We start from the raw sequence: 54,258 nt of genomic DNA on the forward strand, positions 1-54,258 counted from the left end.
TGGTTCGACCGCCACCGTCATGTTGGCGCGCCGTATTGCCGAGGAGCACCGCAAGACGCTGGTCATCGACCTGACCGGTTCTGCCTGCCCGACGCGTCTGATGGCTGAATCCGCCCACATGCCGGGCATCACCGATCTCCTCGTCGGCGATGCCGTCTTCGGTGACATCATCCATGGCGACCGGTTGTCCGGAGCGCACATCATTCCGCGCGGCAATGCCAATATCAAGCGCGCCATGCGCGGCATCGACCGGCTGGCGATGGTCATTTCCTCGTTCGCCGACGCCTATGACACGGTGATCGTCGAATGTGGCCCGGCCGACGTGGAGGGCGTGCGGCGCCTGACGCGCGACCAGGAGACGGATGTTCTCCTCTCGCTTCCGGGGGCCGAGGAGGACGAGATCGTCGAACTGATCGATGCCTTCGGCGAGGCTGGCTACAGCGAAGTCATGCTGATGACGGGAGAGGGAGCCGAGCCGCCGCGCTATCCGGGCCGCCGGGCGGCGTAAAGGCGGTCAGTCCACACTGTCCTCGTGCGGACGCGCCGTCTTGCCGGAGCGCAGGCGTTGCAGGAAGGCATAGACCTGCGGGCTCTGTTTTATGCGGCGTTTCGCGCCGGCCTTGGCCCGGTGCAGCGCGGCGACCGTCGCGCCGGCCAGCGTCGTCGGCCAGAGCAGGTCGTGCTGCCGCGTCTCGATCGTGCACCAGGAGCGCTTGTAGGGCTGGTCGCCGATGCCGAAGTCGAACAGGCGCACGCCTTCACCGCACAGTTTGTCGATCGCAAGGTAGAACAGGAACTCGCCGGGGCTGGCATCCACGGCAATCGTGTCGTCGATCGAGCCGAACTGGCAGATCACATGGTCGCCCTTGCGCGACAGGCCGGCAATCGCAGCAATACGGCCGTCATTCTCGCCCCTGAGGCGCACGGCGTGGAGCTGTAGCGGGTAGCTGCCGTCCGTCTCGGGTACCGATACCAGTCGCCGGAAGAAATTCCGTGTGCTCTCGTCGCGAAAGACGTCCGGCAGGCCCATGGCGTCGAAACGGGCGGCCTTCTGCTGGAAGAAGGTTTCGAGCAATGCCCGGCTTTCCGCGCCGGCCTCGGCGATGACGTGTTCGTAGCCGCCAAGCGCCATCAGGCGGCGTTCGGAGGCGCGGAACTTCTTGCGGCGGCGACGGGCATTGACCTGCGCCAGCGTGCGTTCGAAATCGGCGAAGAGCTCGATCTGGAAGGCGGCGTTCTGGTTCAGCACCGCGGGCAGATCGGAAAAGGGGCTGGCTTCGCCGCGCCAGTCGAGCGGCATGTTTTCCAGAAGGAGGATGTCGCAGTGCCGGGCAAGCTGGCTGCGCGCCGTCTCAAGCGCCTGCCGAAGCCGGGGCGGGGCGGCAAGGGTACGGAAATCCTGCGAGTAGAGGCCCGTATTGATGTTGCTGAACGGGGCGGCGAGAAAGCGGGCGATGCGGATCGGCCCGCGGCGCACGATTTCGAAGGGCAGCAGGAGATGCGTGCACCCGGCGGAAAAGCCCTCGACAATCAGAAGCCTGCAGGCATGGCTTTCCACCCAGGAACGGCACCAGTCGTAGCTCTGGTGGAGCGAAAGCGCGTTTTCCGTTTCGAGTGCCCGCCAGCAGGCCTCCACCGGTTCCATCTGTTCATGCAGGCGTATCGACAGCGGCATCGGTGAACGTGCTTGGCCGCCGCTCTCGCTCGGCGCCAGATTGCCGTGTGCAAGGTCGTGCTCGGACGGCATGATCTGGAAATGGAGTTGCATCGCTCCCATACTTGGCTTTCGTGCATTCGGTTGCCGCAGCGACACCATAGGCGCTAGGCTTGCGCAATTGGTTTACATCCGCTGACCCTGCCCGGTATGCCCCGTGAAATCGGCCGGAGCGGTTAGCAAGTCGATAACGGGAACAATGGGCGGAGCGCCCGCCGGCAGGAGGAGCCCATGCAGACCTGGCGGCCGCCGCAGAAAATCCACGTGAAGGTGTTGGGCCTTGCCTGGCACGCCGGCCGGCTGCTGGCGGCGGAAGTGACGCGCGACGACGGCACGGTCAAGGGTGTGCGCCCGCCCGGCGGCTCCATCGAATTCGGCGAGACACGGGAGCAGGCGCTTGCCCGCGAGTTCCGCGAAGAGCTCGGTTGCGAGATCGCCATAGATGGGCCATGGACGACCTTCGAGAACATCTTCTGGCATGAAGGCGCGCAGGGCCACGAATTCGTTTTCGCCGTGAACATCTACCTGCTCGACGAAAGCCTCTATCGGCGGCCCGAGATCACGCTCGTCGAGCATGACCGCTCCATCTGGACAGCACGCTGGTTCTATCCGCTAGCGCTGCCGGCCGGCGTGGAGCTGTACCCCACCGGCCTTGCTGCCCATCTTGAAAAATGACCTATTCGTCGCGCGGCTTGCCGGGCTTTTCCATCCACTTGATGATAAGCATGGCCGGCAGGATCCACAAAAGGCCGGTCACGGTGAAGTAGAGAAGGTGGATATACCAGGGCGCTTCTCCAAGCGTTGCGGCGGCAATGGTGGTCGCGACCAGCGCATAGACGAGCACGAGGATGATGATCAGGATCGTGCCGATCAGTTTTCGGAGGCGAGGGGGCATAGGCAGTCTTTCGATTGGGTAGCGGCAAAATGGCGCGACGGCATGCCGCAAAGGTTCGGGCCTTGTTTTGCACGGGCCGGTCAGGCAAATCAACGCCACAGTCCTTCCCGCTGAAGCCGCGCGCGCGGTTTTGCACCCGGAAGGACGCGAGAAAGGAACCGGAACGGCGGCCGGCCCGCCATTCCGGAAAAGGAGCCGAGACGATGAGCGCCACGACCGCGACCGCATACCGCAGCCCCAGTGACACGGACAGGATTGACCGCGACCGCCGCCAGGTGCGCCGCTGGCTCGGTTTCGTGCTGTTCACGCTGTTCGTGCTGGTGCTTGTCGGCGGCGCGACGCGGCTCACCGAATCGGGCCTCTCCATCACCGAGTGGAAGCCGATCCACGGTGTCGTGCCGCCGCTCACCGACGTGGAGTGGCAGGAGGAGTTCGACCTCTACAAGCGCATTCCGCAGTACCAGCAGGTCAACAAGGACATGACCGTCGACGAGTTCAAGACGATCTTCTGGTGGGAATGGGCCCACCGGCTGATCGCCCGTTCCATCGGCTTCGTCTTCGCCGTGCCGCTCGCCTTCTTCTGGCTGACCGGCCGGATCGAGAAGAAGCTGCGCTGGCCGCTGGTCGGTCTCCTGGCGCTCGGCGGTTTTCAGGGCTTCATCGGCTGGTGGATGGTCTCGTCGGGCCTTGCCGAACGTGTCTCGGTCAGCCAGTACCGGCTCGCCACGCACCTCACCATCGCCTGTCTGATCTTCGCCTGGACGGCATGGTTGATGCGCGCGCTCTCGCCGCACAGCGACGATGCCGCGCCGACGGACCGTTCTCGCCGCATGGCCGGCATCATCGCCTGCATGGCGATCTTCCAGATCTATCTTGGTGCGCTCGTCGCCGGCCTCGACGCGGGCCTCACCTACAACACCTGGCCGCTGATGGACGGCGCCGTCGTGCCCGGCGGCCTCTTCGTGCAGCAGCCCTGGTGGATCAATCTCTTCGAGAACCCCAAGACGGTACAGTTCGTCCATCGCATCGGCGCCTACGTGCTCTTTGCCCTCGTCGTCATGCACATGATCGCCTCGCTGCGCGCCGCGCCGGAAACGACGCATGCCCGTCGCGCGCTGGTACTGTTCGGCCTCGTCTGTCTTCAGGCGACGATCGGCATCCTGACGCTGATCTGGCAGGTGCCGCTCGGCTGGGCGCTGGCGCACCAGGGCGGAGCGCTGGTCGTTCTCGGCTTCGCCATTGCCCATTGGCGCGGGTTCTACGGTGAGTATCCGCGGGAGATCGCGGACGACTGATCAGGCCTGTCCGAGGACGGTGCGGATGGCGGTGGCAACGGCAAGCTCGTTGTCGCACTCTTCCGTGTCGCCGCCCTCGTCATGCCAGGCCGCCGACAGGCAGCCATAGGCGAAGGCGTAGCGCAGGATGGTGCGGACATCGCGCTGGAGCGTTTCGGCGAAGACACCGGCCATCGCGGCGATGCGTTCCTCGCTGCGGTTGAGGTCGAAACGGTCGAGCGGGTTGGAGAACATGTTGGCGACATCGAGCGCCGCATCGCCGATCAGCCCGGCCGGATCGATGATGAGCCAGCCGCGCGGGCCGTAGACGATGTTCTCGTGATGTAGGTCGCCGTGCAGGGGCTTGATGTCCCGCTGGTCGGCAATCAGCGCCTCGGCCATGTCCGCCGCTTCGGCGAACGGGCCGGCGAGGCCCTCCCGGCGGTCCCGTTCGGCCTTGTCGAAGAGGCTTGCGAAATAGCGCGGCAGCGGTTGCAGGCTCGTCGGCGGTGGCGTCTCGGAGGGGCGGTGATACGCGAGAAGCGCCTCCGCGGCGATGCGGGTCGCGTCCGCATCGCCTTGGGCTTCAAGATGGTCTCGCAAGGTTATCCTGCCGGCATGTTCCATCAGCAGCATCGTGCCGGTGCGGGCAAGAAGCCTCACGCAGCCGACGCCGTCGCGCCAGGCGAGGAAATCCGCGCCGCGCTGGCTGTCTTCCAGAACCTTCGGCTTCAGGTGCTTGACGATCGCAGAAACACCGTCGGGAAGTGTCACGTCATAGACGCTGCCGGCAACGGTATCGGCGATCGGCTCGGCATTTTCGATCCGCCATTCGGCGGGGAAGGGCGGCAGGCTGCTGCTCATCCCCTCAGCATCAGGTCCATATTCTGCACGGCCGCGCCCGAAGCGCCCTTGCCGAGATTGTCGAGCAGGGCGACGAGGTTGACGTGCGGCGCACCTGCGGTGCCGAAGACGTAGAGCTTCATGCGGTCCGTATCGGCGAGTTCCACGGCGTTGACGCGGGCGAGGTTGGCGCTTTCCTTGAGGTCGACGACCTCGACGATATCCTGGCCGGCATAATGCTCCACCAGCGCCTCGTGGATCGAGCCGAGCGAGGCGTGGTCGTTGAGGTCGGCGAGATAGAGCGGCACCTGCACGATCATGCCCTGCGGGAATTTTCCGACCGACGGCGAGAAGAGGGGGGCGCGGGCAAGAAGGCCGTGCACCTGCATTTCCGGCACATGCTTGTGCTTCAGTGGCAGACCATAAAGGAAGTGCGGCGCGTCGATGGGATCAGGGTGGCCTGCCTCTTCCATCTGCGCGATCATCTGCTTGCCGCCGCCCGTGTAACCGGAGACGGCGTTGACCGTGACCGGATAGTCCTCGGGCAGCAGGCCGGCGAGGCGCAGCGGACGCAGGAGACCGATCGCGCCCGTCGGATAGCAGCCGGGATTGGCGACATGGCGGGCGCCGGCGATCTTTTTCGGCTGCTCGCGGTCCATCTCGGCAAAGCCATAGGCCCAGTCGGGGTGGATGCGGTGCGCCGTCGAGGTGTCGATGATGCGGACGGAATTGTTGCCGGCAACCATGGCGACGGCTTCCTTCGCCGCATCGTCCGGCAGGCAGAGGATGGCAACGTCGGCACTGTTCAGGAGGTCTTCGCGCAGCTTGGCATTGCGGCGCTCGGCTTCAGGGATGGAGAGCAGCTCGACATCGTCGCGGCCGGCCATGCGCGTGCGGATCTGCAGGCCCGTCGTGCCGTGTTCGCCATCGATGAAGATCTTCGGTTTCATCTGCAATCCAATCCTTCAAGAAGCCTGAAAGCATTCCAGCAGAACCGTGCGACGGTTTTGCGTCGCCGCCTGCGGAAAGCGGTTCCCGGCCGATATAGCCCCTTGGTCCGTCGCATTCAATGTGCTGTTTTCAGCGTCGTTCGGCGAGCGCTTCTGCATGCAGCCCCAGCATGTACATGGCGATGTTGGAAGCGGCGATGGCCGTGATGTCCGCATGGTCATAGGCCGGCGCGACCTCGACCACATCGGAACCGACGATGTTGAGCGCGCCGAGCTTGCGCAGGACCGAGAGGATTTTCGCGCTCGACGGGCCACCCGAAACGGGCGTACCGGTGCCGGGGGCGAAGGCGGGATCGAGGCAGTCGATATCGAAGGTCAGGTAGGTCGCACGATCGCCGACGTGATGCACGATCGCATCGGCGATCGCACCGGCGCTCATCTCCTCGACGTCGTAGCCATAGAGGATGCGGATGCCGCAATCTTCGGGCGCATGGGTGCGGATGCCGATCTGGATCGAGGTTTCGGGGTCGATCAGCCCCTCGCGCACAGCCGTCCCGACGAAGGAGCCGTGGTCGATGCGGCCTTTCTCGTCCGCCCAGGTATCCTGATGCGCATCGAACTGCACGAGGGAGAGCGGGCCGTATTTTTCCGCATGGGCGCGCAAGAGCGGCAGCGTGATGAAATGGTCGCCGCCGAGCGTCAGCATGTAGGCGCCGGACTTCAGGATCTTCTTCGCCTCGCGCTCGATGGTGCCGGGCGTCTTGTGGTGGTTGCCGTAGTCGAGCAGGCAGTCGCCGTAGTCGATGACGGCCATGTCCTCGAAGAGGTCGCGCTCGAAGGGATATTGCGGGTCGTTGTCCATGATGGCAGAGGCGCGGCGGATCGCCTGCGGCCCGAAGCGCGTGCCCGGCCGGTTGGAAGTTGCGGCATCGAAGGGGATGCCCCAGACCACCGCGTCGACGTCCTTAAGCACTTTCGTGTAGCGGCGGCGCATGAAGGAGAGGATGCCCGCATGGGTCGGGTCCGAGGCGGCGCTTTTCAGCGTCTTGGCGGTGATGGCGTGGTCGATCGTCTTGTTGGCCATGTGTGTCCCTCCGAATTCTGGCGGGACGTTCGCCAATCGCGATCTTGAAGGCAAGGGGTTTCGCGCTGAAAAACGAAAAGGCCGGGGCGAACCCCGGCCTTTCCTGAAGAACAAGTCTTCCGAGCGATTAACGCTTGGAGAACTGGAACGAACGACGGGCCTTGGCCTTGCCGTACTTCTTGCGTTCGACGACGCGCGAGTCGCGGGTCAGGAAGCCGCCCTTCTTGAGGACCGAGCGCAGGCCCGGCTCGAAGTAGGTCAGTGCCTTGGAGATGCCGTGGCGAACGGCACCGGCCTGGCCGGAGAGGCCGCCGCCGGCGACGGTGGCGTCGATGTCGAACTGGCCGTCACGGGCAGCTGCGACGATCGGCTGCTGCAGGATCATCTGCAGAACCGGGCGTGCGAAATAGGCTTCGAACGACTTGCCGTTGACGGTGATCTTGCCGGAGCCCGGCTTGACCCACACGCGGGCGACGGCGTCCTTGCGCTTGCCGGTGGCGTAGGAACGGCCCTGGGCGTCAACCTTCTTGACGTGAACCGGGGCGGAAGCGGCCGGAGCTGCAGCGGCGACGCCGAGGTCCTTGAGCGAGGAGAGGTCGGCCATTATCAGGCGCTCCTTGTGTTCTTGCTGTTCAGCTTGGCGACGTCGAGGGCGACGGGCTGCTGGGCTTCATGCGGGTGGTTGGAGCCGGCGTAGACGCGCAGGTTCTTCATCTGGCGACGGCCGAGCGGGCCGCGCGGAACCATGCGTTCGACAGCCTTTTCGAGAACGCGCTCCGGGAAGCGGCCTTCGATGATCTGGCGAGCCGTACGCTCCTTGATGCCGCCCGGGTAACCGGTGTGCCAGTAGTACTTCTTGTCGGAGTACTTCTTGCCGGTGAAGACGACCTTGTCGGCGTTGATGACGATGACGTTGTCGCCGTCGTCAACGTGGGGCGTGAAGGTTGCCTTGTGCTTGCCGCGCAGGCGATTGGCGATGAGGGTAGCGAGGCGACCGACAACGAGGCCTTCGGCGTCGATGAGGATCCACTTCTTTTCTACCTCGGCGGGCTTCTGTACGAAGGTTGCCATGGGAGATGTCTTTCTTTTGCGATCCCGAGGCTTTTTGGGCGACGGGCGTTTCTTGTTGCTTGGTTTGGCACCCTGTGGATGCCAAAAATCGAACGCGGCCCGAGGGGACCGCGATCTGGTGCGGCTTATAAGCGAGAGCCGATGGGGCGTCAAGGGATGTGATCCGGGCGCCATCAAAGATATCTTAATGAAAACAATGGCTTGTATTTGAGGTATTTTGATACCGCAAATTATCGCGGTGGAATCGAATAGGTCGCGGTGGCGTGGGCTACCAGATCTTCGCCATCCGCGCCGAAAATCGACGCCTCGATCACTGCCAGCCGCTTGCCGAGCTTGAGAAGCCGGCAGGTGCAGGAGAGGGGGCCAGGTTCGGGCTTGCGCAGGAAATTGATGTTGAGACTGGTTGTGACGGCGAGTGCCACGGGGCCGATATGCGCCAGCACGACGCAATAGGCCGCAACGTCCGCCAGCGCGAACAGGGTGGGGCCGGAGACCGTGCCGCCGGGGCGCAGGTGCCGCTCGTTCGGATCTAGCCGCATGACGACCGTACCGGACCTGACCTCGGTCACGTCGAAAACCTTTCCGTCCGTGTGGATCTGCGGGAAATCGGTTTCGAGGAACCGGTTCAGGGCGTCCCGGTCCATGATGGGCGTCAGGTTCACGGCGTTCTCCTTCGTCTGCCCTGCGTTTACAGACCGGTTTGTGCCGGGGAGCAAGCCCTCTCAAAGTCTATGTCGCCGCGCTTGAAACCGTCTCTCGCGAGGCGTAGGACCGCAGATGAAACAGAATGGAGGCGATCATGGCGGATGTGGTGTCGTTCAGGAAAGAGGAACCAGCCGGGCTGGTGCGCATCGAGCGCCAGGGACCGGTCGTCCGTATCACGCTCAACAATCCGCCCGCCAACGCCCTCTCGATTGCCGTCATGGAGGCGCTTGGCGACGCGCTGGATGTCGTGGCCGGTGACGAGGCCACCCGCGTCGTCGTGCTCGCCTCGACCGGAAAAGTCTTCTCCGCCGGCCATGACCTCAAGGAAATGACCGCCCGCCGTACGGATGAAGACGGCGGCCGCGCCTTCTTCGAAAAGACCATGCGCATGGCGGCCGATATCATGCTGAAGATCGCCGCGCTGCCGCAGCCCGTCGTTGCCGAGATTGACGGCCTCGCCACGGCCGCCGGCTGCCAGCTCGTGGCAAGCTGCGATCTCGCCATCTGCACGGACACCTCGACCTTCTGTACGCCCGGCGTCAATATCGGGCTGTTCTGCTCGACGCCGATGGTCGCCGTCACCCGCGCCGCGCACCCCAAGCAGGCGATGGAAATGCTTTTGACCGGCGAGACGATCGACGCCTCGACGGCCAAGGATTTTGGCCTCGTCAACCGCATCGTGCCGCAACAGTACCTGCGCCAGGTGGTCGACAAATACGCCGCCGTCATCGCCTCGAAGTCGCCGCAGGCCCTGCGCATCGGCAAGGCCGCCTTCCGCGCCCAGGCCGGCTTGCCGCTCGCCGAAGCCTACGACGTCGCCGTCGCGGCAATGGCCGACAACATGCTCGTCGACGATGCGAAAGAGGGGATCGGCGCCTTTCTTGGCAAGCGCATGCCGGAGTGGAGGCAGAAGTAGTGGCCCGGATTACACATTTTCAGCGCGACCAAATGGACCGCCTTCAGCTTCACGATGAAGTTGATGCAAAGCTGTTTGTTCAAAACTACGATGGTCGAAAGCTTGTTTAAATATCAACTTATGGGCGTTCCAGCCGGCAGGATGTTGGCAAGATGAGCCAAACGTTTCAATTGGACGAGGAAGCGGCCCGCCAATTGTTTGGGATTATGAAGGCTGAATTTGGCTTTGAGTAGCTGCTAAGCCAGCTTCAGCACCAGGACCCCTACCGCGATCACCGCGCCGGCGATGTAGCGCCAGATGCTGGCCTTTTCCTTGAGAATGAAGACCGAGATGAGGAGGGCGAAGAGGATGGCGGTTTCGCGCAGCGCCGCGACGGTGGCCACCGGCGCCTTGGTCATCGCCCAGAGGGCAAGGCCGTAGGAGGCGATGGAGCCGGCGCCGCCGAAGAGGCCGCGCGCCCAGTTGCGCCGCACATGCGTCCAGACCGGCCGGCTGCCCCGCCGCGCGACGGCCCAGCCGAAGAGCAGCACCGGCGGCAGAAGCGACATCCACAGCGTATAGGACACGGCATTGCCGGAAGCCCGCGCCCCGGCGGCGTCGACGAAGGTATAGGTGGCGATGACGGCGGCATTCGCCAGTGCATAGACGATGGCCCGCCGGCTGCCGTGGCGCGATTCGAAGGCGAGCGTCAGCACGCCGACGGAAATGACGAGAACGCCGGCCATCGCCCCCGGTGTCAGATGCTCGCCGAGGACGATGCCGCTTGTCATCGCGACCAGGAGAGGCGCGGCGCCGCGCATCAGCGGATAGACGAGGCCGATGTCGCCGGCCCGGTAGGCCGCGGCCACGAGCTGGAAATAGGCGAACTGCAAGGCGGCCGAGGTGAGCACGAAGGGCCAGGCCGCCGGGTTGGGCATGGGCACGAAGGGCAGGAAGGCAAGGCCGACCATGCCGCCGCCGAGCGAGACCATGGCCGCGTCGAGCGATTTGTCCGTGCCGGATTTGACGAGGGCATTCCAGACGGCATGAAGTGCCGCGCCGAACAGCACGAGAAAAAGAACGTCTAACGGCAATCTGGGACCTCGAAGGGCAGGCCATTGGGGGGAGGGGCTCGGTTCTTCATCTGCGCAATTTCACCGATTTGCAATCGGGATTCTCGCGGGTTTAGCGGCAAATCGGCCGAAGTTGACCCACAATGGCACAATCGGTGGCTGAACGGCTGCTCCGGCGCGGTCGTCTTCTTTAAGGTTCTGCGCTAGTCTGGCAGGCAGGAAGACATGTGAGAGACGGTCGCGAACGCCGGAGGAGGCAGCGATGAACCACGATCACTATCCCGACAGCTACATCCGCCACATTCTCGGATCCGTGCACACGATCGCGGTGCTCGGCGCTTCGCCGAACGATGGTCGGCCGAGCCACGGCGTCATGGGCTTCCTGCTCGGCAAGGGCTATCACGTCATCCCCGTCAATCCCGGCCATGCCGGCAAGACCATTCTCGGCCAGCGGGTCTATGCGCATCTCGCCGATATCGCGGAGCCGATTGACATGGTCGATGTCTTTCGCGCGGCAAGCCAGTTCCCTGCCGTCGTCGACGAGGTGCTGGCGCTCGCCCCGCGTCCCTCCGTGCTCTGGGGCCAGTTCACGGTGCGCGACGATGCCGCCGCCGCGCGGGCGGAAGCTGCCGGCATCCAGGTGGTCATGGATCGCTGCCCAGTGACGGAATATCCGGTGCTGATGCTCAAGGCCTCCTGAGCGCCGCGCATATTGACTTCACGCAACGTTACCCCAATTCTCCGGCAGCAAAACGGGGTAGCCGCATGAACCATGATTCCTATCCGGACTATTACATCGCCGACATCTTGCGCTCGACCAGGCTGATTGCGCTCGTCGGTGCCTCACCCAATCCGGAGCGCCCCAGCCACCGGGTCATGGCCTTCCTGCTGCGCAAGGGCTATCGCGTCATCCCGGTCAATCCCGGCCAGGCCGGCAAGGAAATCCTCGGCCAGCCCGTCGTCGGCCGTCTTGCCGATATCGTCGAGCCGATCGACATGGTCGACGTTTTCCGCGCAGCGGATGCGTTGCCGTCGGTCGTGGAGGAGGTGCTGGCGCTGAATCCGCTGCCCAAGGTCATCTGGGGGCAGCTCTCGGTGCGCCATGACGCGGCGGCGGCGGCAGCGGAGGCCGCGGGCGTGAAGGTGGTCATGGATCGTTGCCCGGCGATCGAGTATCCCCGTCTCGTCGCGTAATTCGCCATCGGCGCAACGCGTATCGCCGCACCCGTGCTTTTCCGGAAAATCTTTCTTTGACCGGCTCTTAGCTCTCTGAAATAGTGCGCCCGACTTCAGCCAGGGAGGCCATTTCATGACGAAGAACAAGCCCGGATTTGCAACGCTCGCCATCCACGCCGGCGCCCAGCCGGACCCGACGACGGGCGCGCGCGCCACGCCGATCTACCAGACCACGAGCTTCGTGTTCAACGACACGGACCACGCTGCCTCGCTTTTCGGCCTCCAGGCCTTCGGCAATATTTATACCCGCATCATGAACCCGACCCAGGCCGTGCTTGAGGAGCGCGTCGCGGCGCTCGAAGGCGGCACGGCGGCGCTCGCCGTCGCCTCGGGCCATGCCGCCCAGCTTCTCGTCTTCCACACGATCATGCGCCCGGGCGACAATTTCATCGCCGCACGCCGGCTCTATGGCGGCTCGGTCAACCAGTTCGGCCATGCTTTCAAGAGTTTCGACTGGCATGTGCGCTGGGCCGATACGGCCGATCTTTCCTCCTTCGAAAGCCAGATCGACGACAAGACCAAGGCGATCTTCATCGAGAGCCTGGCGAATCCGGGCGGCACCTTCGTGGATATCGCCGGCATTGCCGAAGTGGCGCACCGCCACGGCCTGCCGCTCATCGTCGACAACACCATGGCGACACCCTATCTCGTGCGCCCGCTGGAGCACGGTGCCGACATCGTCGTGCATTCGCTGACCAAGTTCATGGGCGGCCACGGTAATTCCATGGGTGGTGTCATCGTCGATGGCGGCACCTTCGACTGGACTGCCTCCGGCAAGTACCCTGCGCTCTCCGAGCCGCGTCCGGAATATGCCGGCATGGTGCTGCACGCCACCTTCGGCAATTTCGCCTTCGCCATCGCCTGCCGGGTTCTGGGCCTGCGCGATTTCGGCCCTGCCATCTCGCCCTTCAACGCCTTCCAGATCCTGACCGGCATCGAAACCCTGCCGCTCAGGATGCAGCGTCATTGCGACAATGCGCTCACCGTCGCCAAGTGGCTGAAGGGCCATGAAAAAATCTCCTGGGTCACCTATGCGGGCCTCGAGGAAGATCCCAATCATGACACCCAGCAGCGCTACTCGCCCAAGGGCGCCGGCGCCGTCTTCACCTTCGGCCTCAAGGGCGGCTACGAAGCGGGCAAGCGCTTTGTCGAAGGTCTGGAAATGCTTTCGCACCTCGCCAATATCGGCGACACGCGCTCCCTCGTCATCCACCCGGCCTCGACTACCCATCGCCAGCTCACCGAGGAGCAGCAGGTGGCTGCCGGCGCCGGTCCCGATGTCGTGCGCCTGTCGATCGGCATCGAGGATGTCGCCGACATCATCGCGGACATCGAGCAGGCGTTGGCCAAGGCGTGAATCTTAGCGGGCCGCCCGCGCCATTTCAGCAGGCGGCCCATTTCAGCAGGCGGACAGATCCATGAACAACACGCAATCCTTCGATGTCTCCGGCATCACACCCGAAGAGGGCCGCCCGGCCTCCGACCGGCTGATCTCCGGCGACCCGGTCTTCACCACCTGGAACATCGAGGAAGCCGACGGCGGCATCTATGCCGGCATCTGGCAGTCGACGCCGGGAAAATGGCGCGTCCAGTACGACGAGTGGGAGTATTTCCACATCCTCGAGGGATATTCGATCTTGGTATCGGAAGATGGCGAGATCACGCACCTGAAGGCCGGCGACCGCCTGATCCTGAGACCCGGCTTCAGGGGAACCTGGGAAGTCGTTGAAACGACTCGCAAGGACTACGTCATCCGCGTCTAGGGTTTCCGGACCTCACCACGCCAGTTCCAGCGCCTCCAGCCCGTGGAAGTGATAGACGTCTTTCACCGCGGGCTCTTTCGCGATCCTCAGCCCCGGCAGGCGCTGGAAGAGGATCGGCAGGGCGATGTTGAGTTCCAGCCTTGCGAGCGGCGCGCCGATGCAGAAGTGGATTCCGGCGCCGAAGGAGAGGTTGGCGCCTTCGTTGCGATCCGGCTTGAAGGCGAGGGGATCGGTGAATTTCTTCGGGTCGAGATTGGCGGCGGCGAGAATCATGGCCACCTTGTCGCCCCGGCGGAAATGAATGCCGTCGAGTTCGACATCTTCAAGCGCGAAACGGTCGAAGATGTGCACCGGGGCGGAAATGCGCAGGCATTCCTCGACCGTGCGTTCCGTCGCCTTCTCATCCGCGAAAATCACTTTGGGATCGGCGCCGCTCTCCAGAATGCTGCGTACGGCATTGCCGATCTGGTGCACCGTCGCCTCGTGGCCGGCATTGAGCAGAACGATGGTCGTCGAGATCAGCTCGTCTTCGGTGAGAAGCTGGCCGCGGTGCTCGGTGTGCACCATATGCGAAAGCAGGTCGTCGCGCGGCTCCGCCCGGCGCTCGGCGATGACGCTGCGCACATAGTCGGAAAATTCCTCCGCCGCCTTGTCGGCGATAATCTCGTCTTCCGGCGTGCGGCCGAACATGTACATGCGCACATAGGCATGCGACCATTTCAGGAGCTGCGGCCCCATCTCGTCGGGAATGCCGATCATGCGGGCGATCATCGTTACCGGCAGGATATCGGCGAAGGCGGCGAGCAGTTCGACCTTCCCGTCCTTCTCGAACCGGTCGATCGCTTCGTGGCAGAGCGCGGAAATCTCCGGCGTCAGCTTCTCGATCATGCGCGAGACGAAGGCGCGGTTGACGAGGGTGCGCAGCCGCGTGTGCTCCGGCGGTTCCAGTTCGAGCAGAGACCAGGCCTCGGCAGCGTCGAAATGGGCAAGATGCGCCTGCGGCTCCGGCAGGCCCAGCTCCTCGCGCGTCGCCACATGCAAAATCTGCCGGCCGAAGCGGCGGTCGCGCAGGAGGCCGTTCACATGGTCGTAGCCGGTGAAATACCACATCTTCTGCTCTTCCCACCAGAAGGTGGGACAGTGTGCATGCAGCGCCGCGTAGACCGGGTTCGGAGCGCGGTAGAAATCGGGATTGCGGCCGTCGAGCGAGACGCGGCGGCTGGCGGGGTCGATGGACAGGAAGGGGATATGTGTCGTGGTCATCAAAGACCGGTAGCGTATTCCGGCACCGGGTGAAACCGGAATTTGATTTGTTCATGACTGTGAACTAAGTTTGATAAACTAAGTCCATGGAGATGGCGATGCGGACGGTCAACATTCACGATGCGAAGACCAATCTTTCACGCCTTGTCGAGCAGGCGGCGAAAGGGGAAAGCTTCGTTATTGCCAAGGCGGGCAAGCCGATGGTCAAGGTCGTGCCGCTCGATGCGCCGGATGAGGGGAGGGTGAGCCGTTTCGGTTTTCTGCGCGGGCAGTTGACGGTTCCTGACGATTTCGACCGGATGGGCGAGGATGAAATCACCCACCAGTTTTCCGGTGACGAATGAAGCTGCTCCTCGACACACACCTGCTACTCTTGGCGGCGGCAAGCCCGGAGCGGCTGAGCGGCACCGCGATGACACTGATGGCGGATCCGGACAACGCCCTCCACTTCAGCGTGGCGAGCCTGTGGGAGGTGGTCATCAAATCGAGCCTCGGCCGCCCGGATTTTCAAGCGGATGCCGGACGCCTGCGGCGGGGCCTGGTCGACAACGGTTACATCGAACTGCCGATCGCTGCAGGCCATGCCATCGCCGTGGCGAACCTGCCACCCCTGCATCGTGATCCTTTCGACCGCATTCTCATCGCACAGGCGAGATATGAGGGCCTGCTGTTGCTGACGGCGGACGCGCGCGTCGCCGACTACGACGGGCCGGTGCGGCTCGTCTGATCATTTCCCGACGGCAACACCCTCCCGTCGCGGATCGGCAGCGCCGGTGAGGCCGTCGGTTGAGATGGCGATGGCGTGCAGACCGGAGTTCATTTCGCCCACCTTCACCTCGTAGCCGAGCGCCTTCAGAGGCGCGGCGAGTTTTTCCGCTGCGGTGCCGGCTTCGAGGTCGTAGGGGCCGAATCGATTGATGAGATGCGGCATGGCGACGATCTGGCCGACATCCATGCCCCAGTCGATATGGGCGATCAGCGCCTGGGCGACGTAGCCGATGATCTGGCTGCCGCCGGGAGAGCCGATGGCCAGCACGGGCTTGCCGTCCTTCAGCACGATGGTGGGAGACATGGAGGAGCGGGGGCGTTTTCCGGGCTCCACGCGGTTGGCGACCGGCATGCCCTCGTCATGGGTCTTGAAGGAGAAGTCGGTGAGTTCGTTGTTGAGCAGGAAACCGCCGGTCATCAGCCGCGAGCCGAAGCCGTTCTCGATCGTGGTCGTCATGGAGACGACATTGCCTGCCGCATCGACGATGACGAAATGGCTGGTGGAGGGCAGTTCGAGTGCGGCGTCGCGGCCGAAGTCGAAGGCGTGGTCCCATTCGGGCTTGCCCGCCGTCACGGCATCTTCGGCAAGTGCCTTGTCGCCGTCGAGCAGTCTGGCCCGCTCGCCGAGATAGGTTTTGTCGAGAAGCCCCTTGATCGGCGCGGGCACGAAATCTGTGTCCGCAAGGTAGCGTTCGCGGTCGGCGAAGGCGAGGCGCTGTGCGTCGCCGATCAGCCGCCAGCTTTCGGCATTGTCCTTGCCGAGTGCCTTGAGGTCGAAATTTTCCAGCATGCCGAGCATCTGGCCGATGACGACTGCGCCGGAGGAGGGCGGTCCCATGCCGCAGACGTCGAGCGCGCGGTAGGAGGTGCAGACCGGCCGGCGCTCCTTCACCTGGTAGTTCTGAAGGTCGGCGAGCGAGAGCACGCCGGCATTCTTGCCGGAACTGCGCACCGTATCGACGATGCCCTGGGCGATAGTGCCGGTGTAGAAGGCCGGCGCGCCGCCACCGGCGATGGCCGAAAGCGTCTCGGCATAGGCCGGATTCTTGAGGATTCTGCCGGCCTTCAGCGGTGCACCATCCGCGCCGAAGAAATAGGCGGCTGTCGTCTCGAAGGTCTTCAGCCGGTCGCCCTCGGTGGCGATCAGGCCGGCAAGACGCGGCGAGACGGAAAAACCGTCGCGGGCCAGCGTTTCGGCGGGGATGAAGAGGTCCTTCCAGGGCTTGCGGCCCCAGCGGTTGTGCGCCTCCTGCATCAGCATGACGGTGCCGGGTGTGCCGACGGAGCGCCCGCCGACGACGGCGTCGAAGAATTTCAGCGGCTCGCCCTTTTCGTCGAGGAAGAGCCTGGGGGTCGCCTCCATCGGCGCGGTCTCGCGGCCGTCCAGCGTGGTGAGCCGGCCGGTCCCGGCATCGTAGTAGACGAGAAAGGCACCGCCGCCGAGGCCTGAGGATTGCGGCTCGACAAGGCCGAGCATGGTCTGGACGGCGATCATGGCGTCGATCGCGCTGCCGCCGTCCGCAAGAACCTTTTCGCCGGCCTCGGCCGCGAGCGGGTGGGCGGCCGCCACCATATGGGCCTTCGCGGTGACGACCTTCGCCGCCGCAAGGCCGGTTGCGCGCTCCGGCGCGACGCTGTCGGACGCCTGCTGGGCGGATACCCCGACCGATGTCAGGAAAAGAAGCCCGAGGGCGACGAGAGATCGTTTCATCATGGCTACCTCCACTGGAGGGAGATATAGTGCAGACGATCACCGGGAGGAGGCAAGGCCTGGGAGCGATTTACCCTTCCTTCACCTTGCCGGCGGTTCGGTTGTGGAAATCGCCGCCGCCCGTTGCGTCAGTTAACTGCATTCTCGCATAGAGCGCCGCAAAACACGCACCTGTCTTGAAGTCCGCCACCCTCACACTCTATGTAGGGAAGACGAAACTTGCTGATTCCCAACGTTTGCGAAGGGTTTCAGGGCCACACCGATGAAGGATTGACATGAGAAATCCCGTAGATACCGCCATGGCTCTGGTGCCGATGGTCGTCGAGCAGACCAACCGCGGCGAGCGTTCCTACGACATCTATTCACGCCTCCTGAAGGAGCGCATCATCTTCCTGACGGGTCCGGTCGAGGATCATATCGCCACGCTCGTCTGCGCGCAGCTTCTCTTCCTTGAGGCCGAAAACCCGAAGAAGGAAATCGCGCTCTACATCAATTCGCCGGGCGGCGTCGTCACGTCCGGCATGGCGATCTACGACACGATGCAGTTCATCAAGCCGGCTGTCTCGACGCTGTGCATCGGCCAGGCCGCCTCGATGGGCTCGCTGCTGCTGGCCGCCGGCCACAAGGACATGCGCTTTGCCACGCCGAACGCCCGCATCATGGTGCACCAGCCCTCGGGCGGCTTCCAGGGCCAGGCATCGGACATCGAGCGCCACGCCAAGGACATCCTCAAGATGAAGCGCAAGCTGAACGAGGTCTATGTCAAACATTGCGGCCGCACCTATGAGGAAGTCGAGCAGACGCTTGATCGCGACCATTTCATGAGCGCCGACGAGGCGAAGGACTGGGGTCTGGTCGACCGCGTCATCACCAGCCGCGAGGCGATCGAGGGCGCGGACGCCACGTAACACCTCGTTCGACGCCGCAGGATCTCATGACGCTCGACGACTACAACGCCTTCTGCGCTTCGCTCCCCGCCACGAACCACGTGGTGCAATGGGGCGGGGCGCATGTCTGGAAGGTCGGCGAGAAGGTTTTCGCCATTGCCGGATGGAGCGACACGGCGGGGCTTGCGGTCACGTTCAAGGTGTCCGACATCGCCTTCGATATTCTGAGCGAGCAGCCGGGGTGCCGTCCAGCACCCTATCTCGCCTCGCGCGGAATGAAGTGGATCCAGCGGCAAACGGGCGAATCAGTTGATGATGCGGCGTTGTGTGACTATCTAAGGGAAAGTCACGGTCTGGTGGCGGCGAAACTGACGCGCAAGGCTCGTTCCGATCTTGGCCTAATGCGCGGATGAAGGCAATCACGCGATTTGTAATGATCGCGGGGCTTTATCCTCGCCACAAAGCCGGTAATATTGGCCGTTAATGCTATGTTGATTTGTGACGGCTTAGCATTCGGTGTTTAAACGGGGAATGCGTTGCAACCGGTTCAAGGGCGGGGCCCGGGCCGGTCAGTACCCCTGGAGCCTTTGAAAGGGCGCGTAGGCGTATCCGGCAAAGGCGGTTTGAGTGGTCCGGCCATCTTCCGGGAGATGAACGGCGTGCTGGAAGGAAAGTGATATGAGCAAGGTCAGCGGCAGCAACGGCGGCGACTCCAAGAATACCCTCTACTGCTCCTTCTGCGGCAAGAGCCAGCACGAGGTCCGCAAGCTGATTGCCGGACCGACGGTGTTCATCTGCGATGAATGCGTCGAATTGTGCATGGACATCATCCGCGAGGAGAACAAGACCTCCATGGTGAAATCCCGAGACGGCGTTCCCACGCCCCAGGATATCATCAAGGTTCTCGACGAATATGTCATCGGCCAGCAGCAGGCAAAGCGCATCCTGTCGGTCGCGGTGCACAACCACTACAAGCGACTGGCGCATGCCGCCAAGGGCTCGGACGTGGAACTGGCGAAGTCGAACATCATGCTGGTCGGCCCCACGGGCTGCGGCAAGACCTATCTCGCCCAGACGCTCGCCCGCATCATCGATGTACCCTTCACCATGGCCGACGCCACGACGCTGACCGAAGCCGGTTACGTCGGCGAGGACGTGGAGAACATCATCCTGAAGCTGCTTCAGGCCGCCGATTACAACGTCGAGCGCGCACAGCGCGGCATCGTCTATATCGACGAAGTCGACAAGATCTCGCGCAAGTCCGACAACCCGTCGATCACCCGCGACGTGTCGGGCGAGGGCGTGCAGCAGGCGCTTCTGAAGATCATGGAAGGCACGGTTGCATCCGTACCGCCGCAGGGTGGTCGCAAGCATCCGCAGCAGGAATTCCTGCAGGTCGACACGACGAACATCCTGTTCATCTGCGGCGGTGCCTTCGCCGGTCTCGACAAGATCATCTCCGCCCGTGGCGAAAAGACGTCGATCGGCTTCGGGGCACAGGTCCGCTCGCCGGAAGACCGCCGCGTCGGTGAAGTGTTGCGCGAACTGGAGCCGGAAGACCTGGTGAAATTCGGACTCATCCCGGAATTCATCGGCCGTCTGCCGGTCCTGGCGACGCTCGAAGACCTCGACGAGGACGCGCTGATCCAGATCCTGTCGGAGCCGAAGAACGCTCTGGTCAAGCAGTACCAGCGCCTGTTCGAGATGGAAGACGTCGAATTGACCTTCCACGAGGACGCGCTGCGCGAGATCGCCCGCAAGGCGATCGTCCGCAAGACCGGTGCGCGCGGCCTGCGCTCGATCATGGAGAAGATCCTGCTCGACACGATGTTCGAACTTCCGACGCTGGAAGGCGTGCGCGAGGTCGTCATCTCCGACGAGGTGGTCAAGGGGTCGGCCCGTCCGCTCTACATCTACTCGGAGCGCACCGACGAGAAGGCCAACGTTTCGGCCTGATCGCGCCAAACCCGTTCAGGAAGGACCCGCCGCCGGCGGGTCTTTTCGTTTGAGGCGGCTAGTGACATTTCGTGACTGGTCGCCTGCCGCGGGAAGGGGCATGATGTGCAACCTTCCGCTGCTTCGGGAGCCGTTGCGAAACGGTGCGCGCCAAGCCAGAATGGAAGACTTCGATTCTGTTCTGCGTATGCTCCGGCGGTGCTGCCGGGGGGAAGGCCGCAAGTTCCGCGACAGCGCGGAAGACTACACTTCCGGTGTTGGTTCGCTTGTCCGTCACGGGGTGGGGCACTCCGCAACCGGGCTTGAAAATGTGTTGGCTGCACGCCACTTGTGGATGGAAAAGATCGCCGGCCCGGCACTCTGAGCGCCGAATGGACCGGTTCCCGGAAACGGGACGTTTGAAAGGAAATGACATGACGAAAAAGACGTCTGCGTCGCACGACTCCACGGCCTTCCCGGTCCTGCCCCTGCGCGACATCGTGGTGTTCCCGCACATGATCGTCCCGCTGTTCGTCGGCCGCGAGAAGTCGATCCGCGCACTCGAGGAGGTCATGGGTACCGACAAGCAGATCATGCTTGCCACCCAGATCAATGCCTCCGACGACGACCCGGAAACCGATGCCATCTATCGCATCGGCACCGTCGCCAACGTGCTCCAGCTCCTCAAGCTCCCCGATGGTACCGTCAAGGTGCTGGTCGAAGGCCGCGCGCGCGCCGAGATCGACGGCTATACGGACCGCGAGGAATTCTACGAGGCGATGGCCCATGTCCTAGCCGAGCCGGAAGAGGACCCGGTGGAGGTCGAAGCGCTGTCGCGCTCGGTCGTCTCCGAGTTCGAGAACTATGTGAAGCTCAACAAGAAGATTTCGCCCGAAGTCGTCGGTGCCGCGAGCCAGATCGAGGACTATTCGAAGCTCGCCGACACCGTCGCCTCGCACCTCTCCATCAAGATCGTCGAAAAGCAGGAAATGCTGGAGACGACGAGCGTCAAGCTGCGCCTTGAAAAGGCGCTCGGCTTCATGGAAGGCGAGATCTCGGTCCTGCAGGTCGAAAAGCGCATCCGCTCGCGCGTCAAGCGCCAGATGGAGAAGACGCAGCGCGAGTACTACCTCAACGAACAGATGAAGGCGATCCAGAAGGAGCTCGGCGACGGCGAGGACGGCCGCGACGAGATGGCCGAACTGGAAGAAAAGATCGCCAAGGCGAAGCTCTCCAAGGAGGCCCGCGAAAAGGCGGATGCCGAGCTGAAGAAGCTGCGCCAGATGAGCCCGATGTCGGCGGAAGCCACCGTCGTGCGCAACTATCTCGACTGGCTGACGGGCATTCCGTGGGGCAAGAAGTCGAAGATCAAGACCGACCTCAATGCCGCGGAAAAGATTCTCGACGAGGATCATTTCGGCCTCGACAAGGTCAAGGAGCGCATCGTCGAATATCTCGCCGTGCAGGCTCGCTCGGCCAAGATCAAGGGCCCGATCCTGTGCCTTGTCGGCCCTCCGGGCGTCGGCAAGACCTCGCTCGCGAAATCGATCGCCAAGGCGACCGGCCGCGAATACATCCGCATGGCGCTCGGCGGCGTGCGTGACGAGGCCGAAATCCGCGGTCACCGCCGCACCTATATCGGCTCGATGCCCGGCAAGGTCATCCAGTCGATGAAGAAGGCGAAGAAGTCCAACCCGCTCTTCCTGCTCGACGAGATTGACAAGATGGGCATGGATTTCCGCGGCGATCCGTCCTCGGCTCTCCTGGAGGTGCTCGATCCGGAACAGAACTCGACCTTCATGGACCACTACCTGGAAGTCGAATACGACCTGTCCAACGTCATGTTCGTGACGACGGCGAACACGCTGAACATTCCGGCGCCCCTCATGGACCGCATGGAAGTGATCCGCATTGCCGGCTATACGGAAGAAGAGAAACTGGAAATTGCCAAGCGGCACCTGCTGCCGAAGGCGATCCGCGATCACGCCCTTCAGCCGAAGGAGTTTTCGGTGACGGACGGCGCGCTGATGGCGGTCATCCAGCAGTACACCCGCGAAGCCGGTGTGCGTAACTTCGAGCGTGAATTGATGAAGCTCGCCCGCAAGGCGGTCACCGAGATCATCAAGGGCAAGTCGAAGACGGTCGAGGTCACGGCAGACAACATCCACGACTTCCTCGGCGTTCCGCGCTTCCGCCACGGCGAGGCCGAGCGCGAGGATCAGGTTGGCGTTGTTACGGGTCTTGCCTGGACGGAAGTCGGCGGCGAGCTGCTCACCATCGAAGGCGTCAGCCTGCCGGGTGGCAAGGGCCGCATGACGGTTACGGGCAACCTGAAGGATGTGATGAAGGAATCGATCTCGGCAGCGGCGTCCTATGTCCGCTCGCGCGCCGTCGATTTCGGCATCGAGCCGCCGCGCTTCGACAAGACCGATATCCACGTGCACGTGCCGGAAGGCGCGACGCCGAAGGACGGTCCGTCGGCCGGTATCGCCATGGCGACCGCCATCGTTTCCATCATGACCGGAATCCCGGTCTCGAAGGACATCGCGATGACGGGCGAAGTGACGCTGCGCGGCCGGGTCCTGCCGATCGGCGGTCTCAAGGAAAAGCTGCTCGCAGCGCTTCGCGGCGGCATCAAGAAGGTGCTGATCCCGGAAGAGAACGCCAAGGACCTGGCGGAGATCCCGGATAACGTGAAGAACAACATGGAGATCGTTCCGGTCTCGCGCATGGGTGAGGTGATCAAGCATGCGCTCGTTCGCCGGCCGGAGCCGATCGAATGGGATGCGACGGTCGAAGACGCCAAGGTTCCGGCGGTCGAATCGACCGATGAGGGTACCGGCGCGATCGCGCATTGAGCCTTGATGCCGGGTAATGCATCCGGCATTTTGGAGCGAAACGGGAAAAGACCGGCCTTTCGGCCGGTCTTTTTCGTTGAAAAACGTGTGTAAAGCCCGGATTCTCAGGGTTTTGCGACGAAATTTTCTTGCGGGGCGAGGGGCGATGCGTATTCTGCCCCCGACTTGTATGAGTCGTTTCAAACCGTATGAAAGGGGTGGAAACATGAACAAGAATGAACTCGTATCCGCAGTGGCTGAGAAGTCTGGCCTCTCCAAAACGGACGCAGCATCGGCTGTCGACGCCGTTTTCGAGACGATCCAGGGTGAGCTCAAGAACGGCGGCGACGTTCGTCTCGTCGGTTTCGGCAATTTCTCCGTATCGCGCCGTGAAGCCTCGAAGGGCCGCAACCTCTCGACCGGCGCCGAGATCGAGATTCCGGCACGCAACGTGCCGAAGTTCTCGGCCGGCAAGGGCCTGAAGGACGCCGTCAACGGCTGATCCTTGGTTCGGGCAGAGCGGTTATCCACTCCGCCGCCAAACCTGAAATTCAGGGTCGGGGTCCGGTTCTTCCGGGCCCCCTTTTATTTGACGGGAAGGCAACGGACCGTCGCCGAAATGTCATCGGCCTGTAACACGAAAGCCTCAGAACCGCCGGGTTCCTTTTGACCGGATCCCGGAGGATTTCATGAAAACCCGTTCGATCACCGCCGCGCTCGCTGCGGTTCTCGCCGCATCGGTGGCCTCCGCCGCCAGCGCCGAGCCCGTCTTCAATCGCATTGCGTCCTTCGCCGTTGCCGACAACCTGCCCGAGGGTGTCGACAAGGCGACGCCGACCTCGTCCGAGATCATCAGCGCCTCGGAAGACGGCAACACGCTCGTCTATTCCGACAGCCCGAACAAGGCCATCGGCTTCATCGACATCACCGACGCCGAGGCTCCGAAGGCGGGCGGCACCGTCGCCTTCGACGGCGAGCCGACCTCGGTCACCATTGCCGCCGGCAAGGCGCTCGTCGCGATCAACACGCGCGAAAGCTTCGTGAAGCCGTCGGGTGTGCTCGCCCAGGTCGATGTGGCCTCCAGGGCCGTCGAGGCGACCTGCGATCTCGGCGGTCAGCCGGATTCGATCGCCCTCAACAAGGACAGGACGATCGCCGCCATCGCCATCGAGAACGAGCGCGACGAAGAGGTCAATGACGGCGCCATCCCGCAGATGCCGGCCGGCGATCTCGTGCTGCTCTCCCTCAAGGACGGCGTCGTCGATTGCGGTTCGATCAAGCATGTGGCGCTGACTGGCCTTGCCGATGTCGCCGGCGAGGATCCCGAACCCGAATTCGTCTCCTTCAACGGCCTCGACGAAGTTGCTGTCACCCTGCAGGAAAACAACCATATCGTCATCGTCGACGGCAAGGCCGGCACGGTAAAGAGCCACTTCTCCGCCGGTACGGTCAGCCTTGAAGGCATCGACACCAAGAAGGACGGTGCGCTGAAATTCACCGGCGAGATGAAGGACGTGGCGCGCGAGCCCGATGCCGTGAAGTGGCTGGACGACAACCGCCTGGTCGTCGCCAATGAGGGCGACTGGAAGGGTGGCGCCCGCGGCTTCACCATCTTCGACAAGCAGGGCAAGGTCCTCTACGAGAACGGCGCGGCCTTCGAGCGCGAGATTGCCAAGATCGGCCACTATCCGGACAAGCGCAACAAGAAGGGCGTCGAGCCGGAAGGCATGGAAGCCGCCAAGTTCGGCGATGACAACCTGTTCTTCGTGCTCGCCGAGCGCGCCTCGATCGTCGGTGTCTACAAGGATACCGGCGCCGAGCCCGCGCTTCTCCAGCTGCTGCCCTCGGGCGTTGGCCCGGAAGGAGCCGTCGCCATCCCGAACCGCAATCTCTTCGTGACCGCCAACGAGACCGATCTCGTGGAGGACGGCGGCGCCCGCTCGCATGTCATGATCTATGAGCGTGCCGAAGGCGAAGCTGCCTATCCGCAGATCGTCTCCACGGAAAAGGATGGCGAATTGATCGGCTTCGGCGCCCTCTCGGGCCTCGCACCGGTCAAGGACAAGCCGGGCATGCTCTACGCCGTCAACGATTCCTTCTACGCCTCGCAGCCGACGATCTTCACGATCGACGCCACCGCGAAGCCGGCGAAGATCGTCGATGCGCTGCGCATTACCCGCAACGGTGCTGCCGCCCAGAAGCTCGACAGCGAGGGCCTGACGCCGGATGGCGAGGGCGGTTTCTGGCTTGCCAACGAGGGCGATGCCGACAAGCTCGTCGGCCATGCCATCATCCATGTGAACGAAAAGGGCGAGATCCAGAAGGAAATCGCCATTCCCGCCGCGCTGCGCGCCGGCGAGAAGCGCTTCGGCTTCGAAGGCATCACCAGCGTCGGCGAAGGCGATGACAAGGTGCTGTGGATGGCCATGCAGCGTGAATGGGGCGACGACGAGAAGGGTTTCGTGAAGCTCGTCTCCTACAAGCCGTCCTCCGAGGAATGGGGCGCCGTGCGCTATCCGCTCGAAAAAACCGAAAGCGGCTGGGTCGGCCTTTCCGAAATCACCGTCAGCGGCGACCATGCCTATATCATCGAGCGCGACAACCTGATCGGCCAGGCGGCCAAGCTGAAGAAGCTGTACCGCGTGGCGCTTGCCGATCTGAAGCCGGCCGCACTCGGCGGTGAACTGCCTGTCGTCAAGAAGGAAGAGGTCCGTGACCTCATCCCGGACCTGAAGGGCGCCACCAACGGCTTCGTCGTCGACAAGGTCGAAGGCTTTGCCATCGACGCCGCCGGCAATGGCTTCGTCATGACCGACAATGACGGCGTGGATGGTTCCTCGGGTGAGACGCTGTTTTTCGGCATCGGCCCGATGAACGCCATGTAAGCTCCGCGGGCCGTCCATTCTTGCTTTCACCTTCTCCCCGCTTATTGGGGGGAAGGCAGCGGGCAGGGGAGGACGCTGAACGCTTCAGACAAAGAAGGCCGGGATCGTGAAATCCCGGCCTTCTTCCGTTTTCCGTTGCCGTCCGGCTTAGCCGACGGCCCGCAGGGGGCGCATGGGCGCTGCGGCGGTGTCGCCTTCGACCTTGTCCCGTTCGCGCTGCAATTCCTCGGTCTTCTCGCTGAGGCAGCCGATGATGTCCTTGAGGTGCTGCTTCTGGTCTTCGGTCAGCACCGCGAAGATCGCCTCGATCATCTTGTGCTGTGGCTGCTGTGCGGCGGAGATCACCGTGCGGCCCATATCCGTGATCGAGACGATCTTGGCACGCCGATCCTTCGGGTCCGGCTCGCGCTTGACCAGCTTGTCCCGCTCGAGGCCGTCGATCGCTTCCGTTACCGTGCGGGGCGCGAAACCGAGCGCGCAGGCGATGTCCGTCGAACGCTGCGGGCCCTGACATTCCAGAAGAAGCAGGAACTTGCTGCGGGCAAGCGACACGCCTTCATCCATCATGCACTCGTTCACCAGGCGGCTCACCTGATGGTAGAGTTTGAACATGCCCTGGGAAATTTCTATCGTGCTACTCATGAGGGGAAATATAGGTATTATGAGGGACCATGTCAAATGATCACGAAGGTTTTCGGATAATTTGATCATAGATATTGAACGATCTCTGTAAATGCGAACGGTCAGGTCGCGGGCGTTATTCCTGCCCTTTCCCGGAATTTTCGGGGTGAGACGATTTCTCTCCTGCATAACCTTGACTGCGGGGCGCCAAGCATTGACCCGGAGGAGGGGGAAAGCGATTGTCCGGCCATGCCGTTCCGCTTCATTCACACCGCCGATCTCCATCTCGATTCGCCCCTGACATCGCTCGCTCTGCGCAATGCCGAGCTTGGCGAACTGGTGCGCGGAGCGACACGCAAGGCGCTGGAGCGTATCGTCGATCTTGCGATCACCGAGGCGGTCGATGCCCTCATCATCGCCGGAGACCTCTATGACGGTTCGCAGACCTCCATGGCGACGGCGCTCTTCCTGATGGGCCAGATGCGCCGGCTGGATGCGGCCGGCATCCGCGTCTTCCTCATCCGCGGCAATCACGACGCCCAGTCGCAGATCACCCGCGAACTCACCTTTCCGCCGAATGTGCACGTCTTCGATGGCCGCGGAAAGCCGGTGAAGGCCGGCGTGCTGGCGAGTGGCCGCGAGATCCACGTCCACGGCATCAGCTTTGCCAACCCCCATGCCCCGGCATCGCTGCTGCCGAGTTTTCGCGCACCCGTGCCGGATGCGGTGAACGTCGGCCTCATGCACACCAGCCTGGCCGGTGCGAGTCGCCACGATCCCTATGCACCTGTCGGCATAGCCGATCTTGCCGCGCACGGCTTCGACTATTGGGCACTCGGGCACATCCACCAGCGGCGGGTGCATCTCGAAAAACCGTGGATCGTCATGCCCGGCAATCCGCAGGGCCGCGACATCAACGAAGGTGGCCCCAAAGGCATTACGCTCGCCACCATCGAGGACGACGGCACGATCACCTGCGAGATGCATCCGGTCGCGGTCGCGCTGTTCGAGCGCCTTTCCGTCGATCTCTCTGGTATCGAAGACTGGCACGGCATGCTTGACCGCGTCGAAGCCGTGCTGGCCGAGGCGAGGGCGCAAGCACGCGGCGCCCATCTCGTCGCACGCCTTGCACTTGACGGCGCCACACCGCTTTCCTGGCGCCTACGCCGCGACGAGGATCTGCTCACCGCCGAGCTGCAGAACGTTGCCGCCTCGCTCGGCGAATGCTGGATCGAGGCGGTGGAGCTTTCCGTTTCCATGCCGCTTGCCGCGGCGGGTGCCGATGCCGGTCCGCTCACGGAGATGTCCCGTCTGATGCGCGAGGACGTCATCGAAAGCCATGCCTATCGCGAAGAGTTGCGCGAGACGCTGGGCGATCTCCTGCGCCAGTTGCCGAAGGAGGCGCGCGGCCTGCTGGCCGTGGACGAAGCGGCGGAGGAGGCCCTGCTGCACGACCTCGCCCTTCGAGGGGCCGATGCCGTTCTCGCCCGCCTTGGCGGCGAAGGGGCGGGGGGCTAGCCGATGCGTCTCGATCGCCTGGACCTCGTCCGCTACGGAAAATTTACCGACCGCAGCCTCGATTTCGGTACGGCCACGCCGGGCAAGCCGGATTTCCATCTTGTCTACGGCCCGAACGAGGCGGGCAAGTCGACGCTTTTTTCCGCCTATCTCGACCTGCTTTTCGGCATCGAGAAATCCAGCGCCTACGGCTTCCTGCATCCCTATGCCCTGATGCGCGTCGGCGGGCAGTTCTCCGTCGGTGCCGAGCGCCACGAGGCCTACCGCCTGAAGCGCAACCAGGCCTCGCTCGTCACCGCCGATGACCGGCCCTTGCCGGAGACGCTCTTTGCCGCCGTGCTCGGCGGCATGGATCGCAACGCCTATCGCACCATGTTCTCGCTCGACGACGAGAGCATCGAGAGGGGCGGCGAGGACATCCTGAAGAGCGAGGGCGAGCTGGGGTCGATGCTCTTTTCCGCCAGCTCCGGTCTTTCCGACATGGCCACGGGTCTTGCGGCGCTGAAGGCGGAGGCCGACGAGTTCTATCGTCCCTCCGGCCGCAAGCACGGACTCTCGGGGCTCAAGGCGGATATTGACGCGCTGGCGGCCGAGCGCAAGGCGCTCGATGTCGCCGCCCGCGATTACGGCCTGCTGGTGCGCGACCGCGACGCCGCTGTCGAGCGGCACGGCGAGATGACGGCCGCCCGGACCGAGGTGCGCGCCGCGCTGGCGCAGGTGGAGCGCTGCCTTTCAGCATTGCCTTACCTTCGGCGCCTGCGGGCTTTGCGTACCGAGCTCGGCGCCTTCGATCTGGGCGATTCTCCGCCGACCAGCTGGCGTTCGCTCTCCGGGGAACTGGCGCGCGAGGAGGCGGAAATCGCCGCCCGCGCGGCACGCATGGAGGGGGAGCGCCTGCATTTTTCCGAGGAGCTGGCGGAGCTGCCTGAGGACGAGGCCGTTCTGGCGGCCGCAGGCGATATCACCGCGCTTGCCGGTTCCGCGCTCGAGGCCCGCTTCCGCACCGCGGCGATGGATCTTGCTGTCCGCGAGGCGGAACGGGACCGGGTTGCCGTTTCCATCGGGACAAGCCTCGCCGCGTTCGGGCTCGTTGCGGATGCCGACCCGGCGGGCATTCTGCTGCCTCCGGGCCTTGGCGAAAAGCTTGCCGCCCTCCTGTCCCGACGGTCGGCGCTTGCCGAACGCGCCGCGACGGCGCTTCGCGAGCGTGCCGAGGCCCAGCGGGCGCTTGCCGCCATCGGAGACGAGGCGGGCGCCATTTCGGACGAGGACGTGCAGGCGGACGCGGCGCGTCAGTCCTCGCTCGCCGCAGCCCTGCGCGCTGCGCGGTCCGGCGACCTTTCGGCGCGCTTGCGCGAGGCCCGTCGCCTCGTCGCGCTGGCCCGGCAGGATGCCGATGGTGCGATGGCGCGTCTTGCTCCCTGGTCCGGCACCGCGGCGAGCCTGGAGGCCGTGGCTGCGCCATCGCCTGGCGATATGGAGGGTTTGCGCAAACGACATGATGCGGCCGATGAGGCCCTGCACCGTCAACGCGAGCAGGTTGCCGCACTGGAGCTGGATGTCGCCTCTGCCCGCGCAACGCTCCGGGCGCTTCAAAGGGCGACCGGTGCGGCGGGCGAAGAACATGCCGGCCATCTGCGAGCCGTGCGGGATGCGGCCTGGCAGAGGCATGCCGGCACGCTCGACAGCGGTTCTGCCGATGCCTTCGAGCAGGCGATGCGCGCGGATGACAAGGCTTCGGATGCGCGCCTGCGCAATGCCGACCGCCTTTCGGAGCTGCGCCTTCTCGAACGGACGATCGCGGAAGGCACGGCGCGGCTGGAGACCCTTGCCGGTGAAGGGACCCGTCTGTCCGAGGTGCGGGCGGAAGTCGAAGGTCAGGTGTCGTCGCTTGCCGCGCGCCTCGGCCTGCCTGAGGGGACGACGCTGGCAGACATGGCCGGCTGGCTGGAGCGGCGGGCGGCGGCGCTGGATGCCATCGGCGGGCTTGCGCAGCGCACCGTGGAAGCCGATCTCGTGGAAAGGGAGAGGCGCGACGTGCTGGCGCGGTTGGCGGCCCTACTGGGTGAAGCGCTGGCCGAGGACAGCCCCTTCGATGAAGCGTTGTTCCTTGCCGAGGACCGGCTGGAGGCGCTGAAGGCCGCCGAGGCCCGGCGGAATTCTGCGGCCGTGCAGTTCGCCCGTCTGAAGGCCGATATTGATATGCGCGGCAAGGCCACGGAAGACGCCACGGCGGCACTTGGCGCATGGCAGGAGGCCTGGGAGCGGGACATCGCCGGCACCTGGCTCGCCGGGCCGGACGCGCCCGTCGCCCTGGAGCGCGTCGGCGCTCTCCTTCCGGCGCTGCAGACGCTCGCCCAGAATGTCGAGCGGCGCGGGGAGTTCGATCACCGCATCGCCGGCATGCGCCGGGACCAGCAGGATTATGCCGGCCACGCCCGCCGCCTTGCCGAGCGCCTGTCCGAGCCGTTCGACAATGAGGACCCGCTTTCCACCGTCGCAGCCTTCGGCCGGCGGCTCGCCGCGGCGACAGCGGTGCGCCAGCGGCGCGAGGCGATCGACAAGGCGGGGCTGCGCCTTGCCGAGGAGGAGGGTGCACTGGAGGAGCGTCGTGCGGTGCTTACCGCGCGGCTCGCGGAGGTCTATTCCGTCCTTGGCTGCGACACGCTTGCGGAGGCGGATATTCTCATCGAAGCCTATCGCAAGCGCGACGACATTCTGGCGCGCGTCCAGGATGTCGGGCGTGATCTCGCCCAGCAGCTGCGCACGGAAACGGTCGATGAAGCCGAGGCGCTGCTCTCGGCGGTCGATGACGACCAGCTTTCTGCGGAAAGGGAAGACCTTTCCGCACGGCTCGAGGAGCTCGACCGCGCGGTGCAGGAGCAGCACCTTCTGCGCGCCCGGGCGGAGGAAGCGCTGGCTAAGGTCGCCGGCAGCGATGCGGCGGCGGTGCTGGAGGAACGGCGGCGCACGGTGCTGATCGAGCTTGCGGAGAAGTCGCGCCGCTATCTGGCGACGCGCGCCGGCATTCTGGCGGCGGAACAGGCTCTGCGACTCTACCGCGAGCGTCACCGCAGCGCGATGATGGAACGCGCCTCGCGGACGTTCCGCGACATCACGGCGGGCGAATATACCGGCCTGTCGACGATCCTCGAAAAGGACAGCGAATTCCTCGTCGTCAACGCCGCCCCAGGCGGCTCGAAGCTTGCGAAGGACCTCTCCAAGGGCACGCGCTTCCAGCTCTATCTGGCGCTGCGCGTTGCGGGCTATCACGAGATCGCCGCCAGTCGCGAGATCGTGCCCTTCATCGCCGACGACATCATGGAAACCTTCGACGACCGGCGTGCGCTCAATGCCCTGACGGTGATGGGCGCGATGGCGACGGGCGGGCAGGTGATCTACCTGACCCATCACGAGCATCTCTGCGACCTCGCGAAAAAGGCCTGCCCTGACGTCACGATCCATGAATTGTGAGGCCTGAAACGTCGAAGTGTAAAGGAAGCGTTACGGTCAAAACTTGACTTGGCCGATGGTAAGTGGTTCTTGGCGCACCATCGGCATTGCTGCGAAGCCTGCTTCGCGCGGCGCTCCGCCCTGAAGAAACGGACGGGTATGACGTTGAGGACCGGCAGAGAAGCGACGATCTGGGAGCGGGGTTTTGCGCCCGTCGGCTTCCTCGTGCTGCTCGTCACCCTGTTCCTCTCGCAATTCTCCCTTCCTGGCAGCGCAAATGATGCTGGCCACCCGCCGCGGGCAGCTGCCGAAGGCGGCGTCGCGCCATCGCCGCTCTCGGCGACCGGCGATGAACTGTGGTTCCCGGCAAGCGGCCATGCCGAACGGCGGGTCGCCAAGGCCAAGAGCGGCCTGCCGGAAGGCGATGCTGCCGGCAAGGCACTCGTCCCGGGCGCCGGTGTCGTGCTCTACCCCTTCGAGACCTCTGTTTCGGTGGTCTTTGTCGCTGTCGACGATGCGGCGCCCCTCCGCCTGGGCCCGGCATCCTTCCGCAGCCGTGCGCCTCCGGTCCTTGCCGCCTGAGGCCCTGTGGCGTCTCTGCACGCCGCGCCATTCGTTCGAAATTCCGATTCCCGCGGACGGCGCCGACTTCCTGTCGCGCCCGTCCGGCAGTCTAGATGGAACAAACCCATGAAAACCTCCAAATGGGCATTGTTGGTCTATATCGCGATCATCCTCTTCGGGGTGCTCGCGGCCGTGCCCAACGTGCTGACGTCCGAACAGCAAGCCAAATTCGGGAGCTACCTGCCCGCCAATCCCGTCACGCTCGGTCTCGACCTGAAGGGCGGCTCGCATCTCGTGCTGGAGGTCGATGCCGCGGCGCTGCGCAAAGCGCGCATGGACGTGCTGCTGAACGATACGCGCGCCATTCTGCGCACTGCCGGCGAGCGCGCCTCGGCCGCCCGCCTCAGCGGCACCACGCTGACGATCACGCTGCCCGACCAGGCGACGCTCGACAAGATTCTGCCGGAGGTGCGCAAGCTCGCGACGCCGACGACGCTCGGCTTCACCGCCGGCAGCGCCGATATCGATGTCGCCACCAGCGGCAACCTGATCAACGTCACGCTGACGGAAGCCGGCATCAACGAGCGCATGTCGGCCGCCGTCGAGCAGAGCCTTGAAATCATCCGTCGACGCGTCGACCAGGTCGGCGTTGCCGAACCGCTGATCCAGCGCGTCGGCGGCGACCGCATCCTCGTCCAGCTGCCTGGCCTGCAGGATCCGACGCGCCTGCGCCAGCTGCTCGGCTCGACCGCGCAGATGAGCTTCCACATGGTCGACCAGACGGTGGATCCGAACAGCGTCGCCCCGCGCGGCGTGATGATCCTGCCCGGCGCCAACGATCCCGGCAAGTATGCCGTGGAAGAGCGCGTCGCCATTTCGGGCGATCGCCTTGCGGATGCCAAGGCCGGCTTCGACCAGCGTACCAACGAGCCGATCGTCTCGTTCAGCTTCGATTCGACGGGCGCGCGCCAGTTCGCGGAAATCACCCAGGCCAATGTCGGCAAGCCTTTTGCCATCGTTCTCGACGGCAAGGTGCTGACGGCGCCGGTCATCCGCGAGCCGATCATCGGCGGCCAGGGTCAGATCTCCGGCAATTTCAACCCGCAGGAAGCGACCGTCCTTTCGGCGCTGCTGCGCTCCGGCGCGCTGCCGGCTCCGCTCACCATCATCGAGGAGCGCACCGTCGGCCCGAACCTCGGTTCGGACTCGATCCGCATGGGTCTCTACACGGGTCTCGCCGGCCTTGCCGCCGTCGTGGTGCTGATGCAGGTGCTCTACGGCTCCTGGGGTCTCATCGCCAACCTCGGCCTCGTGCTGCATACCGTCCTGACGATCGGTCTTCTCGGTCTTCTCGGCTCGACGCTCACCTTGCCCGGCATCGCCGGCATCATCCTCGGCATCGGCATGGCCGTTGACGCCAACATCCTGATCAACGCCCGTATCCGAGAGGAGACGGCGGCCGGGGCGGGGGCCATGAAGGCGCTCGATGTGGGCTTCAACAAGGCCTATGCCACCATCGTCGACGGCAACATGACGACCATGGTCGGCATGATCCTGCTCTTCATGTTCGGTTCCGGTCCGGTGCGTGGCTTCGCCATCACCATGATCATCGGTCTTGCGATCTCGATGTTCACGTCGATCACCTTCGTGCGCCTCCTGATGCGCGAGGTGGTCATCCGCCGCAAGATGAAGAGGATCGACATCCATTCGATCTTCGGCAAGGTCTGGGCGATCCCGAGCTTCTCCTTCATGCGTGGCCGGTATATCGCGATCGGCATGTCGGCCTTCATCTCGATCAGCTCGGTCATCCTGTTCTTCACGCCGGGCCTCAACTACGGCATCGACTTCGTCGGCGGCATCCAGGTCGAAGCGACGTCGAAGACGCCGATCAACCTTGCCCCGCTGCGCGAGAAGATGGAGGGCCTCAATCTCGGTGAAGTGGCCCTGCAGGAATTCGGTCAGGGCACGTCCGTCCTCGTGCGCGTCCAGCGCCAGCCGGGCGGCGAAGAGGTGCAGACCGCAGCGCTCCAGAAGATCCGCGACGGCGTCGCCGAAGTGATCCCGGACGCCAGCTTCGAGCGTACGGAAGTGGTCGGCCCGACGGTCAGCACCGAACTTGCCCGCTCCGGCTTCCTCGCCGTCGGCCTCGGCATGCTGGCGATCCTGATCTACATCTGGTGGCGCTTCGAGTGGCACTTCGCCGTGGGCGCCATCGCGACGCTGCTCTTGGACATCACCAAGATGATCGGCTTCTTCTCGCTGATGCAGATCGACTTCAACCTGACGGCCATCGCCGCCGTGCTGACGCTGATCGGCTACTCGGTCAACGACAAGGTCGTCGTCTACGACCGCATGAGAGAAAACCTGCGCAAGTACAAGTCGATGCCCTTCTCGGACCTTATCGATCTCTCGATCAACCAGGTGATCATGCGATGCATCTTCACCTCGGTTGCCGTCGCGGCCTCGCTGCTGCCGATGGCGATCTGGGGCGGCGACACGGTCAAGCCCTTCGCCTGGCCGATGCTGTTCGGCGTGATCGTCGCAACGACATCGTCGATCTATATCGGCGGCCCGATCCTGCTCTTCCTCAGCCGCTGGTGGAAGGATCGCGATACCGCGCGGGCGCCCGGTTCGGCAACGACGCCGGCAACCGAAGCCTAAGACCAAAGCGGGCGCCCCTGGGGCGCCCGTACTGCTTTATAAGGTGTTGATTTATATAGGGTAGAAGAATTTAACCCTACTATCTAACATACCATGCGGGGAGGGGTGTACTAAGCCTTCGGCAGCAGCCCCTTTGCTTCCAAATCCGCGATGATGAGCATCTCGACGTAAGCGGCCACGGTGCGGCGGTCTGCCTTCGCTGCCGCCTCTAGCGCGTCTTTCACGTGCTGCTCGATCCGTATCCCCAGGCTCGCACTGCGCACCATTTCATTCCCCTCGAAAAAAAGTTAGCCATTGTTAGTCATTGCTAGTTGACTGCCAGCAATCAATGTTATACAACACCTAACATTCGCTGACAACAACGAGGAGACCCCCATGACGACCAGCACGCATGCAACCGACAGACGCCATCAGCCGCGCAGGTTGGTGCCGTTAAGACCTGCCGCGGCACCGCACGCCAACAACCCGGCCACGATTATCCAAGCCCCGAACCCCAGAACCATCCGGCTCGCCGAAGCGTTTTTCGACATGGAGGATGACCTCAACATCGCGTTCCGGCAGTCGCGGCTTGCGATGATCACGCTGGAACACGTCCTGGTCGAGATTCGCGCGCTCAGTAAAGCAGCTGAAGGGCGCGGCGAGACCTGTACGGAGTATCATCTGCGGCAGATCACACGCGATGTGTCTGCGGTGTTCGATGCGGTCTGGGAAGTGGACTCTGCCGCAGGCCGCATGGAGCAGCAATATTATGCGGCCGACAAATGCGAGGCCGCGCAATGACCCACCTCATCTTTCGCGACGGCACGCGATGCGAACTCGTCGATCGCACCGCAGACCACATCACCTACAAGCGCGACGACGGCGTCCACGTGACGCTGCCCATAGCTGCCGCCCGCATCGTTGCGGTGGGCGTGATGACGACCTTTTAGTTTCCCGCCAGCCGTTAGCCGCATTGTCCGGCTGGCCCTTGCCGGCTGGCGCTGTATAGCCGCCGCCGGCCTTTTATTCCAACACCGGGGGGTGCCCATCACCACCGTCGCCCGCACAAGACGGGGCACCCCCATACGGTATCAAGCCGGCCGATCGCCATGCGTAATCCTTGGAACGCCCGCCGGCTCAACCGCTCGCCCTTCACGGGGCGGGCGGTTTTCGCGCGCACGCGCGAGGTGAGACACCATCATCAAAAGGTACAATTTTTTGTACAATTTCGTCAGTCGGTCGCCGCGAATTTTCGACCGAATGAAATCAACGCCTTGCCGGCGCAACCCCCTGAAATCATTCGATGCAATTTTGTATTGCCCCCAGAACGCATTTTTGCGTTATGGGCCTCCCCGAAATTGGGGACACCTATCTCGACAACCCCGCCGTGCGGTGAGATGATGGCGCGACTTAAGGGGAGGGGAAGATGGGAACGGTGAAGTTCAAGGTCGGCGACATCGTGATGATGCGGGGCAGCCCAAAATTGGAAATCCGGTCGTTTGACGAAACCGGCCAGAAGGCGCTTTGTCGGGGGATTGAGCGCGGAAAGCTATTCGAAGTCTTTTTCCCCGTGAGCGAACTTAAACCCTACAGGCGCTTTGCGATTCGCGGCAGGTACAATAGACAATACTGACACACGCAACGGCCAACTTGGCCGTTGCTCATATCCCCGCCCGCTCAAGCGCCTCAACCTCGCCGGCACACAGCCCGCGCGGCACGTCCGGCTCCGTATCCAACAGCTTGCGGTACTCGGCGAGTGCCACCCGCACGAGCTCGTCCCATATCTCGCGGTCGGTCACGCGGATGGCATAAATGTTCCTCCGCGCCACTTTGACGAACGGCGTGCCGACTGAAAGGTGGCCGTCCGGCTTCTGCATGATGGTGCAGTGATGCAGTTCGATCGGGCCGATGGTCGCGGTGAATGCCGCCAGCATGCGCATACCGTCCTGGCGGAGGGCACCGCGGGTCAGGCCCATGGATTTGATCGCGACGTTCATGCTGCTTCTCCCATGCGGATCGTACGCTTCAAGCCTGCGTCGTCTGGTTCATGCCGGTCCAGCCAGTTGGAGATGACCGCCTTGGGCTTCCCGACCTTGGCCGTCGGCTTGGTCGCTGCCATCCCCAGATAATGCGCCTCAACAGCGGCCAGCACATCGTGGAAAAGTTGCCCCCCAAGGCCGACCGCGGTGACGCCTTCGCCATTAGGCTGCTTATGCCGGGTGAACGGCATGGTGACGTGATATCGGTCGCCCCTCTTGGAAAACAGAGCCGCCCTCACCGTGATGACGTCGTCAATTCGGAAGTTGAACGACGCGATCACGTCGCCTGCGTGCTCTAGGGGCTGCCAACGGGTAATTAGAATGCTCATGCGTTTAGTCCTTTCATCCATTCAGATTCGATAACCCGCGGCCTTTTCGGTGCCTGCGGTTCTTGCTTCAGTTCCGACTCGCGTCGGTCCATGTTGATGGTGAGCGTCTTCTGAGCCGCGATGGCATAGACGGCGCAGTCGAGCGTTTCGTGCCGCTTGCCTGGCACCGGCACGAATTCGTAGACCTTCGCGCCACGGCGATACCGGACAAGCATGCGCTCGCCGGTCAGCTGTTCGAAGTAATCGGCCTCGAGCCGGTCACTAAAGCGGATCTCGCCCTTCGCCATCCGGCCGAATAGCGCGGCCTTCACGCCGTCGACGCCGATGATCCAGAGCGAGCCACGGCGCTTGTCTGACCGGCTGGCAGCAATCCAAGGAATGTTGCCGCCACGGCCCTTAATGGCCATCACGCGCCGCCGGGTACGCGGAGTGCAGAAGGCGATAACCTTGTCCATGGTGACGCCGTCGCCAGCGTCGACACATGCAGCGTCAACGCCGATCGTGCCGCCGGCCGGGTGGCGCCAACGCTCCTTCAACAGGGCGTCGAGGTCGGCCCAGGTCTCATCGTCGTCCCAGCGACCGTCGATAATGACATGCCCCAGGACATGCGGCAGCCCGTTGCGGTCCCATCCCATGAGCGTCGTTTCGAGGCGGTCGTGCTGCACGTCGACGCCGGCAGTGATGGCCAGGACATCATCCGGGATATCCTCAAGGCTGAACGGCTGACGCCGCTCCATGAGCTCGTTTTCGTCCACTTCCGTCCCGCCGCCGGTCGTCCCTTCGGCTAGGATGGTGTTGATGAACGTCTTGAGGTCTTCGGGATCTTTCTGCGCGGCAATCCACTCGACTGCCAGTTTGCTCCAGGCGGCGTTCTCCAGCAGCGACACAAGGGCGTTGAGCCGGAAACCGGCATGCCCTTTGACCTGCGGCGCCGTTATGCGCCACTGGCCGTCCTCGACCATCTGCAGCTTGTGCCTTTCGGTGGCGACGCCTTCGCAGGTCGGGCAGTGCCAGGCCGCCTTCTCGGGTTCGCCTTCCGGCCATTTGATGTGCGCCCACCGCAGCTCGTGGAAGGTTCCGCAGTGCGGGCAAGGGCATTCGAATATCCGCTTGTCGGACTCCTCGTACCGCGCCAGCACGTTCGATGTGTCCGCATCAACCGGCGTCGAGCCAATGACAATCTTTCGATCAGCGAAGGACAGCGTGCGCTTCTCCGCCAGGAGGATCGGGTTGCCTTCCTTGGTGGGCGCCATGGCGTCGGCTTCGTCGATCAACAGCGCGCGGACATTGTGCCGTCTCAAGTTTTTCGGGCTTTTCGCCGCGACGACCTTCAGCGAGCCGCCAGGGAAGCGCCTGGAAAGCATCGTGTCGCGGTCGCCTTCGCGCGTGTCGCCGGACAGCAGGGACCGGATAGACGGCGAGGCGTCGAAGATCGGCTCAATGTCCGAAACGACGTAGTCTCGACAGTCCGCCTCAGTCGGCAGAACGGCCAGGATGGGCGACGGATCGTTCGCCACAAAGCCGGCGATAGCGCCGGTGAGCAAGGTCGTGAAGCCTACGCGGACCGGCTTCACCAGGGTGACGCGCTCGATGAGCGGGTCACCGATGGCGTCGGCTATCTCGCGCTGCGGCTTGTAGAGCCTGATGCGGCCGGAAACGGCCGCAACGGATTCAGGAAGGCGGATCTCGCTCTCAATCCATGTCGAGAGCCTCATCTTCGGTGGCGGCTTCGCCTTGGCGAGGGCGCGCCGCCTGAGTTTTGTCAGGGTCAGCAAGGGCGGTCAAAGCCTCTCGGATTTCGTGATCTATGAGCTCGATCGCAGCGGCGTCGAGCGAGGCGCCAGCACGGCGGCGAAGGCGGCCGGGCACCGCGAGCATTGCGCTTCGGACCTCGGAGACGATGCCTTCCCAGGTCTGCGCAACGGCCTCGGCTTCGACCAGTTCGCCACGGGTTTGCGAGTTCTTGAGAGCCTGCGCGTCCGCACGTTCTTTAGCCAGGCGAGCGTTCTCGGCATTGAGGTCTAGGTTGGCAGTCTGGCTGCCGGCCTTGCCCGAGACGTGCCGCACATAGTTCTGGATCGTGGCCGGCGCGTCGAAGGTTCCCGGCGCAATTCGAACTGCGATTCCTTCCTCGGCCAATTGGTTTAATCTTCTAGAGGATAGCCCTAGAAGGCCTGCAATTGCGGCAGTTTTCAGTTCCATGAGAACCTCATTCTTGGGAAGGAAATGATATAGGAAAATTTGTGCAGACTGATTTTCCGGGATACGCCGCCCCGCATGGCCTCTGGGCCGGGGAGGACCCGTCCGCCGAAGGCTATTTGAGCAACTTCTGAATGACCTTCATCACCCGCTGCTCGAGGAGCGGACCTGCCATCTTGTCGAAGGCGTCCCCCGTCGCACCCGTGATCATCTCAACGGGGATACGCACGCCACTGCGCTGTTGTGTGATCTTCGTGCCGCTCTTATTGAGACGGCGCCATACGTCAGGCGACAGGTAGGCGGACTCGACGCGACGAGGGAATTTGCCGCCCCGCATGAACGTGCCGGGATACGTTGTGGGCCGGCCCCACGGCTTCGCTACCACGCCCTTGCGTGTCTCGCGCGGCTTAAAGAAGCGAAGGCGGATGTCGCCGCCCTCACTCTTCAGTGTATAAAGGTATTTACCGGGAGATGCGCCGTAAGTAACAACGGCCTTCTGGATAGTCTTCTTCGGCAAGCCCGTCTGTTTCGTTAGCGTCCGCACGACTTGCGTGCGAACGCGGTCGCCGACCTTATTTATCTCTTGCGGTATGACCTTCGGAAACCGTGCAGAAAGCTGCACGATTTCCTTCTGGTACTTCTCGAGAGTGGCGTCCGCCCATTTGATGCTGATGGTCATGCTTGCTCCTAGTCCGTATCGGCCGCCTCGACCGCCGACTTAATCGCCCCGCCGAGCTCGGCCACGGTGACCTGTGCGGCGGTGCGGGGGTCGGAGACGCCGGAGACGTTGATGGCGGGCACGTTGACGTTGATGTAGGTGTCGCCGGCCTTGACGGGAGCGCTACGCGCCGCTGCGCCGGCTTGCGCAGCCTGGAAAGCGTCGTTTGTGGAGATGACGCCCGAACGACCGGGCGAAAAAATCTCTGGCCCGTTTTCGCCTACGAGATAGGTCTTGCCGGCTCCAACTGGGCCGCCCTTGGCCCTAGCGCCGTCGACTGCTGGCTCGGATGAGCCGCCGCCCAGCCCCAGCTTCGCTTTGATGCCGCCCAGAAAGTCGATATCGCCAATCGCCGCTTTGATGCGCTGGGGAATGGTCTTTACCCATTCGATGAGCGCGTCCACCTTGGACAGCATGCCGTCCCAGAGCGCCTGCACCATTTCCGCGCCAGCGGCGAAGATCGCAGCGTTCGCCGCCTTGAAGGCCGCGATGATCTTGCGGGTGATGGCATAGGCGCCATCCTCGATAGCCATTTCGTGTTGGCGCGTGAGGTCTTCCTTGCCGAACAATCCGCCCAGCCAGGAGGAGACTTCCTTGATTTGCGTCCATGCCCAGTTAGCCGCGTCACCGATGGCCTCGAAGGACGGCGCGAAGTGATCCAGCACCGGCTGGATTAGCTCGACCACCGGCTTCAGTTCATCGCCGATGGCACGGGCAACGCCTGTGACAATAGAGGAGATGCGATCCCACTTCGCCCACAGGTACGCACCTGCCGCCCCGATGGCAGCCAAGCCAACGCCAATAGCCAGGAGGGCTGGAGCGGACACAGCGGCTATGGCAGCGCCAAGAGCGGTGAGGCCACCGGACACGCCAGTCAGAATGGCGGAGGCGCCACCAAGGGCACCGATACCCGCCGACAACACGGAGCCGAATGCAAACAGGCCCGCAAAGCGCAGCGCGGTTGCAGCGATGCGGAGGGCGATCAGCGCCGACACTGTGCCGGTGATTGCAGCGGTCAGGCCGGGGTACTCTTGCGCTAGGCGGCTTATGTTGGTGATCGTTGGGCCGACCACCTCCAACACCTTGTTGAGTGCCGGCAGGAGCGCATCGCCGACCGAAATGGCCAGGTCGTTGACGCGATTACGAAACAGCTTCAGCGCATTGGCGGTACGCTTGGCGGCGGCGTCGAATTCCTTGGAGGCGGAACCGGCGTACTTGTTTTGGTCGCTGATCAGACCGAGCACGTCGGCGAGCATCTGCCCGTTGGTGATCAGCGGACCGAGCGCTCTCGCCTCGTCGCCGAACAAATCCGACACGGTTGAGGCGCGCATTTCGGCCGGCAGCTTATTGATCCGCTGGAGCACGTCAACGAACGTGCCCATAGCGTCCTTCTGCATGCTCTTCGCCGTGCCCTTGGCCGTCAGGCCAAGTTTCTTGAAGGCGGCGTTGACGCGCGGGGTAGCGCTAGCCCCCTTTGTCAGTGCCCTGCCGGCATTAAGGAAGCTGGTCGCGGCCACGTCCGCTTCGAAGCCGGACGACACCATGGCCGTACCGAAGGCGGCGGTTTGCTCTGCCGTGAAGCCGAACTGCTTTGCGGTTGTGGCGGTGGACTTCACAACCTTGAGAATTTCGGGAGCGGCAGCAGAGGAGTTATTGGAGAGGTGATTGATTGCGTCAGCAAGCAACCCGGTTTCGTCCAGCGTCAGGCCGAGACCGCTCTTGAGCTTGGCAAGGTCCTTGCCGGTTTCGCCGGCCGTGGTATCCCAGGCCGTACTAACCTTGGCGGCTAGTTCGGTGAACTTGGTAAGTTCGTTTTCCTTGATCCCGGCGCCGGCAGCGGCAGCGGCAATATCCGCAATGCCGGAGGCCGCAATCGGGATGCGGAGGGACATTTCTCGTATGTCCTTAGTCATGTCCTTCAGCGCGGCAGGGCTGCTGAAGTCCATGACCTTGGTCAGGTCGGAAATCGAGCTTTCGAATTCAATGGCGGCCTTGATCGGCGCGCCAAGGGACTCCGCCAGCGCATAGCCCATGCCTACCGCGTCAAGCATGGAGCCGCGCGCCGCATCGAGCCGGGCCGCATTGGTTGCTGCCATGGCATTGAGCCGGCCGAGGGCAGACGACACTGCCCTCGACGGTCCCGTAAGCTTGTCGACTAGGGCGACGATTAGTTTGGATTCACGAACCGCCATCCTGGCCTCCGTTTTTACGATTCAGCCAGCGGACCGCAGCCTGAAAATACTCGATGGCCCGCTCAGGCGGCATGGCTTCGACGTCCATCACAGACGTCGAAAGCTCCGCCGATATGATGGCGACTACATCGACCCAGTCGCCGTCGATGCGTGGAAGTTTCCCAGGGTGTCGCCAAGATCGGAGACCATGGCGCCGAAGTCGTCGAGATCGATTTCCTTGATGACCTGGATCGGCGTGTCGGAAATCGAAGCGAGCAGCGCAATCATCTTGCCGGTCTCGCCTTCGAATTTGTCCATCGACATCAGGTCGCCGACCTTGGGCTTACGGAAGGTCAGCGTGGTGAAGGTCTTGTCGTTGTGTGAGACGGGCGTTTTGAGCGTGTAGGACTTCATGCGGATTCTCCTTTGAGAAGGCGTGTAATGGTGGCCGTGTCGTAGACGACGGCCTCGGGGTCGGGTTCGGGCAGGTACTTGCGCCAGCCATTAATCAGATCGCCGAAGCGGTTGAGGGCGGCGATGATGTCCGGTGCCGCGACTGAGATCTCGACCGCGGAGTCGGGGAAGTCGATCGCGGCGTCTAGCTGCGCGCCGTCGGCGTCCTCAATGGCCTGAAGGCGCCAGGTGGGGCGGTTGGTCATGCTTCCGTAAGCTCCACTAAAATGATGCCGCTGTGCCGGTCCGAGATCTTTGAGACTTCGTACCAAGGGCTGCCGGGACGGGTGGTGGCGCGCACCTTATCCTTCGACCGCAGCACGATTGATGGATATGCAGAGCGATTGATGACCAGCGCATGGGCGCTGGCCGACACGGTGGTGATCATCCCGTTTCCGAGTGAGATCGAGCCGTCGACCGAAGGGCTATGAAGGATGGCCATGATGTCGGCGGCCGGACGGGCGGGATCGGCCGTGCCGTTCTTCATGGGCGCGTGGCGGACGGTCTCGGCGAACGCTGCGGAGACGGCCCGATCGCAGGCCGTCTCAAGAGCTTTCCAGTCCATTTAGATCGAAAGCCGCACGACGCCAGTCGCCGAGGGGTTCGCGGCAATAGCCATGGCGTGACCGATCGGGGTGTTCGTGCTGGCGGTCGTCGTGGCCTCACCGCTGGCCACGAATACAGGTGCGCCGACCGTCCATGCCTGGCCGCTGACCTTCTTCACAGTGAAGACGCCGGTCGTCTTGATGTTCACGGGAGCGCCGGATAGCGCGTCGGTGCAGGCAATGCCGGCGAGCTTTCCGACCTCGACGATATCGCCGGACTTGACGTCGGCGGGAGCGATCACCTCAATGATGTCGCCGGTCTGGATGTAGGTTTTCATTCTGAGAATCCTCTGTCGTAGTAGGGCACAAAGCGCTTGACCCTAGTGCCGCTGAGGGCGGCAAGGTCGCGATCGAGTGCGTCGATGGCTGATTGAATTTCGGAAACGGAGCGGTAGATAAGCCGCCTGCGCGTACCCCCTGAGGTGAACTCGATTTCGAGCTGACCCGAGGACCGGGCGACCACAAGGGCCACCCGCATCGCCTGAAGATCTTCGGCGTTCATTATGCGCCGGCGTTCTTGTAGGCACCGCGGTAGTCGATGGCACCAACGGCGAAGTCGAGGCTCGCAGCGACCTTCACGGCCTGGGTGTCAAAGTCCCGTTCCGAGCGGACCTGCGGACCTTCGACGCCACCGACATAGCCATAGACGACGACCGGTGCGGCGGACGGCGAGGCGAAGAGATACCAAGCGTTGCCCGTGATGTTGGCGTCCACTACCAGCGTGGCAAAGCCCGACCAGATGTTCACGTCGCTCGCCTTGGTGGCGTTGATCGATGCGAGGATCAGGCGGGCGGCCGTCTCGTAAGCCGGACCGACAACCAGGAAGGCCGGCTGCAGGTTCAGGACCATGCCGTCCAGGGACTTCTGCGCACGCAGGGCGGCGACAGCGAGACCGATGGACGTGGCGTCGATGGCAGAGCCCGAAGCGGCGAGGTTGCCATGATCAGCGTGGAAGAGCGCCTTGGTATCCGACAGCGCACCGTTGGCAGCCAGAAGGGCGTATGCCATTCGATTCTCATCGTTGGCGGCGCGGATGGCGATGCCGCTGGAGAAGTCAGAGAGGGCGGAGAGGTCGTCGTTGATAAGTGCCTTACGGCCGATGGCGATGCCCGTTCCGTATTCCTTCGCAGTGACCTTTTCGGCATTTTCCGAGATCGTGCCGTATTTCACTTCGCCGGCTTCGTTGATCTCGGTGAAGGCGGGAACGTCGCCAACGCGGAGGAACGAATGGGCCTTAAAATCGCTGAAGGGCTTGCGTGCCGACCAGGAGCGATAGGTCGGCGCTGCAACCTGGTACTGTGCGAGCAGCGCCTTGTTCGCGGCGGCGGCCATCAAGAGCGGGAAGTCACTCGTCGAATGGGCGCCGACCGCACGCTGAAGCAATGCTTCGCGGTCTCGCAGGTTGACGCGCTCGCCACGGGCGACGGCAAGGTCGCCTACGAGATCGAGGACGGCATGACCGCGGAATTCGGTGGCGCGGCCTTCCAGCTTCACGGCGGCAGGCGCAAGGCGATGTGCAAGCGCGTCGCTCATGGCGGAGCGGATGGCTTCCGGGTCGCTGTGGTCTTCGCCAACCTTGGCCGTGGTGCGGATGGTGCCGGCCGCCTGGCTGCGAGCCGCAAGCGCTTCGAGGGCAGCGGCGTTCACGGTGGCGATATCGGATTCCGCATCGACGTGCTGGTCAATGAACGCCTGGTCGAGGCCGGCGGCCTTGGCGGCTGCACGGATGGCCTGGTTGATTTCGGCGCGAGTCTGGGTAGTGGTCGTGGTCAAAGGATTGCTCCGGATTTTGGAGGAGGGGTCGGCGGGAACGGAGACCAGACTGGCCTCTTTGATGGTCCACGCTTTTGCAGTGAGGGTGCGCTTGCCAGCGGGGTTGCTTTCCGCCCAGCGCTCGGTGGTATAGCCAATCGATGCAGAGAAGGACCGGCCGTCGGAGAGCTCGGCCGCGATCCGCTTCGCCTTTTCTGAGTGCTTGGAGAGGCGAACCGTACCGACGATTTCACCACCTTCCCGGCGGATGTTGGTGACGTCTCCGAGGTTGTCGTCGAGCGAGCCCTGGCGGTGCGAGTCCAGCAGCGGCACGGTGTCCGGCCATGTGGCGCCGGCAATGTCGAGGACTTCGATGAAGCCACCACGCTCGACGGCGGCGCCAGCGCTGAGGACAAGGTCGAAGGTCAGTGTTTCGGCGTTCCAAGAGGACGCGCGAAGGGGCGCGGCCCGCGTGAACGGGCCGTTGTGGTCGGTCATGGATGGCTCCGGTGGTTAAGCCGCGATGGCGGCGGGAGGGGTGTTCTCGTTAGCGGGAGGCGGAGCCAGGCCGAGGCTCTTGGCCCGGTCTGCGTCTGCCGCGCGTTCCGCGTCGAGGACTTCGATATCGACGCCGCGTGCCGTAACGGCTTCACGTCTGGACATAAGGCCGGCGTCGATCGCCATCACTTCGGCCTGGACGTCGTCTTTCGGCGAAACCCACATCGTTTTCGGCGGGATGAACTTCGCAGGCATGGCCGCTGCGACGGTCGTCTGGATGCGGCCAGACAGAACTTCGGTCGTGGCCCACCGAACCCAGATCGGGCGCAATGCCTGGAAGGCGATCACGCCGTGCTGGATGGTCTCGACCAGGCGTCGGAATTCGATCAGACCGACACGGGCCGAACTGAAGTTGGTATCAGACAGGTCGCCGGTGAGGGCGGTAGCCGGCAAGCCGAGGGCGACGGCGATTTCTCTTTCCACCATCTTGGCGAAGGCAATGACTTCTGCACCGACCAGGGCCGGCGTGGACTGCTTGTAGTCCTGGCCGGGAGCGAGGTAGTGCAGGCCGCCAGGTGTAAGGCCGCCTATCATTGTAGTTCCGGTCTGCTCACCCTCCAGAGGCGTTGCGCCCCCATCCATGCTGGTGATGAACCCGGCCATGAGGGCGGCCGTCTTCTGTCGCATCAACTGTGCATCGCGCCACTGATCGAGGTCTGCCATCCGAAGCATGGCAGGGGCGAACCAGGAGATTCCGCGAACCTGGCCGGGTGTCTCCGGGCGGAAGAGATGCACGACATCGGCAGCATCAACACGGCGAGCCGGCGCAACCGATGCATAGGGCTGGCCAGCCTGGTCTGGAATGATCCAGTAGGCGACCCGCCGGCCCGTCGCGTCAAACTCGACGCCCTGCACGATACGGCCAGACTCGGTCGGGCGCGACATGCTGGCATCGACCTGCTCGGCATCGATCAGGCGAATCCGCAGGCCATCGTCGGTGTTGATCATGAGGGCGAACGCTTCGCCATCGATCACCATCCGGCGGGCCATGATGCCCTGCAGGCCGTAGAAGTCGGTCATGCCTTCCATATCGGCCACGTCTGTCCAGGCCTCGAAAGACGTGTTAAGCGTGGCGCGGATCGCTGTGTCGGCATGCTGCGATTGCGGCTTGATGCCGTTGCCGATCAGGGCAGACACCCATGCCGTGGCAGCGGAAGCAGCGAGCGCATTGTTGCCGGCAAGATAGCGGGCACGCTTTGCAAGCGGCCCACGAGCCTCCAGGGTGGCGGCGAGTTGGTTCGGCATGTCGGGCGTACCGCGCCAGCGGCGGCCGCCCTGTGCGCCGTCATATGAGCGCTTGCCGGTGAAGAGGTTGCGAAGGCGGTTAAACATGGGCGCTCCCATGGACCTTCGTGGCCCATGCCCTTACAGCAGTCCAGCACAACCAAGCGGGAACGGTCAGGCTTGCGTCATCATCGAAGACGACCCATTCGCCGTTGCAGGGGACGGGCCGCGGTGTAGGCAGTCCAGCGAAGCTGAATGCCGCAACGACGACTTCAGCATTGATCCGCACACGCCGGTTTCGCAGCTTGGCGAGCAGCGCAAGGGCGAATACATCGTGGCAGGAATAGGCGGTGCGGTTCGCGCTATGGTCGCCGACTTCGAGACCGGCAGCGCGCGCCAGGGTCAGCCAAAACGAAACCGTGCTGATCGGCGTGTCGAGGAATTGCGCAACCTCAGAGAGATTGAAAGAAGGCTTCGTCCACCACACGGGCACGACAAAGCAGCCGACCGAAGGCGGCGACGGATTAGGCATTGCAGCCTCCTGTCATTTATTGGTTGAAAGATGGTGTGTTTAGAAAAAGCCCCGGCCCGAGGGGCCGAGACTGGATGATCTCCGACACGGTGTCGGGAAACTTGCCGCGGAGCGCATTGCTGCGCTCGACGCGGTGACCAGTGCGCCAGGAAAGGAACGCACCGATTGGGGAAACTGGGTTTGGGGGTGTCTCACTAATACCGCGTCGGGCGGCAATCAGCGCATGCCTTACGCCTCGGGGAAGTCGTTCATTGTGAGAACGTTCATACCCTCTCATAGGAATACCCCGCGAGATCGCGTTTTGTAGCGTTTTCCGCAGAAAATATTAACGTCAGGGCGAAAAGCTCAATGAATTGGAGGGTGTGCAAATTTGCCACTTGTTCGCCCCTCTCATACATACAGGGAACGAAAAGCCAGAAAGTGAAGGTTTTGCCGAAAAATATTAACGCGGCGGCGAATTGTTCAATGATTTCGTAGCATGCCGAAATTTAGGTAAGGTCATGTCGCCGAATTCGACACGACCCCTTCACTGTACTCTCTCCGAGATCGTAAAAAGCGGCGTTTAAGCTGCGATTTTCGGTCTCACCTGTTGCCATGTTCAGTGCGCGTTAGCGACGGTCAGGCTATTTTGCGCTTTTCTATCAAGACATTACCGAAATTTCGGTAATGTCCGACCGCTCCCCCTGCCTCATCTTGCGATACCCTCTCAGCCCTCGGGGACTTGAAACCCCGTGACCGACAGAAAGGTGGCGTTTCATCAACGCCAGCACGGAAAGCTCAATGATTTCGAGGGTGTGCCAATTGGCATCTTATCAGCAAGGTGGAAATTTTTCCACCTTGCCAATTCGGCAATTTTTTGCCGAATTTCACTCCGCCGACCAATCAACCCTGACCGGCGCCTTCTCTCGGAACGGCACCTGTATCTGACCGTACCGCGCCGCCGCCCTGGTCTCAGCACGGGCCAGCTCGAGTTTCTTCTCTAGATACACGATCTTCGCCGCCGCTCTGGTCAGCGTCTCCTCCAGCCGCTCCGCCTCCACCATCGCCCGACACGCCGCCTCAAGCCTACCAGCCGCCCAGGCGCGCCGCTGAGCGGTTGTTCCGTACGGGCCATCCTCGCCTACCGCCTCAAGCGTGTCGCCCGCTACGAGGCAACGCTGGGCGATTGTGAGCAGGCCCAGTTGGTCGAGGATGGAATCTACCTGTGGCATCTCGCCGGCCGTCCACCGGGCCGCGGCTTGCATGGCCTCCCAGCCGGGCGTTCCGAACGCGGCGGAGGGGATGGCTTGCCGAAGGTTCTTGCGGGCTTGGGTGTTCATGCTGCTGTCCTCCTCTGTTGTTTCAACGTCCCGTCTGCACCGTTGCACCGCTATAGAGATATGAACGGTGCGTGCAGCTGCGAGAGGGGATAAATCCCCCCTCGCGCAGTGATGTTTTTGAATGAAAACTGCACCGACCGTGCAGATTGATTTCATTGCATTTTCCTCGTTTTTTTCACGCTTCGGTGCAGCCGGTGCAAACATCGGTGCAGCGTTCAAAACACGGCTTGTGATACAAGGCGCTGCACCGATCGAACCGTGCAGTTCGATTAGCCCATTTTCCGCCTCATCCGCTCGGCGAATTCGGCTGATTGCTGCTCAGCATGACGGCGTGCTTTCGCATCCACGACTGCCTCTTGGCCGGCATCAGTAAGCTTCCATTTCCGCGCTTCGAACTTCAGAAGCTTCTGGGCTTTGGCCTTGTCGGCGGCCGTTTGCGCTCGTCTGCGATCAGGCTCACCGTCCTTGTTCCGCCAGCCGAGGCGCTCCGCGATGTCCCTTGTGGACTGCGTGGGATCTCGATCAAACTCGAGCAGCACCGCGTCCATGTCACTAAATGCCTGCCGCTTCACCGCGCCGACCTCCTTCTCCGACATGTCCCTCGCCAACACGGTCGGCACCAGTCTGCCGCGGCTGTCGACAAGGGTGGGCGCCGTTACCGATTCCAGCTTGAAGACCACCGGCTCGAAATCCGGTCCGCGGTGCTTGCCTTGCCAATGAAGCTTCACCAGCCCGTCGGACTTGGTCAGCGTGAGGTTGCCGTCCACCTCCGCTATGAATGCGCCGCCCCCACGGGGCAGTAGGCTATCACTGCTGGCGTTCTTGGTCGGATGGGTTGCTACCAGCACGGCAGGCTCGCCGGGCAGCGTCGTCAATTGTCGCAGGTTCCGAGCATGACGGCCGGCGTCTGTGTTGGAGTTCTCGTCATCGCCGAAGAAGAATGCGGCGCTGGTATCGACAATGACAAGGCTGGCACCGCCTAGCGCTTCCACGTCCTTGCGAATGAGTTCGATCGTCTCTGAGACGTCGGTGGCGCCCTTGAGGAAGTGGACATCGATGCTGTGAGGGTCAAAGCCAAGATGATGGCCAGCAGCGATCCAACGCATTTGAACGTCGTCGGGATTTTCGCCCGCCAGATAGCAGACGCGGCCGGGCTTCACGTCTCTGCCGCCGACTGGCATGCCCAACGCGGTAGCGGCGGCCAGCAGCAGGAGGACAGCCGTCTTTCCCGTGCCGGTCGTGCCGGTCAGGCTGTAGAAGAATCGCGACTGAAACACCCCGTCCAGCGCGTAATCCGGCGGAACGAAGTCCTTGACGAATGCAGCGCTGGAGATAATGCCGGGATACTGCTTGTTATCGTTGGCCGGCTCGGTGAAGCGGAGCCGATAAGCGACACGGCGCTCGACATGGTCCTGGATGCCGGCCTCGAGGCGGGTGGCCGCTGTGGCGATGCCAGCGGCATAGTCGACCTTCTCGCCACCGCCGCGCTCTAGGTCAATGAGCGCGCCCTGGAATTCCATAACGAGGTCGGAAAGCTCAACACGGCGCGGCCTCGGTGATTTCAATGAAGCCATTACGCCGCCTCTCGGTTGCCTGCGAAGACCAGCGGAAGCCAGTGTGGTTTCGCGTACCGGCGCGTGATGCTCTCAGCGATTGGCATGTCGAGCACGCCGCCGTCGAACGAGTAGACAAGCCAATTAGTAGGTGTCGGCACGATGTCTTCGGAATCGAGAAGGCGGCCCATAGCGGCAACGGCCGCTTCCGACATGTCGACCCAAAGAATGATGTTCTGATCCGCCTTGCCCCATGTCGCATTGCCGGCGAAGCCGGGAATGTCGCGCGCCATTTCGAATAACGTTACACCGGAGCGGCGGCGCAGATAGGTGGCGATGCGGGCCTCCAGCGTGTCGGTGACGTGTTCCTTAGAAAGCAGGCGGGCGGCGAGGTTAAGTTGCGGTTCGGACATGGCGCAGGGCCTCCAATGCGATGCGGTCGACAACGACCGGCGGGAAGGTGACGATGGATTGGCCGTGGTGTTTCGGCCCGTAGACCCGCCAGCCGGCGTGGCCTTCGACGAGTTTGAGGTCACGAATGCGCATGCCGTCGTCTGTCTCCAGATCGAAGCGCGCAACACAGTTGCCGCCTGGCGGGGCCGGGCGGATGGATATGATTTTCATGATGGTCCTGTTGGTTAGGCGGCGCGAGCTAGGGCGCTATGGTCATTGGCAGCGTGCATGCAGTGGCCTATCTCGGCGAACACACTGGCGAACCGTTCCGGACGCGTGCCGAGGTAAGTGAAGACCTGCCCCATCTGCAGCGTCCCGCCGTTCCGTTTCGTCGGGGACTCGAAGCGAATTCGGCCTCGCGTGAAGCAGAACGCGCTGGCAGCCTCAAAGAACGACGCGAACCACGCCGTGTCGGTGGCGTTATTCGTCAGGACGATGGCTTCGGTGCAGCGACCCGAGCGGTACTCTGCAACGACCTTGGCCGCAAATTTCGGCATGAGGTCACGGCTATACGGCGGGTTCATCCAGACCTTACCGTGCCATTCCTTGTCGAGGCCGTTTGTCTCGGCTGTGTAATAGGTGGATGCGCGCACCGTCCGCTGCGCCGTGGGATTGCTTGCCGGGTCAGTGTCGATGGTGCCCATGACTTCTCGTGCCATATCGACGTACTTGGCTGGGGTATACCACTCGTTGTCGCCGGAGAATTTCGGCTGGTAGACGCGGGAGCCGGGTTCGTTCTGGTTGGCAGCTAAGAGCCGGCCTTCGTCAGTGAGGATAAAGTCCGGGGCGGCGTCGAGGTCTATGAGACGGGTCATGCGGAGGCCCTCCGAGCGGCCAGCCGCGCCGAGATCCACGCCAACACCTCCGCTCGGCTGAAGGCGATGCGCTTCTCCCCAAGCTCCACAGGGCAGGGGAACCGGCCTTCAGATCGAAGGCGGTGGATCGATGTGCGAGATAGTGAGGTGAGGGCGCAGGTGTCGCGCATTGAAATTAGTACGTGATTGTCATTCGCAGGCAGCATGGTGGTCTCCTCTCCCGCGCGCGGAACGGAATCCGGGCGTCGGTTCAATCAGGTTAAAATCGAGAAGGTTCGGTGGCCGACCGGCTGGTCGGGTTAGGGTTAACCGACGTCATCGACGCCGCGCCTCTCCGGGGCGCACGGGCGGCAGAGCCGCGGCTAAAGGGACGCCTTTCGGCATCCAGCGGGCACCACCCCGCGACACAGGCGCACCACCACAGAGCGCCCATACTGCCCTTATAGTACCGTTTTACAATTTTGTCAAGACCCTGATTTCAGGAATGCGGCCCAGTCCGCCATCAGCTTGCGACGCTTTTCAAGGGCATCTCCACGACGGTACGCCCGCTCGACAGCGCTCCCCACCTGATGCGAGAGCGACCATTCGCGAATCTCACGGGGATGGTCCGTCTCTTCACCGGCCCAGTCCGCGAACGCGCTGCGCATGCCGTGCACGCTCGATCCGCCCCCGGTGGCGATGTCGCGCACGATGGTCTCGCCGATCGGCCTGCCTTTCTTCGCCCCCTTGAAAATAAATCCGGTTGTGCCATCAGGCAGGCAGGCCAGCGCCTCCTCCGTCAGTGGAACGACATGCTCGCGGCGGGTCTTCATCCTCGCCGCCGGGATCGTCCACGTCATCGATTCGCGGTCAATCTCTTCCCAGGTCGCACCGCGAGCCTCGCCGACGCGGGCAGCTGTAATGATCGTGAAGGCCAAGCAGCGGCTCGCTACATCGTCGCCCAGGGTCTTCCAGAACTTTGGCAGGTCCCGGTAGGGCATGGCCGCGTGGTTCGCGCCAGTGGTGCGCTGCGCCGGCGCCAGAATGTGCTCAAGGTGCCCCGACCATCGCGCTGGGTTATCGCCAGTTCTCAGGCGTTTGGCTGTCGCGTAATCTAGGACGGCTTCGATCTTCCCCCGCACACGCTGACCCGTTGCCGGTTTCTCCGCCCAGAGCGGGCGCAGAGTCTGTTCGACCAACTCGGTGCTTACCGCGTCGATCGCAACCTTGCTGAGCCTGGCGGCGTGCCCTTCCAGGTGTTTTTTCCATTCAAGGGACGTATGACGAGTCCACGTTCTTGGCTCGCGAAGGAATGTGTCGACGACGCTGCCGAACGTAAGTGCGCTGGCTCTCTTTCGGGTGGCGCGTTCCGCATATGGGTCTTTCCCGTCTGCAAGCATGGCTCGAAGTTCGTCAGCTTTCTTTCGGGCCTGCGCTAGACTAACCGGCGCTATCCCCTCCAGTCCGCCCAAACCCAACTCGCGACGAACCCCCGTTCGGCGATAGATGAAAAACCAAGATTTCGTACCGCCGGGATGGACGCGGAGATATAGCCCGTCGCCATCGCCGAGCAGGCCGGGCACCTTCGCGGCGCGCACTTTCGTGTCTGTCAGCTTGTTCCTTGCCATACCATCTACCATAACCAATGACGTTAACAGTATGTGCAAGGTGTGCGAAATGGTCAACGCAATAGACTGAAAACAAAGGGATTATTTTTCTATCCCTTTGTTTTCGCTGGTCGCTTGGGCGCCCCTGGGGCGCCCGTTTCGTTTCAGGAGAAGCGGGAGGGGCTGAACGTCTCCGCCGTTATACCTTCGCGCGCGAGGGGTTCGGGCATGGAGCTTCCGGTGAGGAGGGCGGCGGAAAGGCTGCCGAGGGCGGGCGAGGTCAGGATGCCGTAGCCGCCCTGTCCGGCGAGCCAGAAGAAGGACGGCTCGTCTTTCGCCGGACCGATGACGGGCAGGCGGTCGGCGGAGAAGCTGCGCATGCCGGCCCAGCTCTTGAAGACGCGGCGCACGCTGAGCGTCGTCACTTCCTCGACATAATGGGCGGCATAGGCGATATCGAGCTCTTCCGGCTGCACGTCCGCCGGCTCGCAGGGCGTGGCGTCGGCCGGCGAGGCGAGCAGGCGGCCTCCTTCCGGCTTGAAATAGAACAGTTCCTCGATCTCGTTGATTTCAGGCAGGCGGCTCGCGTCGATGCCCCCGGGCAGGTCGACGGTGATGGCCGTTCGGCGGTGCGGCACGATGCCGGCGGGGGCGACGCCCGAAAGCGTGGCCACCGCATCGGCCCAACCGCCGGCCGCGTTCACCAGCGTGCTGGCCGATATGGTGTCTCCACCGGTTTCGATCCGCCATGCGCCCGCGACCCGCCGGGCGCCGGAGAACGTCTGCCCTTCGAGGATCTGTGCGCCGTTGCGCCGGGCGTGGCGGGCATAGGCCTGCAGCAGGGCGTCCACCTCGATATCCCAGTAGTCGGGGTCGAAATAGGCGGCCGCTGCATAGGCCGGGTCGAGCATTGGCGCACGGGCGAGCATCGCGGCTTCGTCCAGCCACTCCACCGCCACGCCGAGCGCTTTGGCGGCCTCGAAGCGTGCGCGCACCAGTGCCGTCTTCTCCGCCGTGCCAAGGATGATGCTGCCCCGCTTTATGAGCAGCGGTACGTCGGCAAACCCCTCGGGCGGTTGCATCAGGAAATCATGGCTGGCGCGGGCGAGCGCATTCACCAGCGGTGCATTGTCCCGCAGGGTGAACTCCGCCGCCGAGCGGCCGGTGCTGTGATAGCCGAGCGCGCCTTCCTGCTCCAGAACGACGACGGAGCGGAACGGGCTCAGGAAATAGGCGAGCGAAAGGCCGGCAATGCCGCCGCCGATGATCGCGATGTCGAATGTCCGCATGGCCTGCCTCCGCTGTGAACCCTTTCCTCCTGCCTAAGCAAGCCGTCGGCATTCTTCAAATTTATAGCGATGAAAGTA

58 protein-coding genes (1 of these 58 running past the window's edge) are annotated in these 54,258 nt (G+C 63.3%); 23 read left to right on the plus strand and 35 right to left on the minus strand.

What is annotated here, in order from left to right:
* Positions 1 to 508, plus strand: the final stretch of a protein-coding gene (locus P9A16_RS10640; protein ID WP_278025658.1) for a Wzz/FepE/Etk N-terminal domain-containing protein. It extends 1,760 nt beyond the left edge of the window; the window shows 508 of its 2,268 coding nt (coding positions 1,761–2,268); its start codon lies off the left edge, out of view; it ends in the stop codon at positions 506 to 508.
* 6 nt (positions 509 to 514) lie between these two features.
* Here P9A16_RS10640 and P9A16_RS10645 read toward each other — a convergent pair whose 3' ends face one another.
* Positions 515 to 1,777 carry a GNAT family N-acetyltransferase gene (locus P9A16_RS10645; RefSeq protein ID WP_278025659.1) on the minus strand — a complete coding sequence of 421 codons (1,263 nt, stop codon included), beginning with the start codon at positions 1,775 to 1,777 and terminating at the stop codon, positions 515 to 517.
* A 168-nt stretch (positions 1,778 to 1,945) separates the two neighbouring features.
* Here P9A16_RS10645 and P9A16_RS10650 point away from each other — a divergent pair, with 168 nt between their 5' ends.
* A complete protein-coding gene (locus tag P9A16_RS10650) occupies positions 1,946 to 2,389 on the plus strand; it encodes an NUDIX hydrolase (RefSeq protein ID WP_023513722.1) in 444 nt (147 codons plus the stop codon).
* Position 2,390: 1 nt separating this feature from the next.
* Here the strand turns inward: P9A16_RS10650 and P9A16_RS10655 are convergent, their stop codons facing one another.
* Positions 2,391 to 2,609 carry a DUF2842 domain-containing protein gene (locus P9A16_RS10655; RefSeq protein ID WP_023513723.1) on the minus strand — a complete coding sequence of 73 codons (219 nt, stop codon included), beginning with the start codon at positions 2,607 to 2,609 and terminating at the stop codon, positions 2,391 to 2,393.
* Positions 2,610 to 2,812: 203 nt separating this feature from the next.
* Here P9A16_RS10655 and P9A16_RS10660 point away from each other — a divergent pair, with 203 nt between their 5' ends.
* Positions 2,813 to 3,904: a COX15/CtaA family protein gene (locus P9A16_RS10660; protein ID WP_278025660.1), complete on the plus strand. Its 1,092-nt coding sequence runs from the start codon at positions 2,813 to 2,815 to the stop codon at positions 3,902 to 3,904.
* Here the strand turns inward: P9A16_RS10660 and P9A16_RS10665 are convergent, their stop codons facing one another.
* The 6 genes from P9A16_RS10665 to P9A16_RS10690 form a co-directional block, all read right to left on the minus strand.
* Positions 3,905 to 4,747 (minus strand): aminoglycoside phosphotransferase family protein, encoded by an 843-nt coding sequence (locus tag P9A16_RS10665; RefSeq protein WP_023513725.1) that lies wholly within the window; start codon positions 4,745 to 4,747, stop codon positions 3,905 to 3,907. It lies immediately after the preceding gene.
* Positions 4,744 to 5,676 (minus strand): N-acetyl-gamma-glutamyl-phosphate reductase, encoded by a 933-nt coding sequence (gene argC, locus P9A16_RS10670; RefSeq protein ID WP_023513726.1) that lies wholly within the window; start codon positions 5,674 to 5,676, stop codon positions 4,744 to 4,746. The genes P9A16_RS10665 and argC overlap by 4 nt, the downstream gene beginning before the upstream one ends.
* Before the next feature lie 130 nt (positions 5,677 to 5,806).
* Positions 5,807 to 6,760 (minus strand): agmatinase, encoded by a 954-nt coding sequence (speB, locus tag P9A16_RS10675; protein WP_023513727.1) that lies wholly within the window; start codon positions 6,758 to 6,760, stop codon positions 5,807 to 5,809.
* A 127-nt stretch (positions 6,761 to 6,887) separates the two neighbouring features.
* Complete coding sequence (rpsI, locus tag P9A16_RS10680) at positions 6,888 to 7,364, minus strand: 30S ribosomal protein S9 (RefSeq protein WP_023513728.1); 477 nt, start codon at positions 7,362 to 7,364, stop codon at positions 6,888 to 6,890.
* A 2-nt stretch (positions 7,365 to 7,366) separates the two neighbouring features.
* Positions 7,367 to 7,831, minus strand: a complete 465-nt coding sequence (gene rplM / locus P9A16_RS10685; RefSeq protein ID WP_023513729.1) for a 50S ribosomal protein L13 — start codon at positions 7,829 to 7,831, stop codon at positions 7,367 to 7,369.
* Between the two features lie 230 nt (positions 7,832 to 8,061).
* Positions 8,062 to 8,493 (minus strand): PaaI family thioesterase, encoded by a 432-nt coding sequence (locus tag P9A16_RS10690; RefSeq protein WP_023513730.1) that lies wholly within the window; start codon positions 8,491 to 8,493, stop codon positions 8,062 to 8,064.
* A gap of 137 nt (positions 8,494 to 8,630) precedes the next feature.
* On the opposite strand from P9A16_RS10690, the gene P9A16_RS10695 reads away from it, so the two are divergent.
* On the plus strand, positions 8,631 to 9,452 hold the full coding sequence (locus P9A16_RS10695) for an enoyl-CoA hydratase (protein WP_023513731.1): 822 nt from the start codon (positions 8,631 to 8,633) through the stop codon (positions 9,450 to 9,452).
* A 236-nt stretch (positions 9,453 to 9,688) separates the two neighbouring features.
* Here the strand turns inward: P9A16_RS10695 and P9A16_RS10700 are convergent, their stop codons facing one another.
* The gene (locus P9A16_RS10700) at positions 9,689 to 10,525 is read right to left on the minus strand and encodes an EamA family transporter (RefSeq protein ID WP_023513732.1); all 837 of its coding nucleotides are present in this window, start codon (positions 10,523 to 10,525) and stop codon (positions 9,689 to 9,691) included.
* Positions 10,526 to 10,766: 241 nt separating this feature from the next.
* Here P9A16_RS10700 and P9A16_RS10705 point away from each other — a divergent pair, with 241 nt between their 5' ends.
* From P9A16_RS10705 to P9A16_RS10720, 4 genes are all read left to right on the plus strand, one after another.
* Positions 10,767 to 11,204 carry a CoA-binding protein gene (locus P9A16_RS10705; RefSeq protein ID WP_023513733.1) on the plus strand — a complete coding sequence of 146 codons (438 nt, stop codon included), beginning with the start codon at positions 10,767 to 10,769 and terminating at the stop codon, positions 11,202 to 11,204.
* A gap of 65 nt (positions 11,205 to 11,269) precedes the next feature.
* The gene (locus tag P9A16_RS10710) at positions 11,270 to 11,698 is read left to right on the plus strand and encodes a CoA-binding protein (RefSeq protein WP_023513734.1); all 429 of its coding nucleotides are present in this window, start codon (positions 11,270 to 11,272) and stop codon (positions 11,696 to 11,698) included.
* Positions 11,699 to 11,813: 115 nt separating this feature from the next.
* The gene (locus tag P9A16_RS10715) at positions 11,814 to 13,097 is read left to right on the plus strand and encodes an O-acetylhomoserine aminocarboxypropyltransferase (protein ID WP_278025661.1); all 1,284 of its coding nucleotides are present in this window, start codon (positions 11,814 to 11,816) and stop codon (positions 13,095 to 13,097) included.
* 61 nt (positions 13,098 to 13,158) lie between these two features.
* Positions 13,159 to 13,503 carry a cupin domain-containing protein gene (locus tag P9A16_RS10720; protein ID WP_023513736.1) on the plus strand — a complete coding sequence of 115 codons (345 nt, stop codon included), beginning with the start codon at positions 13,159 to 13,161 and terminating at the stop codon, positions 13,501 to 13,503.
* 12 nt (positions 13,504 to 13,515) lie between these two features.
* On the opposite strand, the gene P9A16_RS10725 is transcribed toward P9A16_RS10720, so the two are convergent.
* On the minus strand, positions 13,516 to 14,766 hold the full coding sequence (locus P9A16_RS10725; RefSeq protein WP_023513737.1) for a cytochrome P450: 1,251 nt from the start codon (positions 14,764 to 14,766) through the stop codon (positions 13,516 to 13,518).
* Positions 14,767 to 14,864: 98 nt separating this feature from the next.
* Here P9A16_RS10725 and P9A16_RS10730 point away from each other — a divergent pair, with 98 nt between their 5' ends.
* The gene (locus tag P9A16_RS10730; protein ID WP_023516806.1) at positions 14,865 to 15,110 is read left to right on the plus strand and encodes a type II toxin-antitoxin system Phd/YefM family antitoxin; all 246 of its coding nucleotides are present in this window, start codon (positions 14,865 to 14,867) and stop codon (positions 15,108 to 15,110) included.
* Positions 15,107 to 15,493: a type II toxin-antitoxin system VapC family toxin gene (locus tag P9A16_RS10735; RefSeq protein ID WP_023516807.1), complete on the plus strand. Its 387-nt coding sequence runs from the start codon at positions 15,107 to 15,109 to the stop codon at positions 15,491 to 15,493. The genes P9A16_RS10730 and P9A16_RS10735 overlap by 4 nt, the downstream gene beginning before the upstream one ends.
* Here the strand turns inward: P9A16_RS10735 and ggt are convergent, their stop codons facing one another.
* Complete coding sequence (ggt, locus tag P9A16_RS10740) at positions 15,494 to 17,245, minus strand: gamma-glutamyltransferase (protein ID WP_037407576.1); 1,752 nt, start codon at positions 17,243 to 17,245, stop codon at positions 15,494 to 15,496.
* 275 nt (positions 17,246 to 17,520) lie between these two features.
* Between ggt and clpP the strand changes: the two genes are divergently transcribed.
* The 6 genes from clpP (at position 17,521) to P9A16_RS10770 (ending at position 25,789) form a co-directional block, all read left to right on the plus strand.
* Complete coding sequence (clpP, locus tag P9A16_RS10745) at positions 17,521 to 18,153, plus strand: ATP-dependent Clp endopeptidase proteolytic subunit ClpP (protein WP_023513714.1); 633 nt, start codon at positions 17,521 to 17,523, stop codon at positions 18,151 to 18,153.
* Positions 18,154 to 18,179: 26 nt separating this feature from the next.
* The gene (locus P9A16_RS10750; protein WP_023513713.1) at positions 18,180 to 18,545 is read left to right on the plus strand and encodes an MmcQ/YjbR family DNA-binding protein; all 366 of its coding nucleotides are present in this window, start codon (positions 18,180 to 18,182) and stop codon (positions 18,543 to 18,545) included.
* A gap of 265 nt (positions 18,546 to 18,810) precedes the next feature.
* Entirely contained in the window at positions 18,811 to 20,088 is a 1,278-nt protein-coding gene (gene clpX / locus P9A16_RS10755) for an ATP-dependent Clp protease ATP-binding subunit ClpX (protein ID WP_024270647.1), read from the plus strand.
* A 413-nt stretch (positions 20,089 to 20,501) separates the two neighbouring features.
* Positions 20,502 to 22,925: an endopeptidase La gene (gene lon, locus P9A16_RS10760; RefSeq protein WP_024270645.1), complete on the plus strand. Its 2,424-nt coding sequence runs from the start codon at positions 20,502 to 20,504 to the stop codon at positions 22,923 to 22,925.
* Positions 22,926 to 23,130: 205 nt separating this feature from the next.
* Positions 23,131 to 23,406, plus strand: coding sequence for a DNA-binding protein HupB (gene hupB / locus P9A16_RS10765; RefSeq protein WP_023516583.1), 276 nt, complete (start codon positions 23,131 to 23,133; stop codon positions 23,404 to 23,406).
* A 187-nt stretch (positions 23,407 to 23,593) separates the two neighbouring features.
* Positions 23,594 to 25,789: an esterase-like activity of phytase family protein gene (locus P9A16_RS10770; RefSeq protein ID WP_023516584.1), complete on the plus strand. Its 2,196-nt coding sequence runs from the start codon at positions 23,594 to 23,596 to the stop codon at positions 25,787 to 25,789.
* A gap of 147 nt (positions 25,790 to 25,936) precedes the next feature.
* Here the strand turns inward: P9A16_RS10770 and P9A16_RS10775 are convergent, their stop codons facing one another.
* A complete protein-coding gene (locus P9A16_RS10775) occupies positions 25,937 to 26,401 on the minus strand; it encodes a MarR family winged helix-turn-helix transcriptional regulator (protein WP_245290097.1) in 465 nt (154 codons plus the stop codon).
* Between the two features lie 258 nt (positions 26,402 to 26,659).
* Here P9A16_RS10775 and P9A16_RS10780 point away from each other — a divergent pair, with 258 nt between their 5' ends.
* The 4 genes from P9A16_RS10780 (at position 26,660) to secD (ending at position 34,606) form a co-directional block, all read left to right on the plus strand.
* Positions 26,660 to 27,928 carry a metallophosphoesterase family protein gene (locus tag P9A16_RS10780; protein ID WP_024270643.1) on the plus strand — a complete coding sequence of 423 codons (1,269 nt, stop codon included), beginning with the start codon at positions 26,660 to 26,662 and terminating at the stop codon, positions 27,926 to 27,928.
* A 3-nt stretch (positions 27,929 to 27,931) separates the two neighbouring features.
* Positions 27,932 to 31,402, plus strand: coding sequence for an AAA family ATPase (locus tag P9A16_RS10785; protein WP_278025662.1), 3,471 nt, complete (start codon positions 27,932 to 27,934; stop codon positions 31,400 to 31,402).
* Between the two features lie 138 nt (positions 31,403 to 31,540).
* Positions 31,541 to 31,963 carry a hypothetical protein gene (locus P9A16_RS10790; protein ID WP_023511963.1) on the plus strand — a complete coding sequence of 141 codons (423 nt, stop codon included), beginning with the start codon at positions 31,541 to 31,543 and terminating at the stop codon, positions 31,961 to 31,963.
* Positions 31,964 to 32,071: 108 nt separating this feature from the next.
* Complete coding sequence (secD, locus tag P9A16_RS10795) at positions 32,072 to 34,606, plus strand: protein translocase subunit SecD (protein WP_278025663.1); 2,535 nt, start codon at positions 32,072 to 32,074, stop codon at positions 34,604 to 34,606.
* A 110-nt stretch (positions 34,607 to 34,716) separates the two neighbouring features.
* On the opposite strand, the gene P9A16_RS10800 is transcribed toward secD, so the two are convergent.
* On the minus strand, positions 34,717 to 34,872 hold the full coding sequence (locus P9A16_RS10800) for a hypothetical protein (RefSeq protein ID WP_278025664.1): 156 nt from the start codon (positions 34,870 to 34,872) through the stop codon (positions 34,717 to 34,719).
* Positions 34,873 to 34,981: 109 nt separating this feature from the next.
* On the opposite strand from P9A16_RS10800, the gene P9A16_RS10805 reads away from it, so the two are divergent.
* From P9A16_RS10805 to P9A16_RS10815, 3 genes are all read left to right on the plus strand, one after another.
* Positions 34,982 to 35,386, plus strand: a complete 405-nt coding sequence (locus tag P9A16_RS10805) for a hypothetical protein (RefSeq protein WP_278025665.1) — start codon at positions 34,982 to 34,984, stop codon at positions 35,384 to 35,386.
* Complete coding sequence (locus tag P9A16_RS10810; protein WP_278025666.1) at positions 35,383 to 35,535, plus strand: hypothetical protein; 153 nt, start codon at positions 35,383 to 35,385, stop codon at positions 35,533 to 35,535. The genes P9A16_RS10805 and P9A16_RS10810 overlap by 4 nt, the downstream gene beginning before the upstream one ends.
* 476 nt (positions 35,536 to 36,011) lie before the next feature.
* On the plus strand, positions 36,012 to 36,218 hold the full coding sequence (locus tag P9A16_RS10815; RefSeq protein WP_278025667.1) for a hypothetical protein: 207 nt from the start codon (positions 36,012 to 36,014) through the stop codon (positions 36,216 to 36,218).
* Positions 36,219 to 36,246: 28 nt separating this feature from the next.
* On the opposite strand, the gene P9A16_RS10820 is transcribed toward P9A16_RS10815, so the two are convergent.
* From P9A16_RS10820 to P9A16_RS10925, 22 genes are all read right to left on the minus strand, one after another.
* On the minus strand, positions 36,247 to 36,582 hold the full coding sequence (locus tag P9A16_RS10820) for a hypothetical protein (RefSeq protein WP_278025668.1): 336 nt from the start codon (positions 36,580 to 36,582) through the stop codon (positions 36,247 to 36,249).
* Complete coding sequence (locus P9A16_RS10825) at positions 36,579 to 36,953, minus strand: hypothetical protein (RefSeq protein WP_278025669.1); 375 nt, start codon at positions 36,951 to 36,953, stop codon at positions 36,579 to 36,581. Before P9A16_RS10825 ends, P9A16_RS10820 begins: the two co-directional genes overlap by 4 nt.
* Positions 36,950 to 38,728, minus strand: coding sequence for a phage terminase large subunit family protein (locus P9A16_RS10830; protein WP_336620600.1), 1,779 nt, complete (start codon positions 38,726 to 38,728; stop codon positions 36,950 to 36,952). Before P9A16_RS10830 ends, P9A16_RS10825 begins: the two co-directional genes overlap by 4 nt.
* Complete coding sequence (locus P9A16_RS10835) at positions 38,646 to 39,155, minus strand: terminase small subunit (protein ID WP_278025670.1); 510 nt, start codon at positions 39,153 to 39,155, stop codon at positions 38,646 to 38,648. Before P9A16_RS10835 ends, P9A16_RS10830 begins: the two co-directional genes overlap by 83 nt.
* Before the next feature lie 112 nt (positions 39,156 to 39,267).
* Complete coding sequence (locus P9A16_RS10840) at positions 39,268 to 39,831, minus strand: hypothetical protein (RefSeq protein WP_278025671.1); 564 nt, start codon at positions 39,829 to 39,831, stop codon at positions 39,268 to 39,270.
* 8 nt (positions 39,832 to 39,839) lie between these two features.
* The gene (locus P9A16_RS10845; RefSeq protein WP_278025672.1) at positions 39,840 to 42,062 is read right to left on the minus strand and encodes a phage tail tape measure protein; all 2,223 of its coding nucleotides are present in this window, start codon (positions 42,060 to 42,062) and stop codon (positions 39,840 to 39,842) included.
* Between the two features lie 123 nt (positions 42,063 to 42,185).
* Positions 42,186 to 42,455: a phage tail assembly protein gene (locus P9A16_RS10850; RefSeq protein WP_278025673.1), complete on the minus strand. Its 270-nt coding sequence runs from the start codon at positions 42,453 to 42,455 to the stop codon at positions 42,186 to 42,188.
* Positions 42,452 to 42,700 carry a hypothetical protein gene (locus P9A16_RS10855; RefSeq protein WP_278025674.1) on the minus strand — a complete coding sequence of 83 codons (249 nt, stop codon included), beginning with the start codon at positions 42,698 to 42,700 and terminating at the stop codon, positions 42,452 to 42,454. The genes P9A16_RS10850 and P9A16_RS10855 overlap by 4 nt, the downstream gene beginning before the upstream one ends.
* A complete protein-coding gene (locus tag P9A16_RS10860; protein WP_278025675.1) occupies positions 42,697 to 43,059 on the minus strand; it encodes a hypothetical protein in 363 nt (120 codons plus the stop codon). Before P9A16_RS10860 ends, P9A16_RS10855 begins: the two co-directional genes overlap by 4 nt.
* Positions 43,060 to 43,377 carry a DUF2190 family protein gene (locus P9A16_RS10865; protein WP_278025676.1) on the minus strand — a complete coding sequence of 106 codons (318 nt, stop codon included), beginning with the start codon at positions 43,375 to 43,377 and terminating at the stop codon, positions 43,060 to 43,062.
* A complete protein-coding gene (locus tag P9A16_RS10870) occupies positions 43,374 to 43,601 on the minus strand; it encodes a phage head-tail joining protein (RefSeq protein ID WP_278025677.1) in 228 nt (75 codons plus the stop codon). The genes P9A16_RS10865 and P9A16_RS10870 overlap by 4 nt, the downstream gene beginning before the upstream one ends.
* Entirely contained in the window at positions 43,601 to 45,349 is a 1,749-nt protein-coding gene (locus P9A16_RS10875) for a prohead protease/major capsid protein fusion protein (RefSeq protein ID WP_278025678.1), read from the minus strand. The genes P9A16_RS10870 and P9A16_RS10875 overlap by 1 nt, the downstream gene beginning before the upstream one ends.
* Before the next feature lie 15 nt (positions 45,350 to 45,364).
* Positions 45,365 to 46,741: a phage portal protein gene (locus P9A16_RS10880; RefSeq protein ID WP_278025679.1), complete on the minus strand. Its 1,377-nt coding sequence runs from the start codon at positions 46,739 to 46,741 to the stop codon at positions 45,365 to 45,367.
* Positions 46,734 to 47,165 carry a hypothetical protein gene (locus P9A16_RS10885; RefSeq protein ID WP_278025680.1) on the minus strand — a complete coding sequence of 144 codons (432 nt, stop codon included), beginning with the start codon at positions 47,163 to 47,165 and terminating at the stop codon, positions 46,734 to 46,736. The genes P9A16_RS10880 and P9A16_RS10885 overlap by 8 nt, the downstream gene beginning before the upstream one ends.
* Before the next feature lie 866 nt (positions 47,166 to 48,031).
* Complete coding sequence (locus P9A16_RS10890) at positions 48,032 to 48,484, minus strand: hypothetical protein (protein WP_278025681.1); 453 nt, start codon at positions 48,482 to 48,484, stop codon at positions 48,032 to 48,034.
* 269 nt (positions 48,485 to 48,753) lie between these two features.
* The gene (locus tag P9A16_RS10895; RefSeq protein ID WP_278025682.1) at positions 48,754 to 50,058 is read right to left on the minus strand and encodes an AAA family ATPase; all 1,305 of its coding nucleotides are present in this window, start codon (positions 50,056 to 50,058) and stop codon (positions 48,754 to 48,756) included.
* On the minus strand, positions 50,058 to 50,450 hold the full coding sequence (locus P9A16_RS10900) for a hypothetical protein (RefSeq protein WP_278025683.1): 393 nt from the start codon (positions 50,448 to 50,450) through the stop codon (positions 50,058 to 50,060). Before P9A16_RS10900 ends, P9A16_RS10895 begins: the two co-directional genes overlap by 1 nt.
* Positions 50,431 to 50,661: a hypothetical protein gene (locus tag P9A16_RS10905; protein WP_278025684.1), complete on the minus strand. Its 231-nt coding sequence runs from the start codon at positions 50,659 to 50,661 to the stop codon at positions 50,431 to 50,433. Before P9A16_RS10905 ends, P9A16_RS10900 begins: the two co-directional genes overlap by 20 nt.
* Before the next feature lie 14 nt (positions 50,662 to 50,675).
* Entirely contained in the window at positions 50,676 to 51,305 is a 630-nt protein-coding gene (locus P9A16_RS10910) for a DNA N-6-adenine-methyltransferase (RefSeq protein ID WP_278025685.1), read from the minus strand.
* The gene (locus P9A16_RS10915) at positions 51,302 to 51,511 is read right to left on the minus strand and encodes a helix-turn-helix transcriptional regulator (protein ID WP_336620601.1); all 210 of its coding nucleotides are present in this window, start codon (positions 51,509 to 51,511) and stop codon (positions 51,302 to 51,304) included. The genes P9A16_RS10910 and P9A16_RS10915 overlap by 4 nt, the downstream gene beginning before the upstream one ends.
* A 258-nt stretch (positions 51,512 to 51,769) precedes the next feature.
* Positions 51,770 to 52,912, minus strand: coding sequence for a tyrosine-type recombinase/integrase (locus tag P9A16_RS10920; protein ID WP_278025686.1), 1,143 nt, complete (start codon positions 52,910 to 52,912; stop codon positions 51,770 to 51,772).
* Between the two features lie 143 nt (positions 52,913 to 53,055).
* A complete protein-coding gene (locus tag P9A16_RS10925; protein ID WP_023511965.1) occupies positions 53,056 to 54,180 on the minus strand; it encodes an NAD(P)/FAD-dependent oxidoreductase in 1,125 nt (374 codons plus the stop codon).
* Positions 54,181 to 54,258 lie beyond the last annotated feature (78 nt).

It is taken from the genome of Shinella sp. 838 (assembly GCF_029623935.1).
Lineage (GTDB): Bacteria > Pseudomonadota > Alphaproteobacteria > Rhizobiales > Rhizobiaceae > Shinella.

What these genes read in the sequence shown, in the direction of transcription:
- P9A16_RS10695 (WP_023513731.1), top strand. Translation starts at nt 8,631, where the DNA reads ATGGCGGATGTGGTGTCGTTCAGGAAAGAGGAACCAGCCGGGCTGGTG.
- P9A16_RS10900 (WP_278025683.1), bottom strand. Translation starts at nt 50,450, where the DNA reads ATGTCCGAACCGCAACTTAACCTCGCCGCCCGCCTGCTTTCTAAGGAA.
- P9A16_RS10770 (WP_023516584.1), top strand. Translation starts at nt 23,594, where the DNA reads ATGAAAACCCGTTCGATCACCGCCGCGCTCGCTGCGGTTCTCGCCGCA.
- P9A16_RS10650 (WP_023513722.1), top strand. Translation starts at nt 1,946, where the DNA reads ATGCAGACCTGGCGGCCGCCGCAGAAAATCCACGTGAAGGTGTTGGGC.
- argC (WP_023513726.1), bottom strand. Translation starts at nt 5,676, where the DNA reads ATGAAACCGAAGATCTTCATCGATGGCGAACACGGCACGACGGGCCTG.
- P9A16_RS10660 (WP_278025660.1), top strand. Translation starts at nt 2,813, where the DNA reads ATGAGCGCCACGACCGCGACCGCATACCGCAGCCCCAGTGACACGGAC.
- clpP (WP_023513714.1), top strand. Translation starts at nt 17,521, where the DNA reads ATGAGAAATCCCGTAGATACCGCCATGGCTCTGGTGCCGATGGTCGTC.
- ggt (WP_037407576.1), bottom strand. Translation starts at nt 17,245, where the DNA reads ATGAAACGATCTCTCGTCGCCCTCGGGCTTCTTTTCCTGACATCGGTC.
- P9A16_RS10865 (WP_278025676.1), bottom strand. Translation starts at nt 43,377, where the DNA reads ATGAAAACCTACATCCAGACCGGCGACATCATTGAGGTGATCGCTCCC.
- P9A16_RS10835 (WP_278025670.1), bottom strand. Translation starts at nt 39,155, where the DNA reads ATGGAACTGAAAACTGCCGCAATTGCAGGCCTTCTAGGGCTATCCTCT.
- rpsI (WP_023513728.1), bottom strand. Translation starts at nt 7,364, where the DNA reads ATGGCCGACCTCTCCTCGCTCAAGGACCTCGGCGTCGCCGCTGCAGCT.
- P9A16_RS10815 (WP_278025667.1), top strand. Translation starts at nt 36,012, where the DNA reads ATGGGAACGGTGAAGTTCAAGGTCGGCGACATCGTGATGATGCGGGGC.
- P9A16_RS10790 (WP_023511963.1), top strand. Translation starts at nt 31,541, where the DNA reads ATGACGTTGAGGACCGGCAGAGAAGCGACGATCTGGGAGCGGGGTTTT.
- P9A16_RS10870 (WP_278025677.1), bottom strand. Translation starts at nt 43,601, where the DNA reads ATGAACGCCGAAGATCTTCAGGCGATGCGGGTGGCCCTTGTGGTCGCC.
- secD (WP_278025663.1), top strand. Translation starts at nt 32,072, where the DNA reads ATGAAAACCTCCAAATGGGCATTGTTGGTCTATATCGCGATCATCCTC.
- P9A16_RS10855 (WP_278025674.1), bottom strand. Translation starts at nt 42,700, where the DNA reads ATGACCAACCGCCCCACCTGGCGCCTTCAGGCCATTGAGGACGCCGAC.
- P9A16_RS10925 (WP_023511965.1), bottom strand. Translation starts at nt 54,180, where the DNA reads ATGCGGACATTCGACATCGCGATCATCGGCGGCGGCATTGCCGGCCTT.
- P9A16_RS10800 (WP_278025664.1), bottom strand. Translation starts at nt 34,872, where the DNA reads ATGGTGCGCAGTGCGAGCCTGGGGATACGGATCGAGCAGCACGTGAAA.
- P9A16_RS10750 (WP_023513713.1), top strand. Translation starts at nt 18,180, where the DNA reads ATGACGCTCGACGACTACAACGCCTTCTGCGCTTCGCTCCCCGCCACG.
- speB (WP_023513727.1), bottom strand. Translation starts at nt 6,760, where the DNA reads ATGGCCAACAAGACGATCGACCACGCCATCACCGCCAAGACGCTGAAA.
- P9A16_RS10845 (WP_278025672.1), bottom strand. Translation starts at nt 42,062, where the DNA reads ATGGCGGTTCGTGAATCCAAACTAATCGTCGCCCTAGTCGACAAGCTT.
- P9A16_RS10645 (WP_278025659.1), bottom strand. Translation starts at nt 1,777, where the DNA reads ATGGGAGCGATGCAACTCCATTTCCAGATCATGCCGTCCGAGCACGAC.
- P9A16_RS10780 (WP_024270643.1), top strand. Translation starts at nt 26,660, where the DNA reads ATGCCGTTCCGCTTCATTCACACCGCCGATCTCCATCTCGATTCGCCC.
- P9A16_RS10730 (WP_023516806.1), top strand. Translation starts at nt 14,865, where the DNA reads ATGCGGACGGTCAACATTCACGATGCGAAGACCAATCTTTCACGCCTT.
- P9A16_RS10910 (WP_278025685.1), bottom strand. Translation starts at nt 51,305, where the DNA reads ATGACCCGTCTCATAGACCTCGACGCCGCCCCGGACTTTATCCTCACT.
- P9A16_RS10915 (WP_336620601.1), bottom strand. Translation starts at nt 51,511, where the DNA reads ATGCTGCCTGCGAATGACAATCACGTACTAATTTCAATGCGCGACACC.
- P9A16_RS10875 (WP_278025678.1), bottom strand. Translation starts at nt 45,349, where the DNA reads ATGACCGACCACAACGGCCCGTTCACGCGGGCCGCGCCCCTTCGCGCG.
- P9A16_RS10655 (WP_023513723.1), bottom strand. Translation starts at nt 2,609, where the DNA reads ATGCCCCCTCGCCTCCGAAAACTGATCGGCACGATCCTGATCATCATC.
- P9A16_RS10785 (WP_278025662.1), top strand. Translation starts at nt 27,932, where the DNA reads ATGCGTCTCGATCGCCTGGACCTCGTCCGCTACGGAAAATTTACCGAC.
- clpX (WP_024270647.1), top strand. Translation starts at nt 18,811, where the DNA reads ATGAGCAAGGTCAGCGGCAGCAACGGCGGCGACTCCAAGAATACCCTC.
- P9A16_RS10720 (WP_023513736.1), top strand. Translation starts at nt 13,159, where the DNA reads ATGAACAACACGCAATCCTTCGATGTCTCCGGCATCACACCCGAAGAG.
- lon (WP_024270645.1), top strand. Translation starts at nt 20,502, where the DNA reads ATGACGAAAAAGACGTCTGCGTCGCACGACTCCACGGCCTTCCCGGTC.
- P9A16_RS10895 (WP_278025682.1), bottom strand. Translation starts at nt 50,058, where the DNA reads ATGGCTTCATTGAAATCACCGAGGCCGCGCCGTGTTGAGCTTTCCGAC.
- P9A16_RS10665 (WP_023513725.1), bottom strand. Translation starts at nt 4,747, where the DNA reads ATGAGCAGCAGCCTGCCGCCCTTCCCCGCCGAATGGCGGATCGAAAAT.
- P9A16_RS10820 (WP_278025668.1), bottom strand. Translation starts at nt 36,582, where the DNA reads ATGAACGTCGCGATCAAATCCATGGGCCTGACCCGCGGTGCCCTCCGC.
- P9A16_RS10880 (WP_278025679.1), bottom strand. Translation starts at nt 46,741, where the DNA reads ATGTTTAACCGCCTTCGCAACCTCTTCACCGGCAAGCGCTCATATGAC.
- P9A16_RS10920 (WP_278025686.1), bottom strand. Translation starts at nt 52,912, where the DNA reads ATGGCAAGGAACAAGCTGACAGACACGAAAGTGCGCGCCGCGAAGGTG.
- P9A16_RS10850 (WP_278025673.1), bottom strand. Translation starts at nt 42,455, where the DNA reads ATGAAGTCCTACACGCTCAAAACGCCCGTCTCACACAACGACAAGACC.
- P9A16_RS10840 (WP_278025671.1), bottom strand. Translation starts at nt 39,831, where the DNA reads ATGACCATCAGCATCAAATGGGCGGACGCCACTCTCGAGAAGTACCAG.
- P9A16_RS10905 (WP_278025684.1), bottom strand. Translation starts at nt 50,661, where the DNA reads ATGAAAATCATATCCATCCGCCCGGCCCCGCCAGGCGGCAACTGTGTT.
- P9A16_RS10885 (WP_278025680.1), bottom strand. Translation starts at nt 47,165, where the DNA reads ATGCCTAATCCGTCGCCGCCTTCGGTCGGCTGCTTTGTCGTGCCCGTG.
- P9A16_RS10725 (WP_023513737.1), bottom strand. Translation starts at nt 14,766, where the DNA reads ATGACCACGACACATATCCCCTTCCTGTCCATCGACCCCGCCAGCCGC.
- P9A16_RS10705 (WP_023513733.1), top strand. Translation starts at nt 10,767, where the DNA reads ATGAACCACGATCACTATCCCGACAGCTACATCCGCCACATTCTCGGA.
- P9A16_RS10805 (WP_278025665.1), top strand. Translation starts at nt 34,982, where the DNA reads ATGACGACCAGCACGCATGCAACCGACAGACGCCATCAGCCGCGCAGG.
- P9A16_RS10810 (WP_278025666.1), top strand. Translation starts at nt 35,383, where the DNA reads ATGACCCACCTCATCTTTCGCGACGGCACGCGATGCGAACTCGTCGAT.
- P9A16_RS10825 (WP_278025669.1), bottom strand. Translation starts at nt 36,953, where the DNA reads ATGAGCATTCTAATTACCCGTTGGCAGCCCCTAGAGCACGCAGGCGAC.
- P9A16_RS10710 (WP_023513734.1), top strand. Translation starts at nt 11,270, where the DNA reads ATGAACCATGATTCCTATCCGGACTATTACATCGCCGACATCTTGCGC.
- P9A16_RS10735 (WP_023516807.1), top strand. Translation starts at nt 15,107, where the DNA reads ATGAAGCTGCTCCTCGACACACACCTGCTACTCTTGGCGGCGGCAAGC.
- rplM (WP_023513729.1), bottom strand. Translation starts at nt 7,831, where the DNA reads ATGGCAACCTTCGTACAGAAGCCCGCCGAGGTAGAAAAGAAGTGGATC.
- P9A16_RS10890 (WP_278025681.1), bottom strand. Translation starts at nt 48,484, where the DNA reads ATGAACACCCAAGCCCGCAAGAACCTTCGGCAAGCCATCCCCTCCGCC.
- hupB (WP_023516583.1), top strand. Translation starts at nt 23,131, where the DNA reads ATGAACAAGAATGAACTCGTATCCGCAGTGGCTGAGAAGTCTGGCCTC.
- P9A16_RS10860 (WP_278025675.1), bottom strand. Translation starts at nt 43,059, where the DNA reads ATGGACTGGAAAGCTCTTGAGACGGCCTGCGATCGGGCCGTCTCCGCA.
- P9A16_RS10715 (WP_278025661.1), top strand. Translation starts at nt 11,814, where the DNA reads ATGACGAAGAACAAGCCCGGATTTGCAACGCTCGCCATCCACGCCGGC.
- P9A16_RS10775 (WP_245290097.1), bottom strand. Translation starts at nt 26,401, where the DNA reads ATGTTCAAACTCTACCATCAGGTGAGCCGCCTGGTGAACGAGTGCATG.